Source organism: Streptomyces sp. NPDC003697 (genome assembly GCF_053587115.1).
In genome coordinates this window covers 1-40872 of record NZ_JBSFNN010000064.1, presented here as the reverse complement: position 1 = coordinate 40872, position 40872 = coordinate 1, and the positions used below count along the sequence as shown (strand labels likewise).

General features: G+C 72.0%; 28 protein-coding genes and 2 tRNA genes. 26 read left to right on the top strand and 4 right to left on the bottom strand.

All coding sequences use genetic code 11. From position 1 onward, the window contains the following. Positions 1-145 precede the first annotated feature (145 nt). From ACWDNY_RS22900 to ACWDNY_RS22870, 7 genes are all read left to right on the top strand, one after another. Entirely contained in the window at positions 146-7147 is a 7002-nt protein-coding gene (locus tag ACWDNY_RS22900) for a polymorphic toxin-type HINT domain-containing protein (protein WP_451647652.1), read from the top strand. A 516-nt stretch (positions 7148-7663) separates the two neighbouring features. After that, on the top strand, positions 7664-7984 hold the full coding sequence (gene rplU / locus ACWDNY_RS22895; protein WP_451647651.1) for a 50S ribosomal protein L21: 321 nt from the start codon (positions 7664-7666) through the stop codon (positions 7982-7984). A 14-nt stretch (positions 7985-7998) separates the two neighbouring features. Then, on the top strand, positions 7999-8253 hold the full coding sequence (gene rpmA / locus ACWDNY_RS22890) for a 50S ribosomal protein L27 (protein ID WP_361502280.1): 255 nt from the start codon (positions 7999-8001) through the stop codon (positions 8251-8253). A 157-nt stretch (positions 8254-8410) separates the two neighbouring features. Further along, a complete protein-coding gene (gene obgE, locus ACWDNY_RS22885; RefSeq protein WP_451647650.1) occupies positions 8411-9847 on the top strand; it encodes a GTPase ObgE in 1437 nt (478 codons plus the stop codon). Between the two features lie 1469 nt (positions 9848-11316). Further along, positions 11317-12816, top strand: coding sequence for a D-ribitol-5-phosphate cytidylyltransferase (locus ACWDNY_RS22880; protein ID WP_451647649.1), 1500 nt, complete (start codon positions 11317-11319; stop codon positions 12814-12816). 234 nt (positions 12817-13050) lie between these two features. Continuing rightward, positions 13051-15141, top strand: coding sequence for a hypothetical protein (locus tag ACWDNY_RS22875; RefSeq protein ID WP_451647656.1), 2091 nt, complete (start codon positions 13051-13053; stop codon positions 15139-15141). 288 nt (positions 15142-15429) lie between these two features. Beyond that, on the top strand, positions 15430-16635 hold the full coding sequence (locus ACWDNY_RS22870) for a glycosyltransferase family 2 protein (protein ID WP_451647648.1): 1206 nt from the start codon (positions 15430-15432) through the stop codon (positions 16633-16635). 135 nt (positions 16636-16770) lie between these two features. On the opposite strand, the gene ACWDNY_RS22865 is transcribed toward ACWDNY_RS22870, so the two are convergent. Next, a complete protein-coding gene (locus ACWDNY_RS22865; RefSeq protein WP_451647647.1) occupies positions 16771-18204 on the bottom strand; it encodes a polysaccharide pyruvyl transferase family protein in 1434 nt (477 codons plus the stop codon). Positions 18205-18445: 241 nt separating this feature from the next. Between ACWDNY_RS22865 and proB the strand changes: the two genes are divergently transcribed. From proB to ACWDNY_RS22840, 5 genes are all read left to right on the top strand, one after another. Then, a complete protein-coding gene (gene proB, locus ACWDNY_RS22860) occupies positions 18446-19552 on the top strand; it encodes a glutamate 5-kinase (RefSeq protein ID WP_451647655.1) in 1107 nt (368 codons plus the stop codon). A 151-nt stretch (positions 19553-19703) separates the two neighbouring features. After that, complete coding sequence (locus tag ACWDNY_RS22855) at positions 19704-20162, top strand: hypothetical protein (protein WP_451647654.1); 459 nt, start codon at positions 19704-19706, stop codon at positions 20160-20162. A 271-nt stretch (positions 20163-20433) separates the two neighbouring features. Next, complete coding sequence (locus ACWDNY_RS22850; protein WP_451647646.1) at positions 20434-21720, top strand: glutamate-5-semialdehyde dehydrogenase; 1287 nt, start codon at positions 20434-20436, stop codon at positions 21718-21720. 183 nt (positions 21721-21903) lie between these two features. After that, a complete protein-coding gene (locus ACWDNY_RS22845; RefSeq protein WP_451647645.1) occupies positions 21904-22458 on the top strand; it encodes an SCO2584 family spore wall biosynthesis protein in 555 nt (184 codons plus the stop codon). A gap of 88 nt (positions 22459-22546) precedes the next feature. Then, positions 22547-23617: an SCO2583 family membrane protein gene (locus ACWDNY_RS22840; RefSeq protein WP_451647644.1), complete on the top strand. Its 1071-nt coding sequence runs from the start codon at positions 22547-22549 to the stop codon at positions 23615-23617. Positions 23618-23650: 33 nt separating this feature from the next. Here the strand turns inward: ACWDNY_RS22840 and ACWDNY_RS22835 are convergent, their stop codons facing one another. Further along, a complete protein-coding gene (locus tag ACWDNY_RS22835) occupies positions 23651-24787 on the bottom strand; it encodes a M48 family metallopeptidase (protein WP_451647643.1) in 1137 nt (378 codons plus the stop codon). Between the two features lie 99 nt (positions 24788-24886). Here ACWDNY_RS22835 and ACWDNY_RS22830 point away from each other — a divergent pair, with 99 nt between their 5' ends. The 10 genes from ACWDNY_RS22830 to ACWDNY_RS22785 all read left to right on the top strand — a co-directional run bounded on the left by ACWDNY_RS22830 (position 24887) and on the right by ACWDNY_RS22785 (position 30387). Next, a complete protein-coding gene (locus tag ACWDNY_RS22830; RefSeq protein WP_451647642.1) occupies positions 24887-25051 on the top strand; it encodes a hypothetical protein in 165 nt (54 codons plus the stop codon). Positions 25052-25159: 108 nt separating this feature from the next. Further along, positions 25160-25324, top strand: coding sequence for a hypothetical protein (locus ACWDNY_RS22825; RefSeq protein ID WP_451647641.1), 165 nt, complete (start codon positions 25160-25162; stop codon positions 25322-25324). 79 nt (positions 25325-25403) lie between these two features. Further along, a complete protein-coding gene (gene nadD, locus ACWDNY_RS22820) occupies positions 25404-26078 on the top strand; it encodes a nicotinate-nucleotide adenylyltransferase (RefSeq protein ID WP_451647640.1) in 675 nt (224 codons plus the stop codon). Between the two features lie 16 nt (positions 26079-26094). Then, positions 26095-27909: a LytR C-terminal domain-containing protein gene (locus tag ACWDNY_RS22815; protein ID WP_451647639.1), complete on the top strand. Its 1815-nt coding sequence runs from the start codon at positions 26095-26097 to the stop codon at positions 27907-27909. Positions 27910-28087: 178 nt separating this feature from the next. Beyond that, a complete protein-coding gene (gene rsfS, locus ACWDNY_RS22810; protein WP_451647638.1) occupies positions 28088-28531 on the top strand; it encodes a ribosome silencing factor in 444 nt (147 codons plus the stop codon). Next, complete coding sequence (locus ACWDNY_RS22805; RefSeq protein ID WP_451647653.1) at positions 28525-29190, top strand: histidine phosphatase family protein; 666 nt, start codon at positions 28525-28527, stop codon at positions 29188-29190. The genes rsfS and ACWDNY_RS22805 overlap by 7 nt, the downstream gene beginning before the upstream one ends. A gap of 120 nt (positions 29191-29310) precedes the next feature. Beyond that, positions 29311-29383 (top strand) — tRNA-Ala (locus ACWDNY_RS22800). A gap of 322 nt (positions 29384-29705) precedes the next feature. Next, the gene (locus ACWDNY_RS22795) at positions 29706-29879 is read left to right on the top strand and encodes a hypothetical protein (protein WP_451647637.1); all 174 of its coding nucleotides are present in this window, start codon (positions 29706-29708) and stop codon (positions 29877-29879) included. Positions 29880-29882: 3 nt separating this feature from the next. After that, positions 29883-30116: a hypothetical protein gene (locus ACWDNY_RS22790; RefSeq protein ID WP_003976229.1), complete on the top strand. Its 234-nt coding sequence runs from the start codon at positions 29883-29885 to the stop codon at positions 30114-30116. A gap of 198 nt (positions 30117-30314) precedes the next feature. Next, positions 30315-30387: transfer RNA gene (locus ACWDNY_RS22785), tRNA-Ala, on the top strand. A gap of 395 nt (positions 30388-30782) precedes the next feature. Here the strand turns inward: ACWDNY_RS22785 and ACWDNY_RS22780 are convergent. Beyond that, positions 30783-32393: an NADH-ubiquinone oxidoreductase-F iron-sulfur binding region domain-containing protein gene (locus ACWDNY_RS22780; protein ID WP_451647636.1), complete on the bottom strand. Its 1611-nt coding sequence runs from the start codon at positions 32391-32393 to the stop codon at positions 30783-30785. Then, positions 32390-33697, bottom strand: a complete 1308-nt coding sequence (locus ACWDNY_RS22775) for a cytochrome b/b6 domain-containing protein (protein ID WP_451647635.1) — start codon at positions 33695-33697, stop codon at positions 32390-32392. Before ACWDNY_RS22775 ends, ACWDNY_RS22780 begins: the two co-directional genes overlap by 4 nt. Before the next feature lie 415 nt (positions 33698-34112). On the opposite strand from ACWDNY_RS22775, the gene leuS reads away from it, so the two are divergent. The 4 genes from leuS to ACWDNY_RS22755 all read left to right on the top strand — a co-directional run bounded on the left by leuS (position 34113) and on the right by ACWDNY_RS22755 (position 40376). Further along, a complete protein-coding gene (gene leuS / locus ACWDNY_RS22770) occupies positions 34113-36995 on the top strand; it encodes a leucine--tRNA ligase (protein WP_451647634.1) in 2883 nt (960 codons plus the stop codon). Positions 36996-37320: 325 nt separating this feature from the next. Continuing rightward, the gene (locus ACWDNY_RS22765; RefSeq protein WP_451647633.1) at positions 37321-38064 is read left to right on the top strand and encodes a hypothetical protein; all 744 of its coding nucleotides are present in this window, start codon (positions 37321-37323) and stop codon (positions 38062-38064) included. Between the two features lie 72 nt (positions 38065-38136). Continuing rightward, on the top strand, positions 38137-38982 hold the full coding sequence (locus ACWDNY_RS22760; RefSeq protein WP_451647632.1) for a DegV family protein: 846 nt from the start codon (positions 38137-38139) through the stop codon (positions 38980-38982). 188 nt (positions 38983-39170) lie between these two features. Beyond that, positions 39171-40376, top strand: coding sequence for a helix-hairpin-helix domain-containing protein (locus ACWDNY_RS22755; protein ID WP_451647631.1), 1206 nt, complete (start codon positions 39171-39173; stop codon positions 40374-40376). Positions 40377-40872: the final 496 nt, after the last annotated feature.

Sequence of the window (40872 nt, the reverse complement as noted above, 5' to 3'; positions counted from 1 at the left end):
GCTCCTCTGGCCGAGGAGTTCGAGGGCGCCGACGCCGTCATCCACCTGGCGTGGGTCCGGCACCCCGGTCTCTCACGAGTCCGCCGGGCCCTGGCCCCTGTCCGAGGGGCGTGGCGGCTCTCTCCTCCGACCAGGGAGTTGTCCGATGTTCTTCCATGGCCGCTCACTGAGCCGCCGCATGCCCGGACGGGCGGTCGCCGTGACGGTGTTCGGGCTCTCGCTCGCACTGTCCGCGTCGTCGGTGCAGGCAGCGGCGCTCGACGACGGCACCCGGGGCCGCACCAGCCGCCCCGGTGTCCAGGACGACGGTGATCCCGCCAAGGGATTCGCCGCCAAGACCAGACCCCGCCCCGCAGATCCGGCGCGCAAGGCCGCGGTCAAGGGGCTCGACAAGGCGGTGTGGCCGAAGCGGGGCGGCGCCGAGGTGAGGCTGGGGGCCACCGCGGAGGCGGGCGGCCTGCCCGTCACGGTCACCGAGGCCGCCACCGCGGGGAAGGCCGGCCGAAAGGCCGCCGGGAAGAGCGGGAGCACGGCCGCGGCGCGAGACGCGAAGGCGCCCGGCACGGTGCGCGTCGACGTCCTCGATCCGCAGCGGGCCGCGAAGCTCGGCGCCGGCGTGCTGCTCGGCGTGCAGCGTGCCGACGGCACGGGTCAGGCCGCCAAGGTCCGCCTGACCGTCGACTACTCGCAGTTCGCCGAGGGCTTCGGCGGCTCCTACGCCTCCCGTCTGCAGCTCGTCCAGCTCCCCGCGTGCGCCACCGTGGCCATCCCGGGCAGCAAGGACTGCCCGCAGCAGCCGACGGTGCTGCCGACCGTGAACGACGTGCGGACCGGGACCGTCTCCGCCGACGTGACCGCCGCCCCGGCGCCCGCCGACGGCGTCTCCACCATGGCGGCCACGGCGACCTCGCTGGTCGCGGTCGCGGCGGGACCGTCCGGCGCGCAGGGCACCTACAAGGCGACCGCGCTGTCGCCGTCGGCGAGCTGGAGCGTGTCCACCTCCTCCGGCGCCTTCAACTGGAACTATCCGCTGCGCACCGTCCCGACCCCGGGCGGCATGGTCCCCACCGTGGGCCTCGGCTACTCCTCCCAGTCGGCGGACGGCCGCACCTCGGCCACCAACAACCAGGGCTCCTGGATCGGCGAGGGGTTCTCCTACGACCCCGGCTACATCGAGCGGCGCTACAAGCCCTGCTCCGACGACGGCCACAGCGGCTCCGGTGAGCAGTGCTGGGCGTTCGACAACGCCACGATCATGCTCAACGGCATGTCCGGCGAGCTGGTCAAGGACGACACCACCGGTGACTGGCACCTGTCGGCCGACGACGGCACCAAGGTCGAGAAGCTGACCGGCGCCACGAACGGCGACGAGGGCGGTGCGAGCGACAAGGGCGAGCACTGGAAGGTCACCACCCCCGAGGGCACCGAGTACTGGTTCGGCCTGAACCGCCTGCCGGGCTGGGCCACCGGGAACGAGGAGACCAACTCCGTCTGGACGGCCCCCGTCTTCGGCGACGACTCCGGTGAGCCCTGCTACAACGCCACCTTCACCAGCGCGTACTGCAAGCAGGCGTGGCGCTGGAGCCTGGACTACGTCAAGGACACCCACGGCAACGTGATGTCCTACTTCTACGACCGCGAGACCAACTACTACGCGCTCAACGGCAAGACGGACGTCAACGGCACCGCCTACGACCGCGGCGGCTACCTCGAGCGCATCGACTACGGCCAGACCGACGGCAAGGTGTACGCGGCGAAGGCCCCGGCCCGCGTCGTCTTCGACACCGCCGAACGCTGCCTGCCCACCGCCGACTTCGACTGTGCCGAGAGCAAGCGCACCAAGGCGAACGCCTCCCACTGGCCGGACGTCCCGGTCGACCAGGAGTGCAAGTCCGCCACCAAGTGCACCTCGCCCGTCCAGACCTTCTGGACGACCAAGCGGCTGACGTCGATCGTCACGCAGATGCGCAAGGACGCCACGTCCTACCAGGACGTGGACGCCTGGACGTTCACCCACCTGTTCACCGACAACGGCGACGACTCCAAGACGCTGTGGCTGTCGAGGATCCAGCACGAGGGCCGCGCCGGCACCGCCGAGAAGCTGCCCACCGTGGACCTCTTCGGCGAGCAGCTCGCCAACCGCGTCGACGCGATCGGCGACAACATCGCGCCCTTCCACCGCTTCCGGCTCTCGATGGTCCTCAGCGAGACCGGCGCCCAGCTCGACGTCACCTACGCGCCCACCGACTGCAGCAAGGACGCGCTGCCGAAGCCGGGGGAGTCGGTCAAGCGCTGCTACCCGGTGAAGTGGGCCCCGCCGGGCTACATCGACCCGATCACGGACTGGTTCCACAAGTACGTCGTGTCCGCGGTCATCGAGACGGACCGCACCGGCGGCAGCGATTCGATGGTCACCCGGTACGACTACCAGGGTGACGCGGCCTGGCGTAAGGCGAAGCCGGACGGCATCACCGACGACAAGTACCTGACCTGGGGCGGCTGGCAGGGCTACGGCAAGGTCAAGGTCACCAGCGGCACGTCCGACCAGCAGACCACGCGGGTCGACTACACGTTCCTGCAGGGCATGGACGGGGACAAGGCCGCCGACGGCTCCACCCGGTCGGTGCAGGTGAAGGACTCCACCGGCGCCGAGTACACGGACGCGGAGGAGTTCACCGGCCACGAGCTGGAAGTGGCCACCTACGACGGCGGCAAGCTGATCTCCAAGACGATCCAGGCGCCGTGGAAGCACTACACCGCCACCCAGACCCGCAGCTGGGGCACCACCCGCGCGTCGATCGTGCGCACCCAGACCGGCCGCGGCTTCGACCTGAAGTCCGACGGCACCTGGCGCGAGACGAAGTCGACGACGACGTACGACACCGCGGGCGGCACCGGCCGGGTCCTGCAGGTCGACGACCAGGGCGACGTCTCCACCACCAAGGACGACTCCTGCACCCGCACCACGTACGCGGACAACACGGCGAAGAACATCCTCTCCCTGCCCGCGCGCAGTGAGTCGGTGTCGGTGAGGTGCTCGGCCACCCCGGACCGCAAGACCCAGGTCCTGGCGGACGAGCGCACCTCGTACGACAACCTCGCCTTCGGCGCGGCCCCCACCAAGGGCGACGCGACGAAGACCGAGCGCCTGACGGCACACGACGGCACCACGGCGACATACCAGGTCACCGGCACCACGACCTACGACTCCTACGGCCGCCCGCTGTCCCAGAAGGACGCCAAGCTCAACGAGACGAAGACCGACTACACCGAGACCAACGGCCTGCTGACGAGGACGGCCGTCACCAACGCGCGCGGCCACGTCACGACCACCGACTACGCCCCCGCCTGGGGTATGTCGTCCGGCCAGACCGACCCGAACGGCAAGCGGACGGACCTCGCCTACGACGCGCTGGGTCGGCTGACCTCCGTGTGGCTGGCCGACCGGGCCAAGACGCAGACGCCGAGCATCAAGTACTCGTACAACGTCCGCAAGGACAAGGTCACCTCGATCAAGACCGAGAAGATCGAGAACGACGGCTCCTACGGCGCCGAGTACCAGCTCTACGACAGCATGCTCAGGCCCCGGCAGATCCAGACCGAGGGGGCCGACGGCAGCCGCATGGTCGCCGACACCTTCTATGACGGCACCGGCAATGTCAGGAAGACCAACTCGACGTACAACGCGGCCGGAGCGGCCTCGGACGAGCTGCTGCTCGTGCACAACGGGGAGGTCGGCGCGCAGAGCCTCCTGGAGTACGACGGCCTGGGCCGGACCACCGCCCAGATCTTCGCGGTCTCCGGCGTCGAGCAGTGGCGCACCACGACCACCTACGACGGCGAGCTGACCCACGTCGACCCGCCGGCCGGCGGCGTGCCCACCACGACGATCACGGACGGCCAGGGCAACACGGCGGAGATCCGGCACTACCGGGGCTCGTCGCCGGGCGCGGGCGTGCCGTACGACTCGACGAAGTACACGTACACGCCCGCGGGCAAGCTGGAGACGGTCACCGACGCCAAGGGCAACGTCTGGCGCTACGAGTACGACCAGCTGGGCCGCAAGACGAAGTCGGTCGACCCGGACGCGGGCACCTCGCGCACGGAGTACGACGAGCTGGACCGGCCGGTCGTCACCTACGACGGCCGCAACAAGAAGACCTCCACGGTCTACGACCAGCTCGGCCGCGTCCTGACCACCTGGCAGGGCGACCCGGACACCGGCACCAAGCTCACCGAGACCAAGTACGACAAGGCGGGCTGGCTCGGGCAGGCCTACGGCTTCCTGAGCTACGTCTCCCCGACGGAGTACTTCGCCACGGCCGTCCAGTCGATGGACGACTTCTACCGCCCCCTGAAGACGGCCTACCAGGTCCCGACGTCGCAGGGTTCGCTGGCCGGCACGTACGTCTTCAGCACGACCTACAACCGCGACGGCACGGTCCAGGGCACCGGCCTGCCCGCCATCGGCGACCTGCCGGCGGAGGCGCTGACCTACACGTATGACTCCCTGCAGCGCCCGGTCACGATGACGGGCACCACGTCGTACGTCACCAACACCGTCTACTCGAAGGACAGCGAGCTCCAGCAGCTGGAGCTGTCCACCGGGACCGGCAAGAAGGTCTGGCAGACCTTCGACTACGAGAAGGGCACCGACCGGCTGACCCGCTCGGTGGTCGACGTCTACGGCGCGACAGCCCCGGCCAAGGAGTCGAACTACTCCTACGACCAGGCGGGCAACGTCCTGTCCATCGCGGACACGGCGAACTCCGCCGCGCCCGACGTGCAGTGCTTCGCCTACGACAGCCGGCAGCGGCTGGCGGACGCGTGGACTCCGGCGTCGTCGGCGGCGGACGCGGCCGGCACGGGCTCCCGCGGCTCCACGGCGCCGCTGGACGGTACCGGCCCCAAGGCCTGTGCGGCGGCCCCCGGCGCGAGCGCGCTCGGCGGCCCGGCCCCGTACTGGAAGTCCTACGAGACCGACGCCATCGGCAACCGCGTCTCGGAGACCCTCCACGACACCGGCCGGGACGCGGCGAAGAACATCACCCGCAGCTACGAGTACGGCGGCGCGGGCGCCCAGGGCGACGGCCCGCACCAGGTCACCAGGGTGACGGAGCGGACGCCCACCGGTGACCGGCAGTCGACGTACGAGTACGACGACGCGGGCAACACCACCAAGCGGACGATCGGGGGCAACGCGCAGTCCCTGGCCTGGACGGACACGGGCAAGCTGAGCGAGGTCACCGAGGCGAACGGCGCGAAGACGACGTACCTGTACGACGGATCCGGCAACCGTCTGGTCCGCAAGGACCCGTCCGGCACGACCGTCTACCTGCCCGGCACCGAGCTCAAGCTGTCGGCCGACGGCACGAAGAAGGAGGTGACCCGCTACTACGAGTACGGCGGTCAGACCGTGGCGGTCCGTGACGGGGGCAAGCTGTCCTTCGTCGCCTCCGACCACCACGGCACCGGCGAGCTGGCGATCGACTCCGCGACCGGCACGATCTCCCAGCGACGCTTCGACCCCTTCGGCGTGGAACGGGGCGAGAAGACCGGCACCTGGCCGGGGGAGAAGGGCTTCGTCGGGGGCACGATCGACTCCTCGACCGGCCTGACGCACCTGGGCGCACGGGAGTACGACGCCCAGATCGGCAAGTTCATCTCCGTCGACCCGGTCATCGACTACACCCAGCCGCAGCAGATCAACGGCTACGCCTACGCCAACAACTCCCCGGTCACGCACGCCGACCCCAGCGGCATGATCATCCCGGAGTGCTGGGAGGGCCTGATCGAGTGCCGTGGCGGCAAGCCGTACTTCCCGAAGGACCCGGTCGAGAAGGCTCAGTCGAGCTACGACAACGCCGCGTCGAACGTGGCGGCGGCGCAGTCGCAGCAGGCTTCCGCCAAGCAGCGCATCAAGTCCGCGGGCAAGGCGCTCGTCAAGATCGTCCGGGACATCCTCGGCGTCGACGCGGCCCTCGACTGCATCTCCAGCGGTGACGTCGGTGCCTGCGGCGAGACCCTGCTCAACATCGCCGGCAGCTTCGCGGGCGGCCTGGCGGGGAAGATCCTCGCCAAGTACGGGGCGCCGTGGAAGTGGGCCAAGGGGCTCAAGCTCGCCAAGCGGGTGACCAACCTGGTCGGCGATCTCATCGGCGGCGCGAAGGACCTGTGGAAGGCCAGCAAGGCGGTCGGCAAAGCCAAGACCGGCCTGGCCAAGGCCGCGGACAAACTGGCGGAGGCCAGAAAGAAGGCTGCGGCGGCCCGTAAGAAGAAGGGGGCTGCCGACGACGCGGGCTCGTGTCCCATCGGCGGAAAGCACAGCTTCCTGCCGGGCACGAAGGTCCTGCTCGCCGACGGCACCACCAAGCCGATCGAGCGCGTTGAGCTCGGCGACAAGATCACCGTCACCGACCCCAAAACGGGCGGGACGACGGTGCGCGAGGTCGTCGGCACGATCGTCACCGAGGACGACAAGCACTTCGTTGATTTGACCATCAAGGGCAAATCCGGCAAGGCTGAAGCCCTGGTCTCCACCACGACGCACCCCTTCTGGGTGGACTCCGAACAGGCGTGGATCGAAGCCGGCGATCTCAAGCCGGGCATGCGACTCCACACAGCGGGCGGAGACTCGATCGACCTCACAGGCGTTCGCTCCTTCGAGCGACGCCAACGGACGCATGACCTCACGGTCAGTGGCGTGCACACCTACTACGTTGGTGCGGGGACGACGCCTCTCCTCGTACACAACTGTGGTGACGAAGCCGACGAGGATCTGCTCGACTTCGCCGATGACGCTCTGGGAACCCCCGCGGCTGACCGTCCCAACGTCGCGACCAAGATCACCTCAGCGGACGGCAAGCACTCCGAGCTGCGGTACTCCTCGGACACCCGCACCGGTTCTCTCCCGCCGCAAACCGCGCGGGCGGTGGCCGATTCCGGCCATCACGGAGGGTGCGGCGAAGTCAATTGCGCGGCTGCATTCGAGTCCGCAGGCATCCCATTGGAGGGGGCAACATTCCAATCGGTGAAGATTGGCGGTGGCGCCAGGGGCAACACTTATCCGATGGAGGAACACCTGGAGCCTCTCGGGCCGTGCCCGGCATGTCGGCGTTTCCTGCCGCTCATCGGAGGAAAGGGGTGACGCATGGCTGTCCCTCCCGAACTGCACGCGGCGACACGACACCTTCGCGCTGTACGCGCGCGCAAGCCGGAAGCTGCGGCAGGTGCGGAAAGTTTCGCTGCGTGGCGCGAGGAAGTGGCGGACGCACTGGATCGGCTGGCCGGTGTCCTGATCTTCGAGGAGGACCGTCGCAGGGCTCGCTCGGAGGCGGCGGCCGCCCGTGCCGAGGCCGCGAGCATGCGGAAGGGCTGAGCGAGTCGGTCGCTCCAGATCCTTCCGCGGCTGTGCCACGCGGCAGCCACCGTCAGCGTTGAAGCCGCAACGCCCGGGTGCCCCATCAGATGTCTTCCGGTGGGGCACCCGGTTTGACCCCCCAAGCCGGGCCCCGTAACCTAGACCGTCGGCGTGTCCGCTGACGCGCCGCATCCCGTAAACCTCTTCCTCCCGGGCACGTGCCGTGACCGGGAGAGGCCGTCCGCGTGTGTCGCAGGGCTGCTGGACTGCGGGGTTCCGTTCCGAGCAGAGAGTGAGATCCGCGTGTACGCCATCGTGCGCAGCGGTGGTCGCCAGCACAAGGTTGCTGTCGGCGACATCGTTGAGGTTGACAAGATTTCCACCGCCCAGGTCGGCGACACGGTCGAGCTCTCGACCCTGCTGCTCGTCGACGGTGACGCCGTGACCAGCGACCCGTGGGTGCTGGCCGGCGTCAAGGTCCAGGCCGAGGTCGTGGACCACCACAAGGGCCAGAAGATCGACATTCTGCGCTACAAGAACAAGACCGGCTACCGTCGCCGGCAGGGCCACCGCCAGCAGTACACGGCGCTCAAGGTCACCGAGATCCCCACGGCTGCGAAGTAAGGGACTGAACAGAGATGGCACACAAGAAGGGCGCATCGTCCACCCGGAACGGTCGCGACTCCAATGCCCAGCGGCTCGGCGTGAAGCGCTTCGGCGGTCAGGTCGTGAACGCCGGTGAGATCCTGGTCCGCCAGCGCGGCACCCACTTCCACCCGGGCGCGGGCGTCGGCCGCGGCGGCGACGACACGCTGTTCGCGCTGCAGGCCGGTGCGGTGGAGTTCGGCAGCCACCGTGGCCGCAGGGTCGTGAACATCGTTCCGGTCGCCTGAATCGCCTGATCCAGGCGCCGGCCGAACGCTACGCGAGGCGGACCTCACTTCCCGGGCGGGAAGGCGGGTCCGCCTTTCGCGTGTTACGCAGGAAAGAACACCCCTACGTACGCCATTCGTACGTACCCGAGTACCGAAGTGCTGGAGGCACCCCACCATGACCACCTTCGTGGACCGCGTCGAACTCCACGTCGCCGCGGGTAACGGAGGCCACGGCTGTGCCTCCGTACACCGCGAGAAGTTCAAGCCGCTCGGCGGCCCGGACGGCGGCAACGGCGGACGCGGCGGAGACGTGATCCTCACCGTCGACCAGTCCGTCACCACCCTCCTCGACTACCACCACTCCCCGCACCGCAAGGCCACCAACGGCAAACCCGGCGAGGGTGGCAACCGCTCCGGCAAGGACGGCGAGGACCTGGTCCTGCCGGTGCCGGACGGCACGGTGGTGCTCGACAGGGCGGGCAACGTCCTCGCCGACCTGGTCGGGCACGGCACGTCCTTCGTCGCCGCCCAGGGCGGCCGCGGCGGGCTCGGCAACGCAGCCCTGGCCTCGGCCCGGCGCAAGGCGCCCGGCTTCGCCCTGCTCGGCGAACCCGGCGACCTGCAGGACATCGTCCTTGAGCTGAAGACCGTCGCCGACGTGGCGCTGGTCGGCTACCCGAGCGCCGGCAAGTCGTCGCTGATCTCCGTCCTCAGCGCGGCGAAGCCGAAGATCGCCGACTACCCGTTCACGACCCTGGTGCCGAACCTGGGCGTGGTCACGGCCGGCTCGACCGTCTACACGATCGCCGACGTCCCCGGCCTGATCCCGGGCGCCAGCCAGGGCAAGGGGCTGGGCCTGGAGTTCCTGCGCCACGTGGAGCGCTGCAGCGTGCTCGTGCACGTGCTGGACACGGCGACCCTGGAGTCCGACCGCGACCCCGTCTCCGACCTCGACATCATCGAGGAGGAGCTGCGGCAGTACGGCGGCCTCGACAACCGTCCGCGGATCGTCGTCCTGAACAAGATCGACGTGCCGGACGGCAAGGACCTCGCCGACATGGTCCGCCCCGACCTCGAGGCGCGCGGCTACCGCGTCTTCGAGGTGTCGGCGGTGGCGCACATGGGTCTGAAGGAGCTGTCGTACGCGCTCGCCGAACTGGTCGCCCGGGCGCGCGCCGCCAGGCCGAAGGAGGAGGCGACGCGGATCGTCATCCGGCCGAAGGCCGTGGACGACGCGGGCTTCACGGTCACCCGCGAGGACGACGGGCTGTTCCGGGTCCGCGGCGAGAAGCCCGAGCGCTGGGTGCGGCAGACCGACTTCAGCAACGACGAGGCCGTGGGCTACCTGGCCGACCGCCTCAACCGCCTCGGCGTCGAGGAGGAGTTGATGAAGGCGGGGGCCCGGTCCGGTGACGGCGTCGCCATCGGCCCCGAGGACAACGCGGTCGTCTTCGACTGGGAGCCGTCGGTCATGGCCGGCGCGGAGATGCTGGGACGGCGCGGCGAGGACCACCGCTTCGAGGCGCCCCGTCCGGCCGCGCAGCGCCGCCGCGACCGGCAGGTCGAGCGCGACGAGGCCGACCGCGACTTCGACGGTTTTGAACCGTTCTAAGAGCTGACCCGTAATCCGCGGTGGATCGGCGCGCGGCGTCGGATGCGGTGCGTCGCAAGGCGGAGGGTCGTCCTCGTACTGGGCGTATTCGGGCGATCCGGCAGCGCGGCGAGGTGCCGTAGCTGTCGTCGTGCGCCCGCCGGGGATTGCGGGACCGCCCTCAGCGGTCCGGACGAGCTCACCGGCCCGGGCAGGCACGGTCCGGCCTGCGGGCCCCCGTGTGCCGGACCGCACGTCCGGAACCGGCGCGGAGCCTGGGACCTCTTCGGGTCCCAGGCTCCTTTCAGCTCCGGTCGAGACTCAGCTCCCACCGTCTCCTCGTCATGGAGGGGCCCCCGCCGCCGGTCCGAGTTCCCCGCCCACCGGTTCGCACAGGACCGGCGCCACCCCATCCACGCGGCCCCGCAGCGAAGGCGCACCCCGGCGGTACGGCGGCGCACTCCCGGCGGTGTGCCGGTGCCGGAAGCGGGGAGCCCCGCGGGGTCGATCCCGCGGCCGGCCGGCGCCGTACCGGACGACCGGACCGGCCGGGTCGCCGTCGTGGTGGCCGACGGCCGGGACGGAGAGGGACCGGTACGGGTCCTGCGGGTCCTGGAAGCGGTTCCCGGCCTTCCCGGTGGACTTCCGCGGCCCGCGCCGGACACGGCGAATCCACCGCGCCGAAATGCCGCGGAAACTCAATGGGGAATTCCGTGGCAATGGACTTCTGGTCGCGCCGTATTCGCGACCGGTCCGTAACGGCGCGGTCATGCATATGAAGAACACGTGCAGTCCGACCTCCGGGCGGACGGATCACCGTCCCGTGCCCGGGCCGCCGCCGCTCTCGTCGCGGACGGCACCGGGTCGGCGGCGCCGCCGGGAGCCGCCGTGTGCGGGTGACAGGGACACGGACCCGCCGTCCGCCGTGCCGCTGCCGGTGGGCGGGCCGGCCGCGACGCCCCGCCCGCACCCGCGAACCGGGCGCTGCGAGGGGCGACCGGCGCGGGCGCTTCCGGGCCGGGCGTGGGCCGGAGCGAACGCGGCCGGCGCGCCCGACGCGTGGAGTAACCTCGCCGCGTCCTCGGGCGCCGTGACCCGTGGAAAGGCAGGAGTGACCGATGGGGGCCGGGTCGGTCGCGGCGGCCGGCCGGACGAACCTGCCGCGGCGGCGCCCGGTCCGGGACGGCGGCCGGAGTGCAGCGGAGCCGGACCGGGCGTGGTGCCGGGGAGGCGGAGCGGGGCGCCGGTCACGCCGAGCCGACGGCTCGTCACGCACCGCCAGAGAAGGCGTCACGTACGGCAATCGCAGGCCCTGTGGAGTTACTCACAGGAATTCCAGAGCTCTTTGTGAAGGGCTTCGCCCGCACGCCAGCACCGCAAGGTGAATGACGGGTTGCGCGCGCTTATGCGCCTGGCGTCGCTCACCTTGCACAGCGGTAACCGAAAGTGGGAGCATTTCCGAGTTCCCGTTGCCCCGAGGTAGGTCACCTGTGTCCCAGCACATAGCCAAGCCCCGTACCACCGCAGTGATCCTGGCGGGCGGTACCGGCCAGCGCGTGGGTCTGTCGATCCCCAAGCAGTTGCTGAAGATCGCCGGCAAGGCAGTCATCGAGCACACCCTGACCACCTTCGAGAAGGCGGACTCCATCGACGACGTCATCGTGCTGATGGCACCGGGCTACGTGCCCGATGTCGAGAGGATCGTGGCGAAGGCCGGGTTCCGGAAGGTCTCCCGCATCATCGAGGGCGGCGCGACGCGGAACGAGACCACCGAGCGCGCCATCGCCGCGCTCGGCGAGGGCCTCTCCGAGGGCGAGGACGCCAACGTCCTCTTCCACGACGCGGTGCGGCCGCTGCTGTCGCAGCGCGTCATCGACGACTGCGTGGCCGCCCTGGAGCGCTACCAGGCCGTCGACGTCGCCATCCCGTCCGCGGACACCATCATCGTGACCCGGACCCACGGTGAGGACGGCGAGTTCATCACCGAGATCCCGGACCGCTCCCGCCTGCGTCGCGGCCAGACGCCGCAGGCCTTCAAGCTGTCCACCATCCGCCGCGCCTACGAGGTCGCCGCCGGCGACCCCAACTTCCAGGCCACGGACGACTGCTCCGTCGTGCTCAAGTACCTGCCGAACGTGCCGATCCACGTCGTCGCGGGTGACGAGTACAACATGAAGGTGACGCAGCCCGTCGACGTCTTCATCGCCGACAAGCTCTTCCAGCTGGCCTCGACCGCCGCCCCCGAGCAGAACGGCGAGGAGGCGTACCGCGAACTGCTCACCGGCAAGACGGTCGTCATCTTCGGCGGCTCGTACGGCATCGGCAAGGACATCGCCGAACTCGCCGGGTCCTACGGCGCGCACGTCTACGCCCTGGGCCGTTCCACCACCGGCACCCACGTGGAGAACCCGGAGGAGGTCGACGACGCGCTGTCGAAGGCGTACGGGGAGACCGGGCGCATCGACTACGTCGTCAACACCGCGGGCGTGCTGCGCATCGGCAAGCTGGCCGAGACGGACAACGCCACCATCGAGGAGGCGCTGAAGGTCAACTACCTGGCCCCGGTGCAGATCGCGCGCTCGTCCTACAAGTACCTGGCCGAGACCAAGGGCCAGTTGCTGCTGTACACCTCCAGCAGCTACACCCGCGGCCGGGCCGAGTACAGCCTCTACTCCTCGACCAAGGCCGCCATGGTGAACCTCACCCAGGCGCTCTCCGACGAGTGGGCCGGCGACGGCATCCGCGTCAACTGCATCAACCCCGAGCGCACCGCCACGCCGATGCGGACCAAGGCCTTCGGCCAGGAGCCCGCGGGCACCCTGCTGTCCTCCGAGGCCGTGGCGCGCACCTCGCTCGACGTGCTGCTGTCGGAGCTGACGGGACACGTCATCGACGTCCGTCAGCAGGACCCGACGGCCGTCGCCGGCAGGGCCTCCGGCTTCGAGCAGGCGCTGGCCGGCGTGCTGGACCGACAGGACGGCGTGGCATGATCCACCACCAATAGCGGTTTGTTGTTCAGGCCTCTGTGGTTGCCCGCTGGCGGAGCTTCACAGGGGCCTGAATGCGTAGGTTTCCCCTATTCGCCCCGCACGTCCTTTTCCCGCCAAATCCACAATTCCCCCTTTTCGGCGGTTCAAGACCGTGCACTGATAAGATCGACAAAACCGGCACCCCCTCTCAGAGCAGGTTCCCCCGTGATATCCACCGCTATTCGCGTCGCCCGGGTGGGCAGCGCGGCCGAGCTGGCCGCGGCGGCCCTCATGACGCTGGGCTTCCCCTGCCTCATGCTGGCCGCGCTCCTGCCGAGCGTGTACGCCTTCGCGGCCGCGGCCGCCGTGACGTACCTGGCGGACCACTATCTGCACCGCAAGGGCAGCTATCTGATCGACCGGCTCGGCAGGATCCGCGCCGGGCTGGCGATCCGCTTCCTGATCCGGCAGCTGCTGCTGGTCCTGCTGGTGGCCCGGCTGTCCCTCTCGGACGACCTGACCTTCTACGGCGCCATCGCCTGCTTCATCGCCTTCTACGGCCTCCAGGCCCCGCAGGGCGCCCTCGCCACCCTGATCCAGCACCGCCGCACCATGCCGGTGGCCACCCGCAACGTCGACCTGGCCTCGCGCATCCGCATCCCGGACGCGCCCCCGAGGCTGCTGCTGCGCCGCTCCGGCGAGAAGATGCTCCACCTCGACCTCGCGGCCGTCGCGGGCCTGCTCGTCGCCGGTGCCACCGACTCGCCCACGGCGGGATTCGCCGGCATGGCCGTCACGCTCGGCCTGGGCGCCCTGTACGTGCTCGCCCTGGTGCCCTACGTCCGGGGCCGGAGCGTCCCGCCGAAGGCCGGCAAGGTCCTCGCCGCCCTCGGCGGCTGGCTGCGCGACTACCGGCCCGAGACGGTGCTGTACTTCTCCGGCTCCAAGGACTCCGCCTACCAGGTCAACATGTGGCTGGAGACGATGGAGCAGCTGGACACCCGGCCGCTGATCATCCTGCGCGAGCACGTCATCCTGGAGAACCTGGCGCCCACCACGGTCCCCGTCGTCTGCGTGCCGGGAGGGGTGCACCTGATGAACATGGACCTGTCCACGGTGCGCGTCACGCTCTACGCGGCGAACGTCGGCAAGAACATCCACATGCTGCGCGTGCCCACCATGAAGCACGTCTTCATCGGCCACGGCGACAGCGACAAGCTGGCCAGCGTCAACCCGTTCAGCAAGGTGTACGACGAGGTGTGGACCGCCGGCCGCGCAGGCCGCGACCGCTACGCCATCGCCGACGTCGGCGTGCGGGACGAGGACATCGTCGAGGTCGGCCGGCCGCAGCTGGCGCCGATCCAGGGCCGGCAGGGCGTGCCCGCGGGCCATGTCCCGACCGTGCTGTACGCCCCCACCTGGGAGGGCTGGGACGACAACCCGGGCAACACCTCCCTCCTCCTGGCGGGGGAGAACATCGTGCGCAGGCTCGTCCGGGCCGACCCCCCGGTCCGGGTCCTGTACAAGCCGCACCCCTTCACCGGCACCCGCAGCCCGCGCGCGAAGGCCGCGCACCAGCGGATCACCGCCCTGGTGGAGAAGGCCGCCGCCGAGCGCGCCGCCGACCCGCGCTTCGCCGCCGAGACCACCGCCCACGCCGAGGTCAAGGCGCGGGCCCAGGCGGACCTGGCGCGTATCGGGGCGCGGCTCGCCGAGCTCACCCGCAGTGCCGACGACAAGGGCGACCAGGCCCAGGCGACCCGTGACGGCCTGGTCGACCTGCCGCGGCACGAGGAGATCGCCCGGCTGCGCGCCGAGTGGAACGACGCCTACTGGCGTTCCGCCGGCAACTGGCAGCACCGCGTGATCACCGGCTCCGAGCCGCGGCTGTACGACTGCTTCAACGTCTCCGACGCGATGGTCTCCGACATCTCCAGCGTGGTCTCCGACTTCATCGCCAGCGGCAAGCCGTACGCGGTGACGGACTCCGCCGGGCTGGGCGCGGAGGAGTTCAAGCGGCAGAACACCGCCGTGCGCGCCGCGGTCATCCTCTCCAACACCGCGGCCGAGCTGGACGAACTGCTGGCCGCGGTGCGTGAGCCCGCCGCCGACCCGCTGGCCGAGGACCGTGCGGAGCTGCGGCGGTACCTGCTCGGCCCGGACGAGCCGAAGTCCATCGACCGGTTCAACGAGGCCGTCGCCCAGCTCGCCCTCAAGGCCGAGGCCCGCAACGTGAGCCAGGCGGCGCGGGCCGCGGCCGTCGGCGGACCGGCGGTACCGGCCGCGGTGCTGCCGGGGCAGCGGGTGGCGTCGGCCGGCGAGACGGACGGCGTGGTCGCGGGCTGACGCCCGGCGCCGTCGTCCGGCCGGCGCGGAAGCCCTGTCACGGACGCGAACGGCCCGGTCCCCGGAGGAGTGATCCCCCGCGGACCGGGCCGTTCGCCGTCTCCCGCCCGCCCCGTCTACAGTGTCCTGTCGGTCGCCCCTGTGATCCGCGTCACTGGGACGCACGTCCCGGGCAACCGCTCGTCGGGGGCAGCCGTCTTGCAAGGGGTGGCGGACACGGCGCCGGGGAGAACGGCCCGTGGCACCAGGGTGAACAGTGGCCGGGGGAAGCAGTGACCAGGGGGACGAGTGACGGTGACGCAACCTGATGTCAGTGTGATCATCGGGGCGTACGAGGCGATGCCGTATCTGGTGGAGTGCCTGGCCTCCGTCGAGGCACAGACCATCGATCCGGAGCGCGTCGAGGTCATCGCGGTCGACGACGGATCGACGGACGGCACCGGGGCGTGCCTGGACGAGTTCGCCGCCCGCGCGCCGATGGCCGTCTCGGTCGTCCACCAGCAGAACTCCGGCGGCCCCAGCGGCCCGCGCAACGTCGGTCTCGCCAAGGCTGCCGGCCGCTACGTCTTCTTCCTGGACGCCGACGACCGCCTCGGGCCCGAGGCCCTGGAGCGCATGGTCGCCATGGCCGACCGCAACGGCACGGACGTCGTGCTGGGCAGGGTCGAGGGGATCAACCGCAAGGCTCCCCGGTCGATGTGGGGCAGGACGCTGGAGCGCACCGACGTCCACTCCTCCAACATCAAGTTCACGCTCAGCGCCCAGAAGCTGTTCCGCCGCGAACTGCTCGAACGGCACGGGATGCGCTTCGACGAGTCGCTGTTCACCGGTGAGGACGCGCTGTTAACCATGGAGGCCTATCTGCGGGCCGACGGCGTCTCCGTGATCAGCGACTACACCTGCTACTACCTGGTCGGCCGCGACGACGGCAAGCACGTGACGAAGAGCGGCAGCTACACCTTGCGCTTCGACTCCGCACGCGCCCTGATGAAGCTGATCGCGGAGCTGGTCCCGGCGGGCTCCCGGCGGGACGGCCTCATGGTCCGCCCGTTCCTCGTGACGGTGCTTCCGCAGTTCGGGCCGGGCTTCCTGAGGAACAGCGAGGAGGTGCGCGCGAACAAACTGGCGCTGGCCAGACCGCTGATGGACGCGTACTGGAACGAGGGCGTCGCCTACCGCCTCAAGGTCCACGAACGGCTGCGCCTGCACCTGGTGGCCCGGCAGCGCCCGGACCTCCTCGTGGACGTCCTGGAGTTCATCCGGGCCAAGAAGGAGCCGACTCCCCACCTGGAGAAGCGGGGCACCCGCGCCTACCTCGGCTATCCCCACTTCCGCTCGCGACAGGCGGGCGTCCCCGACTGGGTCTACCTGGCCGAGCCGCGCGAGGCCCGCGCCGTCCCGGGCTGGCGGGAGACGCCGAGCGCGTCGTTACTGCGCCGCGGGGCCCGCAAGGTCCGGCGGATGCTGCGGCAGCGGCGGACCGCGGCGGCCTGATCGACGGCCGGTCCCGGCCCATCGCCGGTCCCGATCGACGACAGGCCCTGATCCGGCCGGTCCCGGTCCACGCGAGGCCCGGTCCCGACGGGGCCGGCCCCCAGGGAGAGCGGGCCCCACGGGACACTTCCTGCCCTACTCCCGCCCCGGCCGCAGTGCCCGGCGGATCGGCCGTCCCACCGCGCGACGCGCCCGGCGGTAGACGGACGTCGACGAACCGGACGCGGCGGTCCTGGCCGCGGTGGCGGCCTTGGCGCTCGCCCTGCTGCCGGCCAGTTCCCGCTTCAACCGGGCGTTGTCGGCGGAGAGTTCGGACACCTGCTGGTGCAGCCAGCCGAACCGGGACGCGAGCGAGGCGAGATCGGTGTCGTTCCAGGGGCGGATGCCCGGCGGGAAGGACAGCGACCGCAGGCGTTCCTCGAAGGCCGCGCCGCCGTCGCCGTGCGTGAAGGTGTTCTCCAGCCCGTTCTTGTCCAGGAACGCCGTGAAACGCTCGAAGCGCTCCCGGTGGCCGCCGGTCAGCGCGCCGAAGTCGGCCTCCTCGTACAGCAGGGCCGGGTCGATGTCGGCAGGCGTCCTGTCGAGCCGCCGGTGCGGGATGCCGAAGTAGCGGCAGAGCTCCAGCGTCCGCGAGTCGCCGCACAGCACGGTCGCCGGCGTGCCCGCGAGCAGCGCCGCGATGTTGCCGTGGATGCGCGAGCCGAACGAGAAGTCGAACTCCCGCAGGTCGTCGATCCAGGTCACCGGGTCGATGTACACGCGGACCTTGTCCTCGCGGTACATCGGGTGGTCCGGGTGCGTGGGCATCAGGGTGACCCGGCCCGCCGGGGAGTCCACGTCCCGCCAGTGCAACTGCCGTGCGTCGGTGGTGTTCTGGCCGATGTAGCGCAGGTGCGGGTAGTGCGCGTGGGTGCGGGTGATGATCCTGTGCAGCCCTCCGCGCACCGCGCTGTGCGAGCCGTTGACCGCGATCCGGGATTCGGGGGTCAGCGCCGCCGCCCGCTTGTCCACGGTGAGCTCCGGGCCGTGGAGGAACATCGACGGGCAGCCGATCACCTCGACGTCCCGGAAGCCCATGTCGTTCAGATAGCGCTCGGTGAACTCGCCGCGCACCCCGATGGACGCGCTGTGGTCCAGCACCGCGGCGCAGAAGTCGCGCACGCTGGTCTCCATGACCTTCAGCCGCGCCGGGTCGTACTCCACACCGCTCTGCGCGCCGACGCCCAGGACCACCACCGGGATCCTGAGCTTCCTGATCAGCCGCGTCAGACGCTTCAGGGCCGGCTCGAACGACGGCCGGAAGGCGTTGGCGAGCGGTATGACGAAGGCGTCGTACTCCTCGTTGATCCGGCCCGCCGCCGACACCTCCGTCCGCATGCCGTTCGAGACGACCTCGGCGCCCGGCGTGGTGAGGATCTTGTGGGCGGCGTCGCTGAAGATCAGGTTGCCGGAGTTGGTCGCGACGACGTCCCGGTGGATGGCCTCTTCGAGGGGGACGACGTCGAACGGGCTCTTGCCCGATCGGAGGAGTATGCGCTTGTGGACGGTAGGTGGCACGCCGCTCACCATAAGTTTGTTCGTTCTTTGATTTCTATGCGGAACCCGCACAATCTTTTTGCCGTGCGCGTTTCGTGAGCGAACAGTTACGTGCCCGCTACATGGGTGCACGGGTTCTCGCCTTTCGCCCGCATCGTCCGGGTGGTGGACCGGCGCGCGGCGGGCCATCCGCTTCGCGTAGATTCGGGCGGAGCGGGGCGGTCGGAATCCGGGCGAGGGGACGAGCGGCAAGGTGGCTGGAGCAAGGCAGGACGTGGGCGAGGCGCGCAGGGTCGTCGTGAAGGTGGGGTCCTCGTCGCTGACCACCGCCGCGGGCGGCCTGGACGCCGACCGCGTGGACGCCCTCGTCGACGTGCTGGCCAAGAGCCGGAGCGACCGCGCCAGGGAGATCGTCCTGGTCTCCTCGGGCGCCATCGCCGCCGGACTCGCTCCGCTGGGACTGCGCCGTCGCCCCAGGGACCTGGCCCGGCAGCAGGCGGCCGCGAGCGTGGGCCAGGGGCTGCTGGTGGCCCGCTACACCGCCTCCTTCGCCCGCTACGGCGTCCGCGTCGGGCAGGTTCTCCTGACGTCCGACGACATGAGCCGCCGCGCGCACCACCGCAACGCCTCCCGCACGCTCGACGAGCTGCTGGCGATGGGCGCCCTGCCGGTCGTCAACGAGAACGACACCGTCGCCACGGACGAGATCCGCTTCGGCGACAACGACCGGCTGGCCGCGCTGGTCGCCCATCTCGTCCGCGCCGACCTGCTGGTGCTGCTGTCCGACGTGGACGGCGTGTACGACGGGGACCCGAGCCGCCCGGGCACCTCGCGGATAGCGGAGGTACGCGGGCCGGCGGACCTGGCGCACGTCGAGATCGGCAGCGCGGGCAAGGCCGGCGTGGGCACCGGCGGCATGGTCACCAAGGTCGAGGCGGCGGCGATCGCGGCGGCGGCAGGCGTGCCCGTCGTGCTGACCAGCGCGGTGCACGCCGCCGACGCCCTGTCCGGCGGTGACACCGGCACCTACTTCCACCCCACCGGCAAGCGCTCCGCCGACCGGCTGCTGTGGCTGCAGCACGCCTCCGCACCGCAGGGCGCCCTCACCCTCGACGACGGGGCGGTGCGCGCGGTCGTGGAGCGCCGCAAGTCGCTGCTGCCGGCCGGGATCGCCGCCGTCGACGGGGAGTTCACCGCCGGCGACCCGGTCGAGCTGCGGGACGCCTCGGGGTGCGCCGTGGCCCGCGGGCTCGTCAACTTCGACGCCAAGGAGATCCCCCTGCTGATCGGCCGTTCGACCCGCGAGCTGGCCCGCGAACTCGGGCCGGCCTACGAACGCGAGGTCGTGCACCGGGACGACCTGGTGATCCTGCGGCCGTAATGGGCCGAATCGTCCGCGGGCCGGGACCGTGAAGGCGGGGACGTTCCGCAAAACCGCCCCACGGAGCCTTGCGGCCTGCTGCACTTTGTGTCGGGGGACCGATTCCGCACGAGACCGCGAGCACTGCGTAAAGGAGGCCGTCGTGAGACGAGTGCGCCCTGGGGCGGCGTCCCGCGGTGGTGCCGGCGGGTCCCCCTCCCGTGCGGCCGGTGAGGAGCGCGCCCTGACCAGCGTGGCGGCCGGCGACCGTTACGAGGAGCCCCGGGACCTGCCCCGGCTGTGGCACATCACCCTCAGCGTCTCCGGCAGCCAGGCCCCGCTGCACGAGGTGCGGCGCGGCCTGGAACAGCTCGCCCACGACCACCCCTTCCTGCTGACCAGCCGCTACGCGGGCGACCACGCCGAGATCCGCTACTGGGAGGAGGCGCGCGACCTGCACGACGCGGCCGCCGTCGCCCTGCGGCTGTGGGGCGAACACCGGCACAGCGCACGGCTGCCGCCCTGGGAGATCGTCGGTCTGGAGGTCATCGACCGAGAGACCTACCACCAGCGCCTCGCGGAGGGCTACGGCCCGCCGCCGGCGACCCCCGTGGGCGTCCATCCGTACTGAGGGCCCGCGACCGGGTTCTCCAGGGACAGGGACGGAAGTGCGGAAACGGTGCCGGGCTCCGGTCGGGTTCCGGGGCGCCGCCCAGCGTTCCGCCGCGTCCTACCGTCCTCGCTGTCCTTGACGTCCTCGTACCCGCCCCCGATCCCGGGCACACGACGCACCGGGCCGTCCCGGCCCGGGCCCGTCCGCCGGGCCCGGACCGGCCCGGCGGACGGGCCCGGGCCTCGGAACGCTCCGCGGACGCGCCCCGGCCGCGCACTACCCTTCCCTCATGACCACGCTCTCGCCGTACGACTCGATGTCCCCGGTCACCCAGGCCGCCTACCGCGCCAAGGCCGCCGCCGCCGACCTCGCCCCGCTGCCGCGCGTGGACAAGGACGACGCGCTGCTCGCCGTCGCGGACGCCCTGGAGGTCCGGACGAGTGAGATCGTCGAGGCCAACGCCCAGGACGTCGCCAGGGCCCGCGAGGCCGGCACCAGCGAGTCCGTCGTCGACCGGCTCACCCTCACCCCGGAGCGGGTCCGCGCGATCGCCTCGGACGTACGCGACGTCGTGGCCCTGCCCGACCCGGTCGGTGAGGTGGTCCGCGGCTCCACGCTGCCGAACGGCATGGACCTGCGCCAGGTCCGCGTGCCCCTCGGCGTGGTCGGCATCATCTACGAGGCCCGCCCGAACGTCACGGTGGACGCCGCGGCGCTGTGCCTGAAGTCCGGCAACGCCGTCCTGCTGCGCGGTTCGGCCTCCGCCTACGCGTCGAACACCGCCCTCGTCCGGGTGATCCGGGACGCTGTCGGCGGCGCGGGCCTGCCCGCGGACGCCGTGCAGCTGGTGCCGGGCGAGAGCCGGGAGAGCGTGCGCGAGCTGATGCGCGCCCGCGGCCTGGTGGACGTGCTCATCCCGCGCGGCGGCGCCTCGCTGATCCGGACGGTCGTCAACGAGTCCACGGTCCCGGTGATCGAGACCGGCACCGGCAACTGCCACGTCTACGTCGACGCGACGGCCGACCTCGACATGGCCGTGGACATCCTGGTCAACTCCAAGGCGCAGCGGGTCAGCGTCTGCAACACCGCGGAGACCGTGCTGGTCCACCAGGACATCGCCGCCGAGTTCCTGCCGCGCGCCCTCGACGCGCTCGCCGAGGCCGGCGTGACCGTCCACGCCGACGAGCGGGTCATGGCGTATGCCAAGGACTCCAGGGCGACCGTCGTCGAGGCCACGCCCGAGGACTGGGAGACCGAGTACCTCTCGTACGACATCGCCGCCGCCGTCGTCGACTCGCTCGACAAGGCCGTCGAGCACATCCGGCTGTGGAGCTCCGGCCACACCGAGGCGATCGTCACCACCTCGCAGCAGGCGGCCCGCCGGTTCACCCAGCTGGTCGATTCCACGACGATCGCCGTGAACGCCTCCACCCGCTTCACCGACGGCAGCCAGTTCGGCTTCGGCGCCGAGATCGGCATCTCCACGCAGAAGCTGCACGCCCGCGGCCCGATGGGCCTGCCGGAACTGACCAGCACCAAGTACATCCTCACCGGGGACGGGCACACCCGGCGCTGAGCCGCCGCAGCGCACCCGCGGCGCGGCGGTCCGGCGGGCACCGGCGGGCGGACCGCCGCACCCGCGCACATCCCTCCGGCACGTACCGCCCGGATGGACCGACCCGGGGGAGGACCGTCTCAGCAGGCGGATGAATGTCCATACCGTCTGCCCAAATTGATCCCTCAGGTCTACTCTGGATCCGTGCCGGAGGACGTGGGGGGCACGCCGTTCCCTGACGGCTGGGAGCCCGACGACGACCACGACCGCGGAGTGTCGGACGAAGAGTTCGCCTCCGTGGTTCTCGACGAGGCCTTCGTGCGGGCGGCCGTGATCCACGAGCCGACCGCCGTCGAACGCCTCCTGGCCGCCGCGCAGGCCAGAGCCGAGGCCTCCGAGGCGGAGTCCCGCCGGGCGCACGCCACCGGCGAGCGCTACGGCACCGACTTCGGTCACAGCCACGAGTTCGACCCCTTCGACGACGCCGACGACTTCGAGCGCCGCCACGGATTCCCCGGGGCGTACGGCAGACAGGTCCGCTGGCACCGTCCAGTCGCCTGGATGCTCGCCGTCGTGATGGGCGTCGGCATGGTCGCGCTGGCCTTCGTCGCGGTCTACCACGGGGATCCTTCGGGCAACGACCGGGAGCAGGCCCCGCCGCCCGCCTCCACCGGCCCGGAGCAGGGCGGCGCGGCGGTTCCGCCGGCCTCCGCCGACCCCGCGCAACCGCCCGTCCCGGCGGTTCCGCACACCCCCTGAGAGTCCTCGGCGGCCCTGGCGGGAATCGTCTGAACTTGTCGTGTACCAGCGACGTTTACCGAGGCGCAGGGCGACCTACTCTGATGATATGGGAGGGCCCGGAGACCCGCCTGAGGGAACACCCGAAGGCGGCCGCGGCGGCGCGGAGGACGAGTACCGATCCGTCGTCTTCGACGAGTCGTTCGTCCGTGCTGCCCGGCTCCAGGAGTACTCAGCGCAGGAACGGATGACCGACCACACCCCGGCCGTACGCCGGCGTCCCCCGCTGCACCGCGGGCTGTCCCGGCACGTCCTGATCCTCGTCCTGCTGATCGCCATGGCCTTCGGCACCGCGGTCTACATGGGCGTGCGGCACCCCTACCCGGCCGCGCAGGCCGGGCAGCCCGCCGAGTCGCTGCGCATGTCCGTCGTCCCGCTCGCCCCGCAGGGGCGGGTGCCCGGGACGGCGGACCCGGCGTACCTGTACGCGCACAGCCCCGCCGCGCAGTTCGCGGTGGGTGCCGAGGGAATCCCGCTGCCCGCCGTCCGGCGCACCGCGCACTTCGCGGAGAGCCAGGTCGTCGCCGCCCTGACCACCGCCAAGGACTACCTCGTCGAATCCTCCCTCGACCCCCAGGTCCTCCTCGGCGGCCAGGTCTACGTCGTGCGGGCGCTGATCGGGCCTGGCCAGCTCCGCCAGTTCCAGCAGAGCTTCGAACGGCCCGCCGCCGACGGCCGGCACGCGCCCACCGGGTGGCTGGTCCGCTTCGACCCCGCCCGGGCCGAACTGGCCGACCGCGGGATCCGGGTGCAGGGCACGCTGCACGCCACCGAGGCCGACGCCTCCACCTTGGAGGTCACCTCGGACCACACCTTCGTCTACGCGCTGCGGCCGGCCGGTTCCGGCGGCACGGGGCGGGCCTCGCTGTTCACCGTCCGGCGCGAGCTGCGGTTCCGGTTCGACCGCGACGATCTGCGCCTGCACCAGGTCGAACTGGTCTCCTCCTCCGTCCAGGCGGGGCCGCTCTCCTGCGCCGAGGACGCGGCGAACCGGCTGCGGCCGCTCCTGGCCGGCCAGAGCGCCGGGGCGGGCGGCCCGGCCGGAACGGACCCGTACGCGAGGAACGGCGTGACGGCGCTGTGCGGCTCGCTGGCGGCGGGCGCCCAGCCGAGGGTCTGAACGGCCCCCGGGCTCAGCCCTCGTCTTCCGGGCTCAGCCCTCGTCTCCCGGCGGGGTGCCGTTCGTGCCCGGCGGCGGGCCCTCCTGCGGCGGCGTGTCCCCGGGCCCGCCGCCCTTCGGCGGCGCCGAGCCCGTGAAGCCGGCGAAGCCGCGCCGGACCCGGCCGCCCAGGTCCCCGGCCCCGCCCGCGAGGTCGGTGACCAGCTTCATCAGCGGGTCCTTGGAGTTCCTCACCTGGCCGGCGTAGTGCGCGGCCGAGTCGCGGAAGGAGTCGCCCACCCCGGCGTCCTTGTCCTCGCTGCGCCGCGGGTAGTGCCCGTCCATGATCCGCTGGTGGTCGCGGGACTCGGCCCACCTCTTCAGCTCGGCCGCGCGCACGGCGGCGAAGGGGTGGCTGCGCGGCAGCACGTTGAGAATCTTCAGCACCGAGTCACGCAGGTCGCCCCCGGCCTCGTACTCCTCGGCCTGCTCCAGGAACGCGTCCACGTTCATCTCGTGCAGGTGGTTGCCGCCCGCCAGTTTCATCAGGCCGCGCAGCGACGCACGCAGGTCCTGCCCGACCAGCAGCCCGGCCCGGTCGGCGGACAGTTCGGACTTGCGGAACCACTCGCGCAGCGCCGTCACGATGCCCATCACCGCCAGGTTGCCCAGCGGGATCCAGGCCACCCGGACGGCGAGCTGGGTCAGGAACAGCAGCACCGTGCGGTACACGGCGTGCCCGGACAGGGCGTGCCCCACCTCGTGCCCGACGACCGCCCGCATCTCCTCCTCGTCGAGCAGTTCGACCAGGCCCGTGGTGACCACGATGACCGGCTCGTCCAGGCCGACGCACATCGCGTTGGGCCGGGGGTCCTGGGTGACGTACATCTGCGGGACCGTGTCCAGGTCCAGGATGTAGCAGGCGTCCCTCAGCATGACGTTCAGGTGGGCGAACTGCTGGTCGGACACGCGCACCGAGTCGGACAGGAACAGCAGCCGCAGACTGCGCTCGGGCAGCAGACCGCTGAGGGCCTTGAACACCGCGTCGAAGCCGCTCAGCCGGCGCAGCGCGACCAGGGCGGACCGGTCGGCGGGGTGCTCGTACGCGCGTGAGGAGATGCCCGGGAAGCGCCTGCGCTGCCTGCCCGGCGAGCGTTCGTGCCGGTCCGTCCCACGGCCGTCGTCAGACATGTCGTCCCCCATACGTCTGTGTGCCCGGTGTGCCCCCGAGGCATCGCCCACCCTAAGCGGAGTTACCGTGGTCGGGCAGTACAGCGAAGGAGTCCCGCCATGGAGAGCCGACCCGCAGCCGCCTGGCTTGTCGACGCCGCTGACGCGGCCGCCCGGGACCAGGGGTCGGGCTACCTGCTCCGGGTCGTCCTGATCGTGATGGTGGTGGGCTGTGTGCTCACCGGGTGGTTCCTGCTGCGCGGGTACCGTCAGAAGGACGACTGAGGCGCCGGGACGGTTCCCACGGCGGAGTCGGCGTGATCGGCCGGTGGGCCGCCGCTTACGATGGGCCGACATCTTTATCCCGCCCACACCCGTTAGGTCCTGCCGAAGATGAGCTTCCACAGTGCCGCAGCCCAGTTGGTCACCCTTGCCGCCGAGGGCGAGGAGCACGGCGGCAACCACGAGAGCCTGAGCCCGTTCGTCACGGGCGGCTGCGCGTTCCTCATCCTGCTGCTCCTGTTGTGGATCACCACCCGCTTCAACCGCGACCGCTGAGCCGCGGCGGCGCCGTTCCGGACGGTCCCGGGGGTCCGTCGGCCGACGCGTTCATGCCGGGCCGGTAGGGTCTGCACGCATGGGAGAGCAGGACATGCCTACCGGTCCGGCGAGTGACCAGGTGAAGCGCCCGGAGCGGGGACCCGGCAGCGGCCCGTCGACGCCGGGCAAGCGCCGCCTCGGTGTCATGGGCGGAACGTTCGACCCGATCCACCACGGGCACCTGGTGGCGGCCAGCGAGGTCGCCGCCCAGTTCCACCTGGACGAGGTCGTCTTCGTCCCGACGGGGCAGCCGTGGCAGAAGAGCCACCGCGCCGTCTCCCCGGCCGAGGACCGGTACCTGATGACGGTGATCGCGACCGCCGAGAACCCGCAGTTCTCCGTGAGCCGCATCGACATCGACCGCGGCGGCCCCACCTACACCGTGGACACCCTGCGCGACCTGCGCGCGCTCAACCCGGACACCGACCTGTTCTTCATCACCGGCGCCGACGCCCTCGGCCAGATCCTCACCTGGCGGGACTCCGAGGAGCTGTTCTCCCTGGCCCACTTCATCGGCGTCACCCGGCCCGGCCACCACCTGAGCGACCCGGGACTGCCCGAGGGCGGCGTCTCCCTCGTCGAGGTGCCCGCCCTCGCCATCTCGTCCACCGACTGCCGTGCGAGAGTCGCCGCCGGCGACCCCGTCTGGTACCTGGTGCCGGACGGCGTCGTGCGCTACATCGACAAGCGACAGCTGTACCGCGGCGAGTGAGTCGGGAGGGGGACAGGTGAACGACCGATACGACGCCGGCTACGGGGGCGACCAGTACGAGCTCGTCGGCTACGACGAGTACGGGCAGCCCGTGTACCGGCACATCCCGGCGCAGCAGGCCCCGCAGCAGGCCTATGACGCCTACGGCCGGCCGTACGGGCAGCAGGACCCCTACGACCCGTACGCGACGGGCGGGCAGCAGCAGTCCGCGCCGTACGCGACGGGCGGGCAGCAGCAGTCCGCGCCGTACGCGACGGGCGGGCAGCAGTCCGCGCCGTCCCACGACGGCTACGACACCGGCCGCCAGGCGCCCGTGCCTCCCTACGACCCCTACGGCTCCGAGCGCACTGACGGCACCTACGGCTCCCGGAGCGCTCACGGCACCTACGGGTCCGGTCGGCCGGAGGCCCCCGGCGCGGGGCCGGCGGCGCCCTACGACGCCTACGGCCGTACCGAGGCCCCCGGCCTGCGGTCCGGGGACGCAGCGACGGCCCCGCGCATCCCGCAGCAGGCCCGCCCGGCGGAGCAGGAGCCGGACCGGGGGACCGGGGACCGGGAGTACCACACCGAGCAGTTCGCCTTCGTCGAGGAACCGGACGACCACTCCGAGGACGTCATCGACTGGCTGAAGTTCACGGAGAACCGCACCGAGCGCCGCGAGGAGGCCCGCCGCCGGGCCCGCGGCCGCGTCGTCGCCCTGGTCGTCGTGCTGGCGCTGGCGGCGGCCGGCGGTGTCGGCTATCTCTGGTACGCCGGGAAGCTGCCCGGAGTGTCGTCCTCCGGCGGGAGAACCGGCACCGCCACCCCCGCGGCCGCCCAGAAACGCGACGTGATCGTCGTCCACCTGCACAACACCGTCAAGGGCGGCACCTCGACGGCGCTGCTCGTCGACAACACCACCACGCGGCAGGGCACCACCGTCCTGCTGCCCAACACGCTCGCCCTGACCTCCGACGACGGCAGCGGCACGACCCTCGCCGAGTCGGTCGACGACGACGGCTCGGCCGGCACCCGGGACCAGCTCGACACCGTCCTCGGCACCAGCATCCAGGGCACGTGGCGGCTGGACACCCCCTACTTGCAGAACCTCGTCGACCTGGTCGGCGGCATCGAGGTGGACACGGACACCGACGTGCCCGACCCGGACGCGAAGAAGCAGGGCACCGCCCCCCTCGTCCACCGGGGCGAGGACCAGACGCTCAGCGGCAGGATGGCCGTCGCCTACGCCACCCACCGTGCCTCCGGGGAGTCGGCGAACGCCCAGCTGCAGCGGTTCGGCCAGGTCATGCAGGGCGTGCTGCGCAAGATCTCCTCCGACCCGCAGGCCGCCACCGTCACCGTGCAGACACTGGCGCAGATCCTCGACCCCTCACTCACCGACAAGGACCTCGGCACCTTCCTGGCCAAGCTCGCCGACCTCGCCAAGGGCGGCGACTACAGGACGGCGCTGCTGCCGGTGCAGAACGACGGCAGGCTCAGCGCGCAGACCAGCGAAAGCGTCGTGAAGGACGTCCTCGGCGGCACCGCGAGGAGCCCCGAGCAGTCGACGGCCGTCCGGGTGTCCGTGCAGAACGCCGGCGGCGGCGAGGACCGTACCGACAAGGCCCGCGTCGCCCTGCTGAACGGCGGTTTCACCTTCATCGAGGCCGGCACGGCGTCCGAGGTGCGGCAGACCTCGAAGGTCCTCTACGCCGACGCCGCCGGCAAGGAGAACGCCACCGAGGTCGCCAAGACCCTCGGTCTGCCCGCCGGGTCCGTCGCCCAGGGCAAGGTCACCTCGAACGCCGACGTGTCGGTCGTCCTCGGCCGGGACTACGACCCGGCGTCCTGACGGGACCTGCGGGAGGCCGCCCGGTGCGGCGGGCTCCCGCAGGCCGGTGCTCCGCGGGACGGGCCCCGCGGTGGTGGGGTCCGGGCGGCGCCGGCCCCTGATCGCTTCGACGGGTGGGGCGTGCCCGGCGGTCCGTGAGACCCTTGACATCAAGTGACCACCGACGGAAAGCCTGGCAGTGACCGCAACCGACCGCTCCCTCGAACTCCTCGACACCGCCGCCCAGGCGGCCGCCGACAAGCTCGCGCACGACATCATCGCCTACGACGTCAGCGACGTGCTGTCGATCACGGACGCCTTCCTGCTCGCCTCCGCTCCCAACGACCGCCAGGTCAAGGCGATCGTCGACGAGATCGAGGAGCGGCTGCTGAAGGAGCGCGGCGCCAAGCCGGTGCGCCGCGAAGGCGACCGCGAGGCCCGCTGGATCCTGCTCGACTACGTGGACATCGTCGTCCACGTCCAGCACAGCGAGGAGCGCGTCTTCTACGCGCTCGAGCGGCTGTGGAAGGACTGCCCCGAGGTCGAGCTGCCCGAGGACGCGAAGGCCACCCGCGGCAAGGCCGAGGAGCACGCCCGGCAGCAGGCCGCAGGGGAGGCGGCGGAGCCGGACGGTGCCTGGTGAGCAGCGGCGCCGGTGACGGGACCGGCCGGGGCCGCCGCATCATCCTGTGGCGGCACGGCCAGACGTCCTGGAACGTGGAGCGCCGCTTTCAGGGCACCACGGACGTGGAGCTGACCGAGACCGGCATCGGGCAGGCCCGCCGCGCCGCCCGGCTGCTGGCGTCCCTGGGACCGGACGCGATCGTCTCCTCGGACCTGTTGCGGGCCCGGCGGACGGCCGCCGAACTGGCCGCGCTCACCGGTCTGGACGTCGCCCAGGACGAGGGCCTGCGGGAGACCTACGCAGGCGTCTGGCAGGGGCTGACGCACGAGGAGATCATCGCCCGGTACGGCGAGGAGTACACCGCGTGGAAGCGCGGTGAGCCCGTGCGCCGCGGCGGCGGCGAACTCGAGACCGAGGTCGCCGACCGCGCGGCTCCCGTCGTGCTGCGGCACCTCGAGAAGCTGCCCGACGACGGCACGCTGGTCGTGGTCAGCCACGGCGGCACGATCCGCACGACGATCGGGCGCCTGCTCGGCCTGGAGGCCCGGCACTGGGAGAGCCTGGGCGGCCTGTCCAACTGCTGCTGGTCCGTCCTCGGCGAGGGCGCCCGCGGCTGGCGGCTGCTGGAGCACAACGCCGGCACCCTGCCCGAGCCGGTCCTCGGCGACGACGACTGAGCCGTCCCGGGGCGACCCGGGACCCCGGATTTCACTTTCCGGCAGGTCGCAGGCTAAAGTTCTTCTTGTTCGCCCCGCCGAGCGGGGCGAGAGACCATGCGGCTCAGCCGCGTGGGACGAGGGGCTATAGCTCAGTTGGTAGAGCGCCTGCATGGCATGCAGGAGGTCAGGAGTTCAATTCTCCTTAGCTCCACGGACGACTCGCTGTCGAGCCGTCAGAGATCCGATCAGAATAATCCCGTCCCGGCAGGGGCGGGATTTTCTGTTGCCCGGCGAGGGGGCGCGGCGCGGCTCCGCGCGCGAGCACGCTGGTTCCTGACCGGCTTGAGTCACTCGGGGGCCCGGGGGCGTATACCTCTGCGCAGGCGCTCTCGGCGTGCGTGTACGCGCTGGCCGGGACGGCGACGGCGGGTGCCGTGGCCGGACTGGTACCGAGGCGTCGCTGACCGTATCGGCCCGGCCGTGGCAGAATCAAACGGCCGGAAGGGGGCGCGGCCCGACGGGAGGGAGTAGCGATGCCTGCCAGCATCCTCGTGGAGGTCGACCGCCTCCACGACGGGGCGTTGACACGGGACACGGTCACCCGCCTCAGCTGCCCCTCCTGCGGTTCCCTCCACGTGGCGCAAGTCCTCGGCGACAACGGCGGGATCTCGTACGTGTGCACGGCCTGCGGCCACAGCTGGAGCTGATCGATGGGTGCCCACAGGCGGAAGTGCGACTGGTGCGGCAGCGGCACGCCGATCGTCCGGGACATGGAGCCGGTCAACCCCGACTACCAGTACTGGTGCGAGGAGTGCGCGCGGGCGCTGATCATAAAGGGCGACCCCATCGAGACGTACCGCGAACTGGAGGGCGAGCCGATCTACGGCCGCCTCCTGGAGGAGCACTGCACACTCAAGCGGTTCTATTCGTTCGTCACGGCGTGATCGGGCCGGCCCCCTGCGAGGGGGCCCGGCGGCCTGTGTTCGTCCGGGCGTACTTGCCGAATTTTCCGGCCTTCCTGACATATCGGACACAACGGAAAGCGATTTGGTGTGGCACCCCTGGGACCGTGTAATGTTGGCGTCGCCGCCGGGGGAACCGGGCGGCACGGTGAGAATGCGGCTCCGCCGCACTGACCGCGAGGGGCTATAGCTCAGTTGGTAGAGCGCCTGCATGGCATGCAGGAGGTCAGGAGTTCAATTCTCCTTAGCTCCACAGAAACGAAGGCGGGTCATCCGATCGGATGACCCGCCTTCGGCGTTTCACCGGTGACGAGCGCCCAGCGGGTGCCGGACCGGGACGGCAGGTGCGGAGTCCGGACGGCGGGCGCGGGGCTTCGTACGGCGGTGCGGGGGCCGGACTGGGGGCGCGGGACTCCGTACGGCGGTGCGAGGCCCGGACTCGGGGCGCGGGACTCCGTACGGCGGTGCGGGGCCCGGACTGGGGGCGCGGGACTCCGCGCGGCGGTGCGGGGCCCGGACTGGGGGCGCGGGACTCCGTACGGCGGTGCGAGGCCCGGACTCGGGGCGCGGGACTCCGTACGGCGGTGCGGGGCCCGGACGGCCGACGGCGGGGCGCCCCCGATGGGCGGCCCGCCGTTCGCCGTGTGTTCAGCGGCCGAGGGCCCGGCGGCCGCGGCCCTGGGAGAGGACCGGCAGGTTCCGCGAGGGTGCCTGCGCGCGCGTGTCCTCCTCCAGGCGCAGGGCCAGCGCCGGGCAGCGGCGCACCGCGCGCAGCGCCTTCTGCTCCGCGTACCGCGGCACCTGCGCCTGGGCGACGGTCGGGAAGCCGTCGGCGCCCAGTTCGAAGACCTCCGGAAGGATGTCCGCGCACAGGCCGTGGCCCCGGCACAGCGTCCAGTCGACGTAGATCTTCTGGCGGCTGGGACCGGTCTCCTCCGCCTCGGCGCCGCCGGGGATCCCCGTCGGTGCCCTGCCGCCCTCGAACAGGGGCAGGACGCCCTGCACGGGCCGGCCGCAGCCGTTGCCGAGGACATGGGCGGCGAGGTCGTCCGTGAAGGCCTTGACGGTCGACTCCAGGAACATCGCGGAGCCGTCCGGGTGCGAGCACGCCCCGCGCCTCTTGACGTTCCGGGCGACCTGCTTCAGTGCCTCGAGGGCGGCCGGTCCGCCGCCGTTCAGGATGTCCTCAAGACCGCGCGCGGCGGCCGGAAGGCCGAGGTAGCAGGGGCCGCACTGGCCGGCGCTCTCCTCGGCCAGCCACTTGGCGACCTGGAGCGACTCGCCCAGCGGGCAGGTCTCCTGAGTGATCGGCAGGATCGCCCCCGCGCCGAGCGAACCGCCCACCGCGTCCAGCGAGTTGCGCGAGACGATCGCCTCGTTCACGGTCGCCGCGTCGATCCACTTGCCGTGGTAGCCACCGGTCAGCACGCCCTGCGGCACCGGCGGAGCGCCGGCCAGCTGCAGGACGTAGCGCAGGGGCACACCGGTGGGCACCTCGATCACCATGGGGCGGGCGACCGCGCCGGACACCGTGAGCATCACGGTGCCCGGCTCGTCGTACAGACCGGTGTTGCCGTAGCGCTCCGGGCCGATGCGCGCGGCGATCGCCAGCTGGGCGAACGTCTCGGCGTTGGACAGCAGCGTCGGCGCGCCGCCCACACCGTTCTGCGAGGCGCTGACCTTGCGGCCCGGCGGGATCGCCGGGCCGCCGTCGATGGAGCGGATCAGCGACGCGGCGGCGCCGGTGACCATGCGCACCGGGTTGCGCTGCACCCGGGCGCGAAGGGCCGACCGGCGCCCGTTGCTCAGGCCGCGCTCGGCGAGCGCGGCCTCCATGGAGCGCTGGGTGGACTCCCGGGTGACGCCGACCACCAGCGTGCGGGCGCCGAGCGCCTCCGCGCACAGCAGGGCGCCGTCCAGGATGAGGTGCGGGGCACGGTTGATCAGCACCGTGTCCTTGCGGCAGGCCGGCTCGTCCTCGCTTCCGTTGACGACGACGACCGGCCGCACGCCGCGGCGGATCGCCGACTCGGCGACCGACCGCAGCTTCTTGTGGAAGGGGAAGCCCGCGCCGCCGCGGCCCCTGAGGTTGATGGCCTCGGCGAGCTGCGCGAGCTGCTCGCCGCCCATCGGTTCGAGCGGCCCGTGCACCTTCAGGTGCATGGGCAGATCGAGTCGTTCGACAAGGTCGAAGCCCGACGTGAGCTGGGGAAGGCCGACCACGCGGACTTCTGGGACGTCGGGCAGGGCCTCGTTCACCTATAGCCTCCGGAAGGCATGTTCCAAGGTTCGCCCGAACCCGGTCCGTCGAAGGACGCACCGGGGGGTGTTTCTGTGGCGGGACCGCTGTTGTACGTGTCGTTCGAGTTGTACGTGCCGTACAGCGGGTTCGTCTCACCGGTGTCGTACACGTCACGTCCGCCGTACCCGCCCGCGCCCGGATTGTTGTAGGCGGGGATGGTGTATCCCGTGTCGGCCATGGGGTCGTAGGACGACCGGGGCGCCTCGCCGACGGGCGGCGGGGAGGGGATCGGCCAGCTGCCGGACGTGGCGCCGGTGCTGTCCATCCGCGGCATCGTCTCCGTGGCCTGCAGGTCCAGCGGCAGGTCCAGGCGCGCGGTCCGGTCGGCGGTGAACGGCTGCCCGGCGGGCGGCGTCGAGACGGCCCGGTAGGCCGCGGCGAAGCCGGAGGGTGCGGGCTCCGCGACGGCGGCGGCCGGAGCCCCGTAGGACGCGGCGGGCCCCGGGACGCGGGGGAGCGACCCCGTGGAGCCGGCGGCCGAGGACCGGGCCGCCCGAGCTCCCTCGTAGCCCGGCAGGGGGGAGTCCGCCGCCCTGGCCCGGCTCGCGTCCAGGTCGTCGAGACCGGGCCGTTCCCCACTGCCCAGCAGCGTGACCAGGCGGTCGGCGACCCGGCGCTTGACCGGGCGCGGCGCCGAGCGCAGCGCCAGGGCCCCCATGACGCCGAGCAGGGACAGGCCGTAGAGGATCACGAAGATCGGCTTGGCCTGGCGGCCGGCGTACAGGCCGTGGACCAGCGCCGCGCCCCAGGCCGGGTAGGCCAGCATGTGCATCGCCCGCCAGCGGGCCGCCACCGGGGCCGGGGAGGCGAAGTTGCTGCGCAGCGCGCCGGTGATGCCCACGAAGACCATCAGCAGGCCGGCCACCGAGCCCAGCCCGATCAGGCCGCCGATGCCGGTGACCCCGAGGGAGAAGGGGACGACCGCGGCGATCAGCTGGGTGTGGTCCAGGGCGATCTTGGTGGTGATGTGCAGCAGCAGGAACGCGATCGAGGCGACCGCCGTCGTGCGGTGCACGGCCTGGCCCACGATCCGCTGGCGCGTGTTGAGGAAGATCCGGTCCTGGGCGACCAGTCCCCAGATGACCGAGCAGCTCAGGGAGACGAGGGAGAGGACGCCCGCGCCGAAGTTGAGGAAGTCCTGGGCGCGGTCACCTCCGACGAGCACGATCACGGGTATGAGGAGCAGGACGACAGCCGACGCCACCCCGTAGGCCGAACGGCCGGGTTTGGGGAGCGTGCTGTTACTGCGACGAGCGTTCATGGGGGCAACTCCGAGCGGTGATGTCGGGCAGGCGGTCCCGAGCACGAACTCTAAGTCGCGCCAAACCGAGCGGTAGGACGTTTGAGTTATTGCGCTGTTATCAAACAGGTGCACGGCCGTCCCGTTGTCCCCATAGCGGCTGTTACGCCGGGTAATCTTTGCGCCTCGCTCAACTTTTCAGGAGCTTCACAACCGGATGGCGGGCGTTCCGGCCCGCGGCGGAGCTCGTCGCGGCGTACTCGACGGCTGCGGTACCCTGACGCCATGCGTGCCGTACGCCTTCTGCTTAGCGAGCCGCGCTGATCAGTCCCGACCGCCGGGTGAAGCGGGTGGTCGGAATCGGCGCGGCGTCCCCTCCTGTGCGAGGGGATTTTTCATTTCGCCGGCAGAGACGATCGATGGAGCTTTGAGGATCATGAGCGAGACGAACCCCGCTGCCGCCGCCGCCGAGCCGGCGGAGGCAGCGCCGCACCGCTACACGGCCGCCACGGCGGCCGCCATCGAGGCACGCTGGCAGGACGTCTGGGACGCCGACGGCACGTACGCGGCGCCGAACCCCGAGGGTGACCTGGCGGGCGACCCGGAGCTGGCCGCCCGGCCGAGGAAGTTCATCATGGACATGTTCCCGTACCCCTCGGGTGCGGGACTGCACGTCGGACACCCCCTCGGCTACATCGCCACCGACGTCTACGCCCGGTTCCAGCGGATGACCGGCCACAACGTCCTGCACACCCTGGGCTTCGACGCCTTCGGCCTGCCGGCCGAGCAGTACGCCGTGCAGACGGGCACCCACCCGCGCGTGTCCACCGAGGCCAACATCGACAACATGAAGGCCCAGCTGCGTCGGCTGGGCCTGGGCCACGACAAGCGCCGGTCCTTCGCCACGATCGACCCGGAGTACTACAGGTGGACCCAGTGGATCTTCCTGCAGATCTTCAACTCCTGGTACGACGACGAGGCGGACAGGGCCCGCCCGATCTCCGAGTTGGTCGCCCAGTTCGAGAGCGGTGAGCGCGCCGTCCCCGGACACACCCGCGGCTGGCAGGAGCTGACCGCCGCCGAGCGCGCCGACGTCCTGGGCGAGTTCCGCCTGGCCTACGCCTCCGACGCGCCCGTGAACTGGTGCCCCGGCCTGGGCACCGTGCTGGCCAACGAGGAGGTCACCGCCGACGGCCGCTCCGAGCGCGGCAACTTCCCCGTCTTCAAGGCCAAGCTGCGCCAGTGGAACATGCGCATCACCGCGTACGCCGACCGGCTGCTGGACGATCTGGACGGACTGGACTGGCCCGAGGCCATCAAGCTGCAGCAGCGCAACTGGATCGGCCGCTCCGAGGGCGCCCGCGTGGACTTCCCGATCGACGGCGAGCACCTCACGATCTTCACCACGCGCCAGGACACCCTGTTCGGCGCGACCTACATGGTGCTGGCACCCGAGCACCCGCTGGTCGACAAGTTCACCCCCGCCGCCTGGCCCGAGGGTACGCACGAGGTGTGGACCGGCGGTCACGCCACCCCGGCGGAGGCCGTCGCCGCGTACCGCGCGCAGGCCGCCTCGAAGTCCGACGTGGAGCGGCAGGCCGAGGCCAAGGACAAGACCGGCGTCTTCACCGGCGCCTTCGCGACCAACCCGGTCAACGGGGAGCAGGTCCCGGTCTTCATCGCCGACTACGTCCTGATGGGCTACGGCACCGGCGCGATCATGGCCGTCCCCGCGCACGACAGCCGTGACTTCGCCTTCGCGCGCGCCTTCGAACTGCCGATGCGCTGCGTGGTGCAGCCCACCGACGGCCGCGGCACCGACACCACCTCCTGGGACGACGCCTTCGTCGCGCACGACGCGACGATCGTCAACTCCTCGAGCGAGGAGGTGCGGCTGGACGGCCTGGGCGTCGTCGAGGCCAAGGCGCACGTCACCGAGTGGCTGGAGCGCAGGGGCATCGGCGAGGGCACCGTCAACTACCGCCTGCGGGACTGGCTCTTCAGCCGCCAGCGCTACTGGGGCGAGCCCTTCCCGATCGTCTACGACGAGGACGGCATCGCCCACGCGCTGCCGGAGTCGATGCTGCCGCTGGAGCTGCCGGAGGTCGAGGACTACTCGCCGCGCACCTTCGACCCGGACGACGCCGACACCCAGCCCGAGACGCCGCTGTCGCGCAACGAGGACTGGGTCAACGTCACCCTGGACCTGGGCGACGGGCCGAAGAAGTACCGTCGCGAGACGAACACCATGCCCAACTGGGCCGGCTCCTGCTGGTACGAGCTGCGCTACCTGGACCCGCACAACAGTGAGCGGCTGGTCGACCCCGAGATCGAGCGCTACTGGATGGGCCCGCGCGAGGGCCGGCCGCACGGCGGCGTCGACCTGTACGTCGGCGGTGCCGAGCACGCCGTGCTGCACCTGCTGTACGCGCGCTTCTGGTCCAAGGTCCTGCACGACCTGGGGCACGTCTCCTCCGCTGAGCCGTTCCACAAGCTGTTCAACCAGGGCATGATCCAGGCCTACGTCTACCGTGACAGCCGCGGCATCGCGGTGCCGGCCGCCGAGGTGGAGGAGCGGGACGGCGCCTACTACTACCAGGGCGAACAGGTCACCCGCCTGCTGGGCAAGATGGGCAAGTCCCTGAGGAACGCGGTCACCCCGGACGAGATCTGCGCCGAGTACGGTGCGGACACGCTGCGCCTGTACGAGATGGCGATGGGCCCGCTGGACGTCTCCCGCCCGTGGGACACCCGCGCGGTGGTGGGCCAGTTCCGACTGCTGCAGCGGCTGTGGCGCAACATCGTCGACGAGGCAACCGGCGAGGTCACCGTCACCGCCGAGGAGCCCGGCGAGGACACGCTGCGCGCCCTGCACAAGGCGATCGACGGTGTCCGCCAGGACCTGGAGGCGCTGCGCTTCAACACCGCCATCGCCAAGGTCACCGAGCTGAACAACCACCTGACCAAGGCGGGACGCCCGGTGCCGCGCACGGTCGCCGAACCGCTGGTGCTGATGGTCGCACCGCTGGCCCCGCACATCGCCGAGGAGCTGTGGCACCGGCTGGGCCACTCCGACTCCGTCGTCCACCGGGACTTCCCGGTCGCCGATCCGGCGTACGTCGTGGACGAGACCGTGACCTGCGTCGTCCAGGTCAAGGGCAAGGTCAAGGCGCGTCTGGAGGTGTCGCCGTCCATCTCCGAGGAGGAGTTGGAGAAGGTGGCGCTGGCCGACGAGAAGGTCGTCGCGGCGCTGGGCGACGCCGGCATCCGCAAGGTGATCGTGCGGGCGCCGAAGCTGGTGAACATCGTCCCGGCGTAAGTGGCCCGCCCCCGTCACCGGCCGACGACGCCGGCCTCGGGGCGGTCCCCTGGGGTATGTGCGGCGGAGCAGGCCGGAGGAGTCCGGCGGCAGCCCGCAGCCCGGGTGAGCGGGGTCCGGTGCGTGCGGCCGCACGGCGGAGGAGGGCGTCGGCGCGGAGCGACGACAACGCCGCGGGCGGGCGTGCCGGCCCCGCGTCTGCGGCACGACGGGCCGGACAGCCCCTACGGGCAGGTTCAGGGTTCCTCCGGAACTCCGGGCCTGCCCGTTGCGTTTACCGTGGAAGAGCGTGCCCTGTGCCGTCGGGGATTCGAGGAGGAGCACCGTGGAAGCAGTCGTCACCGTGTTCGCCGTGCTCTTCCTGCTCTTCGTCGTGCTCGGGGCCTACGCCGCGGTGAAGGCCGTCGGCGCCGCCAGACGCGGCGTGGACCGCACCCTGACCGAGGCCCGCCGCGCGGTCGAGGACCACACCCTGCGGGCCAGATCCTTCGCCCAGCCGGGCCCGGCGGGCGAGCTGGCCCGGCTGCGTCTCGCGCTGCGCACGTCGATGCGCGCCACGCAGGACGCCCTGCACGCGTCGGCGGAGGAGGACGGGTCCCTGAAGGAGTCCCTCGCCCTCTTCCGGCGGCTGAGCGCGCACGGGCACGAACTCGACGACGAGTTGCGGCGTCTGGAGTCCGAACCGGACCGGGCCCGGCTCGCCGAGCGGCTGCCGGCCCTGCGCGAGCGCACCCGGCGCATCACCGACTCGGCGGACTCCCTGCGCTGGGCCGCCCGGGACCGCGCCCGCCGCTTCGCCGACGACGACCTGGACACCCTCAGTGCCCAGATCGACCTGGAGGCCGGCGCCCTGCGCCACTGGACCGGCGCCGACCAGGCCGCTCCGCCGCCGTGGCCCGAGGCGCCCGCCGCCGAGCCGGATCCCGGCCCGGGCACGGCGCGGCAGGCCCGGCCCGAGGGCCCGCGGCAGTCCGCGGCGCAGGACCAGGCCCGTCCCTCCCTCACTCCGCCGGCGCGCCGCCCCACCCCTCCGTGGCAGAAGAGCGCCCGCCCCGAGAGCACGACGTGATCCGGACACACGCGTCCCCCGCGGGCCGGGGCGGGCTGCCGTCGGGCCGCCCCAGCAGGTAGCCTCCAGCTCATGTCCCGCCATGTCGCGATCGTCACCGATTCAACGGCCTACCTGCCGCCGCGGACGATGGAGCGCCACGGCATCACCGCGGTGCCGCTGACCGTCGTCCTCGGCGACCGGGCGCTCGAAGAGGGCACCGAGATCTCGACGCGTTCGCTGGCGCAGGCGCTCCAGAAGCGGTGGCCCGTCACCACCTCACGCCCCAGCCCGGAGCTCTTCGCCGACACCTACCGCAGGGTCGCGGACACGGGCGCCCGCGGCATCGTCTCCCTCCACCTGTCCGCCGAACTGTCGGGCACCTACGACGCCGCGGTGCTCGCGGCGCGCGAGGCGCCGGTGCCGGTGCGCGTGGTCGACACCGGCATGGTCGCCATGGCGCTCGGCTTCTGCGCCCTCGCCGCGGCCGAGACGGCGGAGGAGGGCGGCACCGTGGACGACGCGGTCGCGGCCGCGGAGAAGCGCGCCGGGGGCACCTCCGCCCTCTTCTACGTCGACACGCTCGACTTCCTGCGGCGCGGCGGCCGGATCGGTGCCGCGCGGGCACTGGTCGGTTCCGCCCTCGCCGTCAAGCCGCTGCTCCAGCTCACCGGTGGCCGGATCGAGCCCTTGGAGAAGGTGCGCACGGCGACGAAGGCGATCGCCCGCCTCGAGGAGATCGTGGCCGAACGGGCGGGCGGCGCCCCGGTCGACATCGCCGTGCACCATCTCGCCGCCCCCGACCGGGCGGCGTCCCTCGGCGACCGGCTGCGGGCACGGGTGCCGGGCCTGGCCGACCTGCACGTCAGCGAGGTCGGCGCGGTCATCGGAGCCCATACGGGCCCGGGATTGCTGGGGGTCGTGGTCTCGCACCGGTGAGGCCGGCGGGGGAAGGGCACCTCGACGGGGAGTTTCGTCGGCCGGGTGCGCGCGACCGAGCGCTCACGACCGGGCCGCCGCCGCTCCCGTCACTCGTCCGAGTGGTGAAGTTGTCCACAACCGGGCGGTAGTCCCCGGGTTTCGACCAAGATCATCGCGAGCGTGCCGAGGTGCCCGATCCTCGGCCCATGGCACTTCGACCACGCTCACGCACCGCGATCGCCACCAGTGGACCGGGCCGCGCCCCGGCCTCCGACGGCCGCGCCCGCCACCGCCGCCCACCGGCCCGCCGGGCGACGCGGCCCGACCGGCAGGCGTCGGCCGGGGAACTGCGCAGGCGGGCGGAGACGTTGTTCGGCGCCGGGGCCGCACGTCCCGAACGCGCCGCGGAGCCATCGCAGCCCGGGTGCCCCGACCGGCCCGGGCGACTCGGCAGCCCGCTCGGACAGCCCGGCCCTCCCCAGCGCCTCGGCGGCGCCGGGCGCCGTGAACAGGCGGAAGGGGAGCGTGTGCCGGGGAGCCGAGCGCCGGCCACCGCCGTGCGCGGCGGCCTCCCCTGGGCCGCTCACCCTGGGAGCGGGCAGGCGCCGCCGGATCCACGACCCGCGACGGATACCGCGGTCGCCGGGCCGGCGGCGACTCACGACGGGGTGCCGGCATGGCGGGACAGGGCCCGGCTCGCCCTCCGCGACCGGCTGCCGCTGTGGGCGCAGACCAGGTGCGGCCTGGAGCGCAGGAGCGTCGTCGCACTGACGGCGCTGCTCGTCCTCGCCTCGGGGTTCGCCGTGCAGCACTTCTGGGCGGGCCGCACCCAGCCGGTACAGGCACCGGAGGTGGTGCGGGCGGCGGCTCCCCACACCGGCCGGGACGGGAGCGGGGCCGCCCCCGCGCCGGCGGCGGCTGCCGCGGCCCCCGGGCCGGGCGCGGGGGCCTCGGCCGGGCCGATGATCACGGTGGACGTCAGCGGCTCGGTCCGCCGCCCGGGCATCCACCGCCTTCCCCCGGGTTCGCGTGTTGCCGACGCGCTGCGTGCGGCGGGCGGTGCCCGCCCGGGCACCCGCACCGACGGACTCAACCGGGCCCGCTTCCTCGTGGACGGCGAACAGGTGGTCGTCGGCGGTCCGGCGACGGCGGCACCGGCCGGGCGGGGCGGCACGACCGCCGGCGGCGTGGCCGGTGCGGCAGCGGCGGGCGGCGTCACCGGCCCGGTGTCCCTGAACACGGCCACCGCCGACCAGCTGGAGACCCTGCCCGGCGTCGGTCCCGTGCTGGCGCAGCACATCATCGACTACCGCACGCGGCACGGCGGCTTCCGCTCGGTGGACGAGCTGCGTGAGGTGAACGGCATCGGCGACCGCCGCTTCGCCGACCTGCGCAATCTCGTACAGCCATGAGCCACGCCCCCGACGGCCGGCGCGGGCAGCCGCCTCTCGTGGGGCCGGCGGACCAGCAGGCGGCCACCACGGAACCGGCCGCGCCGACGACGACGCCACCCGCACCGCCGCCCCGCCCGGACCGGCGAACGGCCGGCAGGGGGCCTGCCGCACCGACGACGGCCCCACCGGCACCGCCGCCCCGCCCGGATCAGCAGCCCCCGTCCCGCCCCCGCCCGGCCGTGCACGCAGCCTCCGGGAGGCGTCTTGGCGCCTCCCACCCCCGTCAGGAAGGTCCGCCGGACCTGCGACTCGTCCCTCCCGCGCTCGCGGCCTGGGCGACGGCGGCGTGGGCGCTGGACGCTCCGCTGTGCCCGGTGACCGGCGTCGCGGTGACGTGCCTGGCGGCAGCCGCCGTGCTTATGCTCGGCCGGGGCGCTCATGGCGGGGGCGCTGCTGGTCACGCTGACGGCGTGCGGCGGGGGAGGCTCGGGGCCGGAGTCCGGCGGGGGCAAGA

Coding starts and splice junctions, on each gene's coding strand:
- ACWDNY_RS22900 (WP_451647652.1), top strand. CDS start 146: ATGTTCTTCCATGGCCGCTCACTGAGCCGCCGCATGCCCGGACGGGCG.
- rpmA (WP_361502280.1), top strand. CDS start 7,999: ATGGCACACAAGAAGGGCGCATCGTCCACCCGGAACGGTCGCGACTCC.
- obgE (WP_451647650.1), top strand. CDS start 8,411: ATGACCACCTTCGTGGACCGCGTCGAACTCCACGTCGCCGCGGGTAAC.
- ACWDNY_RS22865 (WP_451647647.1), bottom strand. CDS start 18,204: ATGGTGAGCGGCGTGCCACCTACCGTCCACAAGCGCATACTCCTCCGA.
- ACWDNY_RS22850 (WP_451647646.1), top strand. CDS start 20,434: ATGACCACGCTCTCGCCGTACGACTCGATGTCCCCGGTCACCCAGGCC.
- ACWDNY_RS22840 (WP_451647644.1), top strand. CDS start 22,547: ATGGGAGGGCCCGGAGACCCGCCTGAGGGAACACCCGAAGGCGGCCGC.
- ACWDNY_RS22835 (WP_451647643.1), bottom strand. CDS start 24,787: ATGTCTGACGACGGCCGTGGGACGGACCGGCACGAACGCTCGCCGGGC.
- ACWDNY_RS22830 (WP_451647642.1), top strand. CDS start 24,887: ATGGAGAGCCGACCCGCAGCCGCCTGGCTTGTCGACGCCGCTGACGCG.
- ACWDNY_RS22825 (WP_451647641.1), top strand. CDS start 25,160: ATGAGCTTCCACAGTGCCGCAGCCCAGTTGGTCACCCTTGCCGCCGAG.
- nadD (WP_451647640.1), top strand. CDS start 25,404: ATGGGAGAGCAGGACATGCCTACCGGTCCGGCGAGTGACCAGGTGAAG.
- ACWDNY_RS22795 (WP_451647637.1), top strand. CDS start 29,706: ATGCCTGCCAGCATCCTCGTGGAGGTCGACCGCCTCCACGACGGGGCG.
- ACWDNY_RS22790 (WP_003976229.1), top strand. CDS start 29,883: ATGGGTGCCCACAGGCGGAAGTGCGACTGGTGCGGCAGCGGCACGCCG.
- ACWDNY_RS22775 (WP_451647635.1), bottom strand. CDS start 33,697: ATGAACGCTCGTCGCAGTAACAGCACGCTCCCCAAACCCGGCCGTTCG.
- leuS (WP_451647634.1), top strand. CDS start 34,113: ATGAGCGAGACGAACCCCGCTGCCGCCGCCGCCGAGCCGGCGGAGGCA.
- ACWDNY_RS22760 (WP_451647632.1), top strand. CDS start 38,137: ATGTCCCGCCATGTCGCGATCGTCACCGATTCAACGGCCTACCTGCCG.
- ACWDNY_RS22755 (WP_451647631.1), top strand. CDS start 39,171: ATGGCACTTCGACCACGCTCACGCACCGCGATCGCCACCAGTGGACCG.